Origin of the sequence: Maribacter dokdonensis DSW-8, from assembly GCF_001447995.1 — a bacterium.
GTDB lineage: Bacteria > Bacteroidota > Bacteroidia > Flavobacteriales > Flavobacteriaceae > Maribacter > Maribacter dokdonensis.
In genome coordinates, this window is record NZ_LDPE01000001.1 from 634,387 (window position 1) to 692,057 (window position 57,671).

A 57,671-nucleotide genomic window follows, 5' to 3' on the forward strand; every position below is an offset into this window, starting at 1 on the left:
TAAAATCTTTTTAAACATAACTAAAGATATTTCCTACAAAATAACATGTATCTATACCATAACTATTTTATGTAAAAAATGTTGTAAAAAATTTGAATAACACAAACAAAAAAAGTGCAAGTAGTTAAACCTGCACTTTTTTATATATACTTTTTAAATATATGAAGCTTTCGCTAGCGAATACTAGTACAACACCCTAAATTTAATAGTGTTCTCTACTTTCTTTAATTCTTTGATCACTTCTTTATTATACTCCTTGTCCAGATCGGTAATTACGTAACCTACCTCATTATCCGTAGAAAGGTATTGACTATTGATATTCAGTTCGTACTGCGCCAAAACCTTATTAATCTTCGCCATGATACCCGGCACATTTTTATGAATATGCAAGAATCTGTGCGATTTGTTTTGCTTTGGCAAACGAATATTAGGGAAGTTTACTGCATCTACAGTATTACCAGAATTAATGTAATCCATAATCTTATTAGGTACAAAATCCGCAATATCCCTTTGGGCTTCTTCTGTACTACCACCTACATGAGGAGTAAGAATTACATTGGGAAAACCTTGTAATTTGGTCTTAAAGTCTCCGTTACTTCTTGGCTCGTCTGGATAAACATCTATAGCCGCACCACCTACTTGACCAGATTTTAAGCTTTCTGCCAACGCATCAATATCAACAACAAACCCACGGGAAAGGTTGATTAGCATGGCTCCTTTTTTCATTTGGTTCAATTCACGCTCACCAATGAAGTTCTTGTTTGCCTTATTGTCGTCTATATGCAAAGTAACAACATCAGAAACACTTAATAAATCCTCTAATGAATTACACTTAACCGCATTACCTAGAGCCAACTTATCATCTACATCATAGTAATAAACGCGCATTCCCATTGCCTCGGCCAATACAGATAATTGCTTACCAATGTTACCGTAACCTACAATACCTAAGTTCTTACCACGAACCTCGCGAGAACCAGCAGCCGTCTTCTGCCATTGACCTTCATGTATTTCCCTGCTACGGTCAAAAACACTTCTCATCAACATGATAATTTCACCTATAGCCAATTCTACTACAGATCTAGTATTGCTATAAGGCGCATTAAATGCAACAACACCTTTTTTCTTGGCAGTTTCAAGATCTATTTGCGTAGTACCGATACAAAAAGCACCAACCACCAATAACTTATCGGCTGCGTCTAAAACAGCTTTTGTTACTTGGGTCTTAGAACGGATACCAAGCACGTGAACGCCCTTTATCTTTTCTATCAGCTCTTCTTCTGGCAAGCTATGCTTGATCAGCTCAACGGAGAAACCGTCTTCTGACAAATTATCAAATGCAGCTGTGTGCACATTTTCTAATAAAAGGACCTTAATCCTATTCTTTGGGTACGAGATATTTCTTGGCAACTTGTTCACAAATAAAAATTCATCTAAACTTGGTGTAACATAATCCGCATTGTTAGCGGCTTTTTCTCTATGCACATTTTCGGTATAAGCAAAAAACTTATCTGCTATACCCGCTTCGCGCATTACATAATCACTATAACCATCTCCAATAACCTGAACTTCTCCGTCCAAATTCATCTGCTTTAGGCAATCAATTTTACCATTATGCTGAGACAGTACATTTTTTTCATCAAAACCGATGATATTACCTTCTTCATCAAATTTAAACGTATTTGCATAAACACGCTCAGAAGGTATATTATATTCTTTTACAATAGGGTCTATAAACTCTTTAAAACCACAAGATATTACATAAATATCATCTGCATATTTTTCAAAAAACTCCTTATTGGCCGCAATAGATTTAGAAATTTTATTTCTTAGGTTTTCTACCAAACCATCTAAGTCTTCCTTTTTGGCATGTAACAACTTAATACGACGCTCTAAAGACTCAGTAAATGAAATATCACCATCTATACCTAAATTGGTGATTTTCTGAATTTCTTGAATAACCTCCTCTTTATTGGATCTTCCCTCTAAAGTCATTTCTGCAAGTACATCTAGAGCCTCTACCCTTGTTAATGTACTATCGAAATCAAAAACATATTTTCTACTTACTTCTACCATCATTTTCTTTTGGTTAGATAGGAATATTAGTTTCTAAAAATAAGAAGCAAAAGTAAAAATTTAATTTATCCTGATATGTGATATTTTGTAAATAAAACAAAAAGGATATGTTATGATGTAAATTAACAAAATACCCCTATTTATTCCAAAAACCGAATTATGGAATTTGAAAACGCTTCAGTCTTATATGTGCCATTATGATCACCGGGGACTTTCTCCAATTTACCTTTAACAAAGCTATTTTTTAAGTCTTCTGCACTTCCGTTATCCAAATCGTCCGTGCCGGATATCACCAAAATTTCGATGACCAATTCATTTAGCTCTTTTACAGAAGTTACAGGTTGATATTTTTGTTGTAAATAGAGTGAACGAAAATCAGCATTTATGGACTTTGCATAATCTACCGCGCCTTTGGTGAGTTGGTTCACTTCACCCTTGAAAGCGTTAGCGAACATTATTTTTCTATCCCATTCAGGATTTGTAAAATCTATGCCCATGCCACCTAAAACCGCTTTTTCAATACGATCATCCTCTGTTAATAGTTTCGCTAAAACAATACTTCCTCTTGAATAGCCTACCGCCTTGTATTTTTCAACTTTTAGGCGATTCATTAATAACACCAAATCCTTAATCTCTGCTCCATTCCCATATGCCCCTTCATCTTTAGGTTTATCAGAATCTCCGTTACCTCTTAAATCTGGAATGATCACCCTGTACCCCGTATTGATCAATTGTTGTTTAAGCACAGTGTTATCCCAAGATTTTCTAGAATTTAAAAATCCATGTAGCAGCAATATCGGTTCACCGTAACCTTCATCCGTATAGGCAATTTTAACTCCATCAAAAGATTCAAATGTGTTTACTTGAGCCGTTGTTTTTTGCACAAACGCAATGACAAGAAGACAGCTTATTAAATGCTTTTTAAACATCGGTGTTTGATTAAGAAACGTATAGTAAGCCAGCTAAAATTGCTAGACCAAAACTTACTAATGTCCCTATTAAAATATATTCCGTTAGCTTTCTATTGTTTCGTTCTTTTAAATCATTAAACCTAAAAACAGATTTAGCGGCTATTAATAAGCCTATAACTTCCCACCTACCAATTACTATAAATATCAACACAAACAGTCTTTCAATAATTCCAATATACTTACCGGCATTTGGTAAAGATTTATGATCAGTTTCAATTTGGTTGGACATGCCTTCTAAAATCTTTCCCATTATTATTGAAGCCGGAAATGTCACAAATACTATTGCCGTAATTAAATACCAATCTAAATTTTCAAAAAGAGCCAAGGTATGCGCATACAGATCGGCATAAAAAGCACAACAGTAAAGCACTATAAGATGTAATGCCTGGTCTATAAAAAATGGAATACTTTTATTCTTGAACATGTCATTGGCATATAACTTCAACAAGTCGATCATAAAATGTAGTACCGCTACCGTAGCCGCTATTTTCCAAAGTGACAAATTCCACAACACCAGCATATACAATACAAAATGTAAAAGCACATGCAAATACAAAAACTTAGATGTTATTTTATTGGATTGTTTGTGGAGTACCCATCGTGTAGGCTGTAAAATAAAGTCTCCGACCAAGTGGGCCAGTAGTAGTTTAATAAAAATCAACATATTTATTCAGTGGTAATTAATTCTTTATAATATGCCAAGACTTCTAAAACCAAGTCTAACCTTGCCCTTTTTAGCCTTTGACTTACTGCCGATTGTTTTATACCTAACATTTGTGCCACCTCTTTTTGCGAAGAATGCGGATTATCGAGCACTAAGGTGACAATTTCTGCGGAAACCACACTCCAATCATCCATAAAGTCCAAAGCCAAGCGCAACATTAAATTTAACGTTCTATCATTTTTAGCATCACCGGTAGCTATGCTTAGGTTTACCTTACTTTCTTTAAGTGTTTCAAAATTTCTTCCCGATCTTTGGTATGCCGGACCGTTAGATTCCGTTACTCCTGTACCAATATATGTTTCTAGGCCAATACCTATACCCATTCTTACATCTAAACCTTTTATGGTTTTAAGCATAGATTTAATACGTATTGCCGTAAATAAAGCATTCTTTTCAGTGACCTTTAGCTGAAATTCGTCTCCGCGATAAATCTCCCAATTCATTGGCGATTCACCAAATTGGTTGAAATAATTCTTCAACATACCAATCCATTCAGAACTAGGATGATTTTCAGAATTAATTATATCGCCAGTAATTATAGCTATCATGATTATTAGTTAAAATGCTAATATATTAAATTATAAGCTAATTAATTAATATTTGCTGTTATTAGGTAATTCAGTAATCCAAATACAGGAATAACTCCCTCAAAACCAACGCCTTGTTAAGATACAATAATCTTTGAAGGAACGCCCAAATTTGTTCAAGAGAATTTGCTCTTCGGGAATAATTTGAAAACGATTCATATATGCTACAAAACCAGCAGCAACCAACGTATTAAAAGCATTGCCCAAAAATATACCCAATGCCAATAAAATCAGTAACAAGGCCAAATACATTGGGTTTCTAGAAAATTTAAATACTCCGCTAACTACCAAACTTTGTGCCTTATCAGGTTTTGTTGGGTCTACCGTGGTTTTTGCCAATTTAAATTGTATCAGTGCCAAAAGGGCAATTACCATACCTATACCCACTAAAAACTTAGCCAACATTAGTCTACCAAAGAAATCAAAATAGCCAATAGGCAATACTAAATCCAACAAATACATTATTGAACCAAAACATAAAAACACAATTACCGGCGGCACTTTTAATTCCATTTTATAAAATTACTACTTTTGATACTGAAAATTATCATACTAGATTTCAAATTGTTCCCATGAAGCTTGTTTTTGCCACCCACAACCCTAACAAATTAAAAGAAGTTCAACAAATGGTGCCCGATCATATTGAACTCATTAATTTAGAAACCATAGGTTGTACGACCAACATACCAGAAACCGCCAATACATTAGAAGGTAATGCAAAAATCAAAGCAGACTTTGTAACCAATACGTACCAATTATCTTGTTTTGCAGATGATACGGGACTACTTGTAGAGACCCTTAACAGTGAACCAGGTGTTTATTCCGCTCGCTATGCCGGCGAACAAAATGATGCTGATGCCAACATGAACAAATTACTAGATAATTTGAAAAATGAACAAAACCGTACCGCCCATTTCAAGACGGTAATAGCTTTAAACCTAAATGGTAAAACCCATATATTTGAAGGCAAAATAGAAGGTGTAATTACAGAAAACAAACGAGGTCATAACGGTTTTGGCTATGACCCCATTTTTCAACCCAATGGATATGATAAAACCTTTGCAGAATTGCCATTATCCATTAAGAACAACATAAGCCATAGAGCAAAGGCATTTAAAAAATTGATAGATTATTTAAACACTACACATGTTACAGGGTAAAAACAATAAAGAAACAGTAGAAGTATCGGTTGCATCTGAACGTGCAGAAGCTATTGGTGGTGTACTAATTGCTTTGTTTGCTGCCCTAATGGCCATATCACAAATGGTGAACGGTGAGCTAGAGGAAGAAATGATGATCGCCCATAACAATGTAGTTAGCTATTCTAGCTGGTATCAATCTAAAAGCATCAAAGAAAGTTTAAAAGAAAGTGAGCTAGATTATTTGCATGCCCTAATTGAAAGTGGCATTGTTTCTGGTGACAAAACCGACTTAATTGAACAAAAAATTTCTGAAGTCGAAAAAAAAATAGAAAAGTATGACGCTGAAAAAACTGAGATTCTTTTAGGTTCATCACAAGTAGGAAAAGAAAATTGGGTACAGGACATTGAAGGTGAAATGGGTAAAATAACCGGAGTAAAAGAATGGGAACAATTGACCCAAACCTATGACTACGCTACCAAGAAATTTGATTATGCCCTTCTATTCTTTCAAATATGTATAGTACTTGGCGCCGTATGTATCATCATTTATGATAGCCCCGCACTGCAAAAAGGGTTAATTGTACTTATGATCATCTTCGGTATAATTGGCACTTTTCTTTCCATTTATGGGTATACTTTGGCTCCATAACATAACTTTTCAATTAAATTATACTGAACCAAATATTAGCAGTACCTTTGCCGCTTAATTAACGCCGCTGGTATAGCATGTGTTGCGCTGAGTCTAAATAGGTTATAAACGATAATCGCTCTATGCAACATTCATATTTGCGATTTAGTATAACATATTTATGACAAAGTTTGAAGCACTGGGACTAGAAAAGTCCTTATTAGATGCTATTACTGATATGGGTTTTGAAACCCCATCAGAAGTACAAGAAAAAGCAATCCCAATTTTATTGGAAAGTGAAACCGACCTAGTTGCCCTTGCGCAAACAGGTACCGGTAAAACAGCCGCTTTTGGTTTTCCATTAATTCAAAAAATAGATAGTGACAGTAGAACCACACAAGGTTTGATACTTTCACCTACTCGTGAGCTTTGCTTACAGATCACCAAAGAAATGCAAGCGTATTCTAAATACGAGCGCAATATTAATGTAGTTGCCATTTATGGTGGTGCCAGCATTACAGAACAAGCAAGACAAATAAAAAGGGGTGCTCAAATTATCGTAGCTACACCTGGTAGAATGAAAGATATGATCAGCAGACGCCTTGTTGACATATCTAAAATTGACTACTGTGTACTTGATGAGGCAGATGAAATGTTGAACATGGGCTTTATGGAAGATATCAAAGATATTCTTTCCGGTACACCTAACGACAAATCTACTTGGTTGTTCTCTGCAACAATGCCAAGAGAAGTGGCAACCATAGCCAAAAAATTTATGCACTCTCCTCAAGAGATTACGGTAGGTGCTAAAAATTCTGGTGCTTCAACGGTACAACATGAATATTATGTTGTTGGCGGTCGAGATCGTTATCCTGCACTTAAAAGATTGGCAGATACGAATCCTGATATATTTTCGGTTGTTTTCTGTAGAACAAAACGTGATACTCAAAAAGTAGCTGAGAAATTAATCGAAGATGGTTACAATGCAGGTGCACTACACGGAGATCTAAGCCAAAACCAAAGAGATTTGGTAATGAACTCTTTCCGTAAGAAACAAATTCAGATGTTGGTAGCTACAGACGTTGCTGCCCGTGGTATAGATGTTGATGACATTACACATGTTATCAATTACCAATTGCCAGACGAAATTGAAACGTATACGCACCGTAGCGGTAGAACTGGTAGAGCAGGTAAATCCGGTATCTCTATGGTTATTGTTACACGTAGCGAGCAACGTAAGATCCGTGCTATTGAAAATAAGATCAATCAGAAATTTATATCCAAAAAAATTCCTACGGGAATGGAAATCTGTGAGATTCAGCTATATCACTTAGCAAATAAAATTAAGGACACTAAAGTTAATGACGAAGTAGATACCTACTTGCCCGCAATTAACGATGTTCTTGAAGGTATAGACCGTGAAGAATTGATCAAGAAAATTGTATCTGTAGAATTCACAAGATTCTTCAATTACTATAACAAATCTAAAGATTTAAACTCTTCTGACAGTGGTAGAGATCGTGATAACGGCAAAGCAGAAATACCAACTAGTGGTTCTGTTCGTTATTTCGTGAATGTTGGTGAAAGAGATGGTTACGATTGGATGTCTTTAAAAGACTTCATTAGAGATACCGTTGGCCTAGGTCAAGAAGATGTATTTAAGGTTGATGTTAAGGAGAGTTTTTCTTTCTTCAACACTGAAGCAGAAGTTACTCAACAAATTTTAGACAAGTTTACAGACTTTAAAGTTGACGGACGTTTTGTTAACGTAGAGGTATCCAAAAACCCAGGCGGTGGCGGTGGCGGCCGACGCAGAAGCGGCGGTGGTGGCGGCTTCAAAGGCAAGAGAAATGCTAGAAAAGATGGTGGTTCCCAGTCTAAAGGAAGAAGAAGAGACAGAAGTGAATCTAGTGCTCCAAACTCCGGAAAACGAAGAAGCAATAAAAGAAAAGGTAACTTCTTTTAGTTAATTGTATATTAAAAATACGCTTCGGCGTATTTTTTTTATTTTGTTTGCAACTTAAATTACGCTTTAGTACAATGAAATATTTTTTATCGATCGCACTTATTGTCATTTCATTTTTGGGTTATTCGCAAGATACCAATGAAAGCCAACGTCTTAGTGCTGTCGTAAAAAATGCCCAAACAGATGAACTTCTTGAAAGTGTTCACGTTGTCAATCTAAATCAAGTATTTGGCACAATAACCAATGATAAAGGTGAATTTTCAATTACTGCCGCTGTAAACGATACTTTATATTTTTCTTTTCTTGGTTTTAAATCTCAAAAAATTAGGGTAACGAACGATATGTTCAAATTTGAGAATACAGAAATTGCCTTAACAGAACTGGCCTATGCATTAGAAGAGGTCATTGTTAGACCCTATCAGCTTACCGGGTATTTAGAAATTGACGTTAAGAACCTTCCTATCAATAATGCCTACCAATACAGCATATCTGGTTTAGGAGTAAGTTATGAAGGTGGTAACAAAAACCCTAGTGCCGTTACAAAAGTTTTGGGGGCAATACTAAACCCTGCAGATCTTCTACGGAATTTATTCGGAAAAAAACCTGCGCAAATGCGAAAGCTTAGACAAATGCGTGAAGATGATGACATACGTAATCTATTAGCTTCAAAATTTGATAGAGAAACACTTACAGAATTTCTTCAACTGGAAAAAGTAGACATTCAGGATATCCTTAACAATTGTAATTATTCCAAATCATTTATTACCACAGCCAATGACCTTCAGATACTTGACGCCATTAGCAGCTGTTACGAGGAGTATAAAGTTCTTAACAGAAAGAAATAATATTTTTTAATACGAAATCCTTGTTATAGCTTTAATGCAAATAACAGGAAAATGAAAAACGTATTCTTTTTAGGGCTATTCACACTTATCTTAATTTCTTGCCAATCTAACAACAAACAAAAGTTAGAAAGCAGTACCAATATCCAAGATGTTGTACACCAACCTAAAAAGAACCCAAATTTTCAATGGGAAGCTGCCACCGTTTATTTTCTATTGACAGATAGGTTTAATAATGGGAACCCTAACAACGACATCAATTTTGAACGTGATGAGGAAACCGGAAAACTGAGAGGTTTTCTAGGTGGCGACATACAAGGTATTACCCAGAAAATTAATGAAGGTTATTTTTCAGATCTAGGGGTCAATGCTATATGGTTTACTCCTGTTGTGGAACAAATTCATGGCGCTACGGACGAAGGTACCGGTAATACCTATGGCTACCATGGTTATTGGGCAAAAGACTGGACGGCGCTAGACCCTAACTTTGGAACCGATAAAGACTTAGAGACCTTAATAAAGACCGCCCACGAAAACGGAATTAGAATTTTGTTGGATGTTGTTTTAAATCACACTGGTCCTGTTACCAATGAAGATCCGGTATGGCCAGAAGAATGGGTGCGCACCTCTCCCACTTGCGAATTTACTACCTATGAGAATACTACCGCTTGTACCTTGGTTGCAAACCTTCCTGACATACGAACGGAATCTGATGCTGCCGTAAATTTACCTGATGCCCTACTTGCCAAATGGAAATCAGAAGGAAGATTAAGCGAAGAACTTGATGAACTTGAATTGTTTTTTGATCGGACAGGCTACCCAAGAGCTCCTCGTTTTTATATTATTAAATGGCTAACGGACTATGTTAACAAATACGGAGTAGATGGATTCAGGGTAGACACGGTTAAGCATGCCAATGAAAATTCTTGGGCAGAATTATATAAAGAAGCTGCTGCCGCTTTTGAACTATGGAAAAAGAAAAACCAAGATAAGGTATTGGACAACAATCCTTTTTATATGGTTGGCGAAGTGTACAACTATGGCGTTTCTGGCGGACAAGAATTTGATTTAGGCGATAAAAAAGTCAATTACTTTGATAACGGATTCAAAAGTCTTATCAATTTTGAATTAAAGACCGATGCCGAAAAAGATTATGAAACCATTTTTACGAAATACAGCAAATTACTACACACCAAGTTTAAAGAAAAGAGTGTATTAAACTACTTAACCTCTCATGATGATGGTCAGCCATTTGATAAAGATAGAAAAGACCCAAAAAGAGCGGCAAACGTGTTGTTACTTACCCCTGGCGCTTCACAAATATATTACGGAGATGAAACAGCCCGTAGCTTAACCATAGAAGGCACGGAAGGCGACGCTACCTTACGTTCTTTCATGAATTGGAACGAGTTAGATAGTTTACCCAAAACCAAAGAAATTTTGGCGCACTGGCAAAAATTAGGAACGTTCCGAAATGACCACCCCTCAATTGGTGCAGGTATTCATAAAAGAATTACAAAATCTCCCTATGTTTTTAGCAGATACTTTGCTAAAGACGAATTTGTGGATAAGGTTGTGATCGCCTTAGATGCTCCTAAAGGCAAAAAAGAAATATCGGTCAAAGGTATTTTTGGCGACGGAACAAAATTGTACGATCGCTATTCTGAAACAGAAGTTGTTGTTGAAAACAATAAGGTAATTCTAAATAATGAAAATGATGTAGTATTACTGGAGCTGCTCAAGTAAGCTTAATTTAGCTATTAGAATGCAATGCTATTCTATTACCTTCGGTATCCCTTAAAAGCCCCATAAATCCATGCCCTTCACCAATCTCGGTTTTGGGCTGTAATACTTGTCCGCCTGCTTTTTCAACTTTATCGAGCACAACGGCTACATCATCACATGCAAAGTAAACCATGGCACCGTGTGTCATACTAGGTACATATTGTTCATGTTCCACCAAAGCACCACTAGATTGCCCCATACTCTGCTTATCTGGAAACAATCCCATTACAAATTCGCCAAATTCGCTCACCGTAATTGTAACTCCAAATATGGCTTCGTAAAACTTTTGTGCTCTCTGCATACGCTGCACCGGAATTTCAAACCAAGAAATCATATATCACTATTTAAGTTGTTCTTTAAATTTTGCAGTCCTTGCTCAAAATCTTTACCTACCATTTTATCCATGGACATGAAGAGCATCATAATACTCATGGGAAATTTATTTTTACCTGAAAAGCCCCAGGTGACCTTACTTTTAGTTCCATCTACAGCATCTAAATTCATATAGCAATCAGATTGTGATTTATATGGTTTAAAAAAACGTAGATCCTGCTCTATTCTTTCCCCTTCCTTTATTTTTGTAATCTCTTGCTCACCTTCGCCTACATCTTTATTACCGTTCCAATGGCTAATTGCACCAATTTCACCATCTACTCCCGTAAATGTCAGTTCCATATTTGGGTCTTTTTTGGCCCAAGGTGACCATTCTTGTTGTTTTTTTAAAAATTTTAAGTGCGGCCAAACTTTAACAGGATCATGGTCTAAAATTACACTTCTAGAAACATGATAGGTTTTAGGGGCAATCAATGCTAGTAGAACAACCAAGGCCACTAACACTCCAAGAATAATTAATACGGTATACATGTCTTTTTAAATTGTTGTTGACCAACAAGTTAATATATTTTTTAATTATCTGACTTATACCTTTCTAAAATATCATCTATACTTTTAATTGATTTTTTTGTCCAATCTAATCGTCTTTCCCACAACTCATCTTCCGTCAGTTGCCAATCTATATTAGAAGATTTTAGCTGCGTAGTTACATGTTGTAAAATAATTGCGGCCGATACTGATATATTTAAGCTTTCAGTAAAACCAACCATGGGTATTTTTAAAGAAGCGTCTGAATTTTCAAGAACATAATCACTAAGACCATTTTTTTCGGTTCCAAAAAACAATGCTGTTTTGCCATTTAATTTAAAGTTTTGTAACAATGAGCTATCTGCATGCGGACTAGTGGCTACAATCTTGTAACCTTTATTTTTCAATGTATCAATAGCTTCTTTTGAGTTCTGATATCTTTTGACATCTACCCATTTTTGTGCCCCCATGGCAATTTCCTCATCTAATCTCTTACCATATTTGCCTTCTATCAAATGAGCGGTTTGTACACCAAAAGACTCACAACTTCTAACCACCGCACTTGTGTTGTGCATTTGATATACATCTTCAACAGCAACAGTGATATAATTGGTACGTTGACTCAGAATTTCTGTAAACCTTTCTTTTCTGTTTTCTGAAATAAACTCTTCTAAATAGTTTAAAAGCTCCATATCTATCATGCAACCAAGATAAGAAAAGTATATTTTTAAGCTTAATTTCAAATGATCTTGAAAAATATAGTTGTTTTAACAGGTGCAGGAATTTCAGCAGAAAGCGGATTGAAAACTTTTAGAGATTCCAATGGTCTATGGGAAGGTCATGATGTTATGGAAGTTGCTACCCCAGAAGGTTTTGAAAGAAATCCTGAATTGGTTTTAGAATTTTATAACCAACGAAGAAGACAACTGTTGATCGTTGAACCTAATAGTGCGCATATAGCATTGGCTGATTTAGAGTTTCACTTTAACGTCAATATCGTTACTCAAAATGTAGATGACCTTCATGAGCGCGCAGGTAGCTCAAATGTACTTCACCTACATGGCGAACTTTTAAAGGCTAGAAGTGTAAATTCTGAAAATGAAATTTTAGATTGCAAGAATGATATTTTATTGGGAGACACTTGTGTAAATGGTTATCAGCTTAGACCACACATTGTTTGGTTTGGCGAAGCTGTACCGCTTTTAGATAAGGCTATTGAAATTACCAAAAATGCGGATTATTTAATAATTATAGGAACTTCAATGCAAGTTTATCCTGCAGCCAGTCTAATTGACTTTGTAAAACCAAGCACTCCTATATTTTTTATAGACCCAAAACCCGCATTGGCGAATAAAAACAATGTTACGACAATTGCGGATACCGCTGTTAATGGTGTTCCTACTTTGGTTGCTTCCCTAATTGATAAATAATTCTTGTTTGCTTTACCCACTCAACAAGATCATTGACTTGACCTTCGGTTAGTTTTGCATCGCCATGAGTGTAAGTGTATTCCAATAACGGCATTTTACCTTCTACTACTTCCTCTTCTATCTCTTCTAATAAATGATCTTTTTTATCCAAGGAATATTTTTCCCATTCAGAAAAATTTAAATGTTCCTTACCTTCATTAACATGGTTTGCCATCCAATATGAAATTGGCGCTATATTATTGTACCAAGGGTATTCCGTGTTATTACTATGACAGTCATAACAAGAGTTCTCAAAAATATTCTGAAGTTCTGGCGTTGGGTTCGTTTCCGTTATAAAGACTTTGGTATGGTTACCTGGAGATACATTCTTGGTAGGACTAAAAAATTGCATGGCTATAAATACGACCACAACAAGTAAGCTAATTCTTTTTAGTAATTTCATATTTGGGGGAAATAAGTAATAAAGATACAATTTTATGAATAAGATAGAGCTGTGTGAAGCACTGAATTATGTTACCGCTTTAAGGGAAAAACGGAGTAAAATGGCTTCTATTATACTAGCAGACCCTAAATTAGTTCCTATTCTGATTTCAATCATAAAAGATGACATCAACCCGGTATCCTGTAAAGCCAGCTGGATTTTAGAATACGTTGCCAACAAAGACCTAAAACCAATTTTAATTTACATCAATGATTTCATTACTATACTTAACAGTATTTCACTGGAATCATCAATAAGACCCGCCGCTAAAATTTGTGAACTGTTAGTTTTGAACGAATTTTCAGAAAAAAATAAAATATGTGATCCAAAATTAAATAATGAACATTTAAATGCCATCACGGAAGCTGCATTTGATTGGCTGATCGGAGAACATAAAATTGCTCCTAAGGCTTACTCCATCACCATTCTTTTATGGCTTGGTTTTAAAATTGATTGGATTCACCCTGAGTTAATTCCCATTTTAAAACAGAATTACGAAGATGGAAGTGCCGCTTATAAAGCAAGGGCCAGGCAAACACTTAAAATTCTGAAAAAAAAGTCTTCTAACAAAGATTAAGTTACAAACCTTAAAAATGATGCCGATACATCTATAACTATTAGCATTTATGGTTTTAAACTTTAATTCGAATAGGTATATTTGCCCCTTAATAATTTAACCATTGTTTATGTCTCTCAACGCATTAAGTGCCATTTCTCCAATTGACGGTCGTTATAGTTCTAAAACCAATTCTTTATCTGCATATTTTTCAGAAGAAGCGTTGATAAAATATAGGGTAAGAGTTGAAATAGAGTATTTTATCGCTCTATGTGAAATTCCACTTCCGCAACTATCTTCCTTTGATTCTTCAAAGTTTGAAACACTTAGAAAAATATATACCGATTTTACAACTTCCGATGCGCAGGAAATAAAAGAAATAGAGAAAACAACAAACCATGATGTAAAGGCGGTTGAGTACTTTATCAAAAAAGCCTTTGACAACTTAGGAATATCGGAATTTAAAGAATTCATTCACTTTGGACTGACTTCACAAGACATAAACAATACTGCAATACCGCTTTCCATTAAAGAAGCAATGAACAATGTTTTTGTTCCTCAATACTTTCAACTTGTAGAAAAATTGGAAGAATTGACCAAAGAATGGTCAGATATACCAATGCTTGCAAGAACACATGGGCAGCCAGCATCCCCTACTCGTTTAGGGAAAGAAATAATGGTTTTTGTAACCCGTTTAAAAGAACAGTTTAATTTATTGAACGATATACCTAGTGCCGCCAAATTTGGAGGTGCAACCGGTAATTTCAATGCACATTTAGTGGCATATCCTTCTATTGACTGGAAAGCATTCGGTCAAAAGTTCGTTCAAGAGAAATTAGGATTACAGCATTCGTTCCCTACAACACAGATAGAACATTATGACCATATGGCCGCCTTGTTCGATACCCTAAAGCGCATTAATACTATTATTTTAGACTTAGATAGAGATTTCTGGACCTATGTCTCCATGGATTACTTTAAACAGAAAATTAAAGCTGGCGAAGTGGGCTCCTCTGCTATGCCCCATAAAGTAAACCCTATAGATTTTGAAAACTCCGAAGGTAATCTTGGTATTGCCAATGCCCTATTTGAGCATTTATCGGCTAAACTACCAGTATCTAGACTTCAAAGAGATTTAACCGATAGTACCGTATTAAGAAACGTAGGCGTTCCTTTTGCGCATACAATCATCGCTTTTCAATCTACTTTAAAAGGCTTGAACAAATTACTTTTGAATAAGGAAAAATTTGAACAGGATTTAGAGAACAATTGGGCGGTAGTTGCTGAGGCCATTCAAACGATTTTAAGACGTGAAAGTTACCCTAATCCGTACGAAGCCTTAAAGGGTCTAACACGTACCAATGAAAAAATCAATAAAAGTTCTATCGCAAACTTCATTGACACCTTAGAAGTTTCTGATGAAATTAAGGAGGAGTTAAAGCAAATATCCCCTAGTAACTATACGGGTATTTAAGCCACTTTTAATGCATTAAAATTTTTCTTTAATTCAAAGACTTCATATCGCCCGTTTTGGGCGATATGCATTTTAGATTGTGATTCGTATCCTATATATTCCTTACGAACACAAATCTAAAATTGTATGCAAACAAATTTCTCAGTTGAAGAATCCATAAGTAATTTATGGGATAAATTAGATGGATGGCTAGAATCCATCATTTTAAAATTACCAAATTTCGCCATGGCTGTTTTGGTAATGTTCTTATTTTATTTTCTAGCAAGAGGAATACGGAAATTACTTAAGAAGACCATACTAAGAAAAATATCACAAGTTTCTATTCAAGAAATTATAGCCAAAGTAGTTTTTGTTGTCATTATTTTAATAGGTTTCTTTATAGCCCTTGGGGTTTTGGACTTAGATAAGGTTTTAACAAGTATTTTAGCAGGTGCAGGTGTAGTTGGTTTAGCAATTGGTTTAGCTCTACAAGGTACCTTGAGCAATACCTTTGGCGGACTTATACTCTCGTTCATGCCACAGCTAAAAATAAATGACTTTATTACGGCAGATGGTGTATCTGGTTTTGTTACGGAAATTAGCTTGCGAAACATTATTCTAAAAAAACCCGACAATAATGTAGTGGTGATACCAAATTCCAAATTTATAGATGGATCGTTCACCAATTATTCTATGAACAATAGAAATAGAATATTTGTAAACTGTGGTGTTGGCTATGAAAGCGACTTACAAATGGTAGAAGACCTTACCGTAAAAATTATCAGCGACAACTTTCAACAAAACGACGGTGAAGATGTAGAATTCTTTTTTACGGAATTTGGAGATAGTTCCATCAATTTTATGGTGCGTTTTTGGGCAGACTGTGTAAATGTAAAACAGGAACATGCAGCAAGACACAAAGCCATTAAAATAATCAAGAAACATTTTGACGAACGCGATATCAACATTCCGTTCCCGATCAGAACCTTGGATTTTGGAAAAAATAATCTACAAATCGCAAAAGATTAAATGAATAAGGCTCAAAGTATTTTATATGAGACTATCGAATAAAATTAAAAAAGCCCGTTGAGCAAGTTCAACGGGCTTTTTATTAACTAACTAGACTATATTATTTATTAATTTGAACTTCATGTGGGTAAGGTATTTCTATACCTGCACCATCTAATGCTTTCTTAGTACCTTCAATGGTGGCAAAGTAAACATCCCAGTAATCTTCTGGCTTACAGAAAGGGCGTACGGCCAAGTTTACTGAACTATCTGCCAATTCAGATACATTTACAGATGGAGCCGGATCTTTAAGCACTTTTGGATTAGCTTCTAACATTGCCTGTAACACTTCTTTTGTTTTCTGTAAATCAGAACCATAATCTACACCTACTGTTGTATCTACTCTAATTTTACCTTCTGCCGTATAGTTTACAATGTTTCCGTTTGCCATTGCACCATTAGGTACAATTGCCAATTTATTTTCCGGGGTTATTAGTTTGGTGGTAAAAATCTCTATTTCCTTTACACTACCCAATACACCCTGAGCTTCAATTAAATCCCCTATTTTATAAGGCTTAAAGATGATAAGCAAAACACCGCCCGCAAAATTAGAAAGTGACCCTTGTAACGCTAGACCAATTGCAAGACCAGCCGCCGCAATAACCGCTGCAAAACTTGTTGTCTCTACTCCTAACGTTGAAATAACGGTAATTATCAAAAATACGGTAAGTGCCCATTTCGCCAAATTCAGTAAGAACTTTCTAAGCGACTCATCATACTGTTGCTTGGTCATTCCTTTATTTACAACTCCTATCAATTTCTTGATTATCCAAGAACCAATAATATATATTAAAAGAGCTAATATAATTTTAGGACCGTATTCCATGGCTAATTCAATCCCTTTGTCAATCCATACTTGTGTTTTTTCCATTTTTAATGTTTGTTTAGGTTGTTATTTAATTGTTCTCATTTATTATGACACCAATTTTATTGAATGGTCACATTAAAAATAACCGATGCACAATTCTACAGCAAATAAAAACCCGTTACGTAAACGTAACGGGCTGTTCTTAAACAAAATAAAACTTGCTCTTAACCTTTTATTAAATCGCCAAGTTGCTCTAAACCTTTACCTTCAAAATTAGATTTCTCCATTGCCTGAATTAATTGAACAAAACTGGCCGGATTCATGTCATCTCCTAAAACACGAACCAAAACAAGTCCTTTTTCATCGTTATCACCGTAAATAATAACCTCATCAATAGTGTCTCCATCTTCCTTTAGCTGTAAAGTCGCCTTACCAAAAGGGGTATTCATTTTCATCAGCTCACTATAATCTGAACCTTTCAGTATTGATTTAATAGTCTTTTTTTGTACCAGATAATCTGCTTCGTTATCCGGTTTTTTTTGAAATGCCAAAATATTCAACTTCTTAAGGGAGGAAGCCGCTTCTTTTTCAGATGCACTCAAATCTGCCTTTTCCAAATTCAATAAGCTGGAAGGCAAATCAAAAGACATAAAATTCGGATTCTCTGCATTGGCAATATAATATTCTTGTAAACTCTGTTCAGATGAACACGATGACATGGTTAAACCAAAAATTACAACCATCATCCAATATACATATTTCATACTATGTTTTTTTTAGGAAAAAGGTCCCCTAAATATATAGAAGACCTTTTCATTAAACTTTTACTTTCCAGATGCTTTGTTCAAATCCTTTGGCAGGTCCATTTTACTGGTCAATGTTCCTATTTTATTTAAATCTATATCTCCTGTGAGACTTACAAGTACGGTTTCAAGTTTTCTGCCATTATGACCAACATCTACATTCTCCAAACCACTAACGAACATTAACAATTCCGATACATGGTCTTTCTTTTTGCCGTCTTTTATATAGAACTTTACATTTACATCTTTATCCTTGACTCGCATTAATTCTTCTAGTTTAGAAGATTTCAGGTACTTCTTTACCGTAGATGACATGTCTGCAGATACGCTTGCATCTTCAGTCATAAAGACCTTCACATTTTTTAATCCGCTGGCTATTTCCATAAACTCTTGAGCCTCTTTGTCATCACTAAGATTTCCAAATTTAGATACAAGGTCTATCATACCTTTATTTACTATTACGGACCCTACGTTATCCATATTTTCATATTTATCGAATACGGATTGTGAAAAACCCAACGCGGGTAAAATTGCCATTAAAAATACTACTGCTACTTTTTTCATGATTGTTGATTTTAAATACCTTCACCCGTTACAGGATCTGGTGATTGATGAATTATTGACTTATAATTAAGCGTGCCCTGTAAAATATAACACGCTTAATTCATTTTTAATTTCCGTTTTTAGCTGCTTTACCCAATTGGTCACCACCCGGCAAATCCATTTTATCGGTCAACTTTGATACTGATCTTAAATTGATATCTCCGGTCAAGGATAACAGGACTGTTTCCAATTTCTTACCATTTACATCTATATCCATGTCTTTTAACCCTGTTACGAACATCAATAGTTCTTTAACGTGATCACTGTCCTTACCTTCCTTTACATAAAACTTTACATTAGAGCTACCGTCACGTACTCTCATCAACTCTTCAAAAGAAGAGCTCTTAAGTCTATTGGTTACCCAACTATCCACGTCTTTGGAAATTGCCGCATCTTCAGTTGTAATTACCTTAAAACTGGTTATGGAATTTACTAACTCAAAAAATTCCTTTGCCTCCGGGTCGTCTGAACTTACACTCATTTTACCCAACATTTGAAACATTTTGGGCTGCATGGCAACAAAGGTTACCTTATCATTATCCTCATATTTTTCAAAAATATCTTGAGCGTTAATTATTACCGGGGCTAACACCAACAGTGTTAATACTAGTATCTTTTTCATTTTAATTACTTTTCGTTAAAAATTTATTCGTTGTCTTTTCAAATTCATTTAAATGGTTCAGTTGCTCTGTACCCTTATTAAAATTCATTGCCAATAAGGCCAAGGCCTCTTTTGCAGATGCTATTTCCTCTGGGGTATACTCATCTGCCAAAGTAACCGGAGGTGGTGTAGGTTCGTAAAAATATAGCCCTACCATAATGATTGCAATTGCAGCAACGGATGCCCATTTCAAATAATTTTTTCTAGGTTTTAATGGCACCTGCTTTGTAAAGCGCTCTTCTTTTGCTTTTGTAAAGTAATTGAACAAAGGTGCATGCTGCTCTAAGTGCGGAGCAATGTTACCCTCTGAAAAGTACTTCCTAAGTATTTCTTCTTCTGCAATCGTAGTGGTCGCATCAAAATACTTTTCTATTAATTTTTCTATGTTATGCAATTCCATAATTATGCTTTTCCATTAATTTTTCCCTTACGGTTTTTCTTGCTCTGGACAAAGCTACCCGTATGGCCGTAGGTTTCATATCCAATAATTTTTCTATTTCTTCATATTCATATTGTTCTACATCCCGTAATTGTAATACCATTTTCTGCTGCTCAGGTAATTCTGCCATAATTCTCTCAACCCAATCAATACTATCTTTTGCCTCTAATTCGCTCTGCAAAGATGTACTGGCATCGGTATAATTACTATGTACCAATTTTAAATTTCCCGCTTGTTTAGATTTTAAACGATCTAAGCAAAAGTTCTTGGTCATGGTCATGGCAAATGCCTCTACATTATTATAACTTTCCATTTTATTCTTTTTTGACCAAAGCTTTATCAGTATCTCTTGAGTTGCATCTTCTGCCTCTTCTGTAGACACCAACAACCTTTTGGCCATACGGAACAACTTATCCTTAAATGGTAATACAATATTTAAAAACTCCGTTTGTTTCATTTGGTTTGGCTGTCTGTAACCTTTCTTACAGGTTTACAAAAAGAAGACGACGCTGAACGATTTTTGTTACAATTAATTTTTATTTCCTTGACTTGTAAGTAAATTTAACATCCTATTACTAATTATATACGTACTTATTTAAACTTCTGTTTTCGGTATAGTTTATGATGGCTTATAAATTGGCTAAAGCAGTACTCTTTAATTAATATTAAAAATAACTATGAAAAAATTTTTCTTGTCCCTCCTTTGTCTAGGTCTTATTACAATGTCATGTAGTAATGATGATAACGACCCCGTAGTTGAAGAAGAAGAAATTGAAAATCCTGAAGAGGAAGAAGAAACGGTAGAAGTTGACATTGAAGTCCAAAACTTTTTTTGGCAAACACTGAACCTTTATTATTTCTGGCAAGGAGATGTACCAGATTTAGCAGATGATCGATTTGATACACAGACCGCTTACGAAGAATATCTTGCAGAAAATGATGATCCGGTTGCTTTATTAGAAAACAAATTGTTGTTTTCCGAAGATAGGTTTACCTTTTATAGCGATGATTATACTGAATTGGTAAACAGTTCTGCAGGTATTTCTAAAAGTAACGGTCTACAATTTGGTTTAGGTCTTATCTCTGGTACCGAAGACGTATTTGGTTTTGTAGAGTACATTGTAAAGGATTCTGATGCATCGGGCAAAGACATTAAAAGAGGCGATTTATTTATAGGGGTTGATGGTCAAACATTAAACCTTGATAATTATATAGAATTACTTTTTGGGAATAATGACACCTACACACTTAACATGGCTGATATTGTTGATGGTGGCATAAGCCCTAGTGATAAAAAAGTAACCCTAACCAAAACTGAAGGATTAATTGAAAATCCTATCCATGTAAATACCGTTATTACATCTGGAGACAAAAAAATTGGATACTTAATGTACAACCAATTCGTATCTGGATCTGAAGATAACCTTAATTCAGTTTTTGCGGATTTCATAGCACAAGGTGTAAATGAACTGGTATTGGATTTACGTTATAACCCAGGTGGTAGAGGATCTACTGCCGCTGTTTTAGCCAGTTTAATCAAAGGCACCAACACCAACGACCTTTTATTTAAAACAATATATAATGCGAAATTACAAGCAGAATTTGATAGTAGTTTAACGGATAATTATTTTGTTAGCACCACCGGTACTGCTGATGGTAATTCAGATGCGGCACTGAATACATTAAATTTAAATAAAGTGTATATCATAGCTACAGAAGCTTCTGCATCTGCTAGTGAATTAGTGATGGTTGGTTTGGAACCTTATATTGATGTAGTACATATAGGTGGTACTACCGTTGGTAAAAACCAAGGCTCTGTACTATTTGTGGATGATCCAGAAGGTGGTAATGTCTATGACCCTGAAAGAGTTGACAATATTAATCCTAATGTTCAGTGGGGACTACAGCCAATAATAAGTAGGGTTGAAAATAGTGCTGGCTTTTCGGACTATGTGGATGGATTAATTCCTGATATTGAACTTTCAGAAGATGTTACCAACTTAGGAGTTTTGGGTGATGCAAATGAACCTCTATTGGCAAGAGCCATACAGGAAATCAACGGTAATGGAGCTAAAAGAAATTTTGATGTGATTTTACCAGCCAATGTTGTTTCTAGTTCAAAACTATATAACCCGAGAAATACAACACTATTATTGAACAACAGCGTTCCTGTTGCTAAAATACCTGTATCTGAAAAGAAATAAAATCAAAACATTTTAGTTACACTTAGTATGAAGAAGATAATAATAGTGTTTGCTGCCGTACTAGCATTTTCATGCTCAAAAGATGATGATCTTTCATTACCCAATACGGTAGACCCAGATGGCTCTGCAAATGTAGAAGTACAGGATTTCATGTGGAAGGCCATGAACTTTTGGTATTTCTGGCAAGCTAACGTAGATGACTTAGCAGATGATCGTTTTGAAAATACGGAAGAAGGTAGAGCTGCCTATACCGCATTTTTAGATTCTGAAGATGACCCTGCATCATTTTTCGAGAATAAACTACAATATATAGAAGACAGATTTAGCTTTTTTAATGAAGATTATCGTGAGCTTACAAATTCGTTGGCAGGTATTTCTAAAAGTAACGGCCTGGAGTTTGGTCTTGTCCAATTTCAAGATAGCGATGAAATTTTTGGATTTGTTCGCTACATTATTCCCAATTCCAATGCAACCTCTGCCAATATTCAACGTGGAGATCTGTTTACCGGAGTTGATGGCCAAACATTGACCATTGACAACTACATTGGTCTGCTTTTTGGCGATAATGATACGTATACCTTGAACATGGCAGACTTTGAGAATGGTAATATTGTTCCCAACGAAGAAGAGGTAACCTTAACAAAAGAAGAAGGTCTGGCTGAAAACCCTGTTTTTCTTTCCAAATCTTTTACCATTGCCGGGGAAAACATTGGCTATATCATGTACAACCAATTTACCAATGAATATGATGACGACCTGTACGCTGCAGTTCAAGATTTGAAATCTGCCGGTATTACCAATCTAGTTATGGATTTACGCTACAACCCAGGTGGATCTGTAAATACTACAAGATTATTAGCCAGTATGATTTACGGCACCAACACATCCGATATTTTTCTTAGAAAGAGATACAACGATAAACTACAAGAACAATTTAACGATAGTCAGTTAGAGGTATATTTTGCCGATAAGATTAATGGGGAGACCATTAATTCTTTAGGCTTTAACAAATTATATGTTATTACGTCTGCTAGTTCTGCTTCTGCCAGTGAATTATTGATCAATAGCTTGGAGCCTTATATAGATGTTATTCAAATTGGTGATGTTACCAGAGGTAAAAATGAATTTTCCACCACATTGGTAGATGATAGGGAAAACTCATATTTATACACACCTTCAAGAGTCAACAATATCAATCCAGACAATCAATGGGCAATACAACCCTTAATTGGCAGGAATGAAAATGCCGATGGTTTTTATGATTTTACAAGCGGTTTACAACCAGATTATGAGTTGAAAGAAGATTATAGCAACCTTGGTATTATTGGGGAAGAAAACGAACCTTTATTGGCAAAAGCCATTGAGGTAATTACCGGTACTACCGGTAAACGCGACTTTACGGTTAAATACCCCATCAATATTATTAGCAGTTCTAAAGAAAATAGTATGATGAGCGATAAGATGGTGGATGATACCGTTTATGATTTGGAGTTCTAACTTACTCCAATACGTTATTTAAAGCATTGGCTTTAATATTGCGCTTTTAAATACAAGATTTCCTGAAGCCAAAAAACGATTTAAAAAAAGCTGAACAATGATACTATTGTTCAGCTTTTTTTATTATTAAATTTTACAATAATCTGTTATTTAGACTATTGAAAATTGTATTTTTTAATTAGATTTTATCTTGCTGCTGTTTCGTTAAAATATATACCTCCTGGAATAATAGAAACTGTTTTAGAAGCCAATAAGGTATTATCTGATAAATCATAAACCTCTAAAGAGCCATTGCTGACAAAATCTTTGGCATCTACCCCATAAAGTTTACCATCAATAACAGCCATATCATAAAAATTAAGACCTTCAATTACCGCAGTTGTTGGCAATATACTTGCTGTAGTATCCATAGCATACACAGACCCTCCAGAATAATAATAAAGAGTAGCTCCATCAATTTCTAAATTACCTGGATGTTCCGTAACTGCATAATTCATCGTTGTTGTAACCGTATTATCCGTAGTATTAATATAATCTATTTGTCCGGCAGTCTCATTTCCGGTCCAAGATGGATTTCCACTTGATAATACCCAAAGATTTCCACTAGCATCTAATTGCATTGAATTAGGGCGATCTCCTACTGTAATGGTCGTAGTAACCGTATTGGTGGTAGCATCAATTACAGTAACCCCGCTATTTTGATTAAACCCTCCTTGGAGCGCTACATAAACGGTATTATCCTTCACAATAATTTTCTCTGGCCCTTCCGCAACTGAAATAGTAGATTCTACGGTATTTGTTTCTAAGTCGATTACAGCAACATAATCATCATCAGGATTAGAACCGTCTCCCCAATTTGTAACATATCCTTTACCATTAGCTATTGCCATATAACGAGGGTTTAAAAAATCTGTCTCGCTTGGCCCTCCAATTGTGGCAACAGACTCAAAAGTATAACGATTTACAACTTCTATCTTCTGGGAACCATTCATTACTATATAAGCCATATTTTCGTAAAAAGACATACTCTGTGCATTGTCCCCTAATGCATCTGCATCATTTACTGTTTTAAAAATATCGTTTTCCACAGTGGCTAAATCATCCGAAACAAAAGAAATAGAAGCATTTCCTTGCATAAAATTTCCTTCATGAGAAACCAATATCCCATTTTCAAATGGGTAAGAATCATTATCCGTAATTGTTACTATTAAAGAACTATTAGCTCCCACAATATCCTCTTCATTACTAGTAGATGTAATAGTAAAAATTACCTCTTCAGAAGATTCAACCTCCGTATCATCAATTAAAATTAAACTTTCTTGTACTGATGTTTCCCCTGCCGGTAAAATCACCGACCCTGATAAAGATTGATAGTCCTCCCCTTCAGTGGCTGTTCCTGTTACTTCATAATTAATGGTTACATCCATAGCATTTACGCTTGTAGTACTGATGGTTATTCCTACTGTTCCTTCTCCCTCATCATAACTATCTTCTGTTGTAGCTATTCCTATTGTTCCCGGTGTTGGCATATCATCATCATCACTACAAGATGTAAGTATAAATGAGGCGAAAGCCGCTGTTAACATAAAGTGTTTCAATTTCATTTTTAAAAATTTAATATTAATTGTGTTTGTATATTTCTGTTGGGCATAGGACGTAATGCTACGTTTTCGTAATATGTATTAAACACATTGTTAACAGTAACTCCTATGGTATATTTTAAATCTTTTTTCAATATATCCGCCGTATAAGTTACCCCAAGATTTGCTACTTGATATTCTTTCAATTCCCCTCCAACAATAGATACAGAACCATTATACAAATGCTGATAAAACAAATTTAAGTCCGCTATTCTATATTCTAATGAACCGTTTGCCGTATGGAATGGCACATAAATTAACTGTTCATTAGTACTCTTATCTTCTGAGACGGTATAGGCATAATTTGTCTTAATCCCTAGCTCTTGGTTCTTACCTAAAGAATAATTTGCTTCTATTTTTGCCTCGGCTCCGTAAATTTCAACATCGTCTATATTTATAGGAGACCAAACCCCTTCATTATTGGGCAACCATTTAATCATGTCTTTTGTTGAAATATAATACCCGTTATATTGCATAGAGACAGCCCCAATATTTAAAACATTCCCAAAATCTAACTGGTATGATTTTTCAGGAACAAGCTCTAAATTTCCACCTGGTTGCCAATACAAATCATTGAAGGTGGGAGTCCTAAAATTTTTTGATGCATTTATCTTTACCTGGTAATTGTCCGTAAGACTATAACTACCATCGAACGAAAAAACCAAAGGGCTTGAGAAATCTGAAGAAAAGTCTTGCCTAACACTCAAATTGTAGGCTATTGTAGATGAAATAATATGTTTTAATAGGGCCGTCGCAGAAAAATCATCCCTTTCTGGACTTCCAAAACTATCCCCCGCGCCTTTATAGTTATTATATTCCAAAAAAGAGTTAAGTCTAAAAAATTTGGAAAGCTTATAATTCAGAGAATATCTTGCTAAAAAATTAGACACCTTCCCAAAGGAGTAAATAGCCGCATCTTTATTCTCAAAATATTTATACTCTTCTTGCAAGTAGGCTAGTTTTATTTTAGATATCGCTTTTGGTCCATAACTCCCCCACTCTAACTGAGTTCTATACTGGTTATCTTTATACTTACTTCTACCTAAAACCACCAAGTTTCCCGACAAATTTCTATCACTAATAAAAGTTTGATGGTATAACTTCAGTATCTGATTTTCAGAAAGAACATAACCTATATTCCAATTTAAATTTAGATTATTAAACTCGCCATTCTTATTCTCCTCACCGGTGTTTAAATACTTATAGTTATTATCCGATGCATTATAATTAACCCCTAAACTGTAGGACATTGATCGGCTACCATAACTCTGATTAAAATTTATTTTTTTTGTTTTATAACTTCCATAACCAATAGAAACTTGATTATCAAAGTGCTCTTTAAATAATAAATCGCTATTTAAATGAATACTACCGCCTATAGCTCCTGAACCATACTGCACGCTTCCACCGCCACTACGAATGCTAATAGAATTGTAGTTAAATGGGTTTATGGTATTAAAATCTACTTGTCCGTTTAACTGTGAGTTTATATTTATACCATTCCATATAACTGCGGTATGAGACGCATTGGTTCCTCTAAAGGCAGGGGAAGAAACCATACCAAATCCATTCTCTTTAAAATAAATGTTAGAATTAAATGCCAGTAACGAGGTAAGAGATCCGTTAGTACGTTGTATCATACTATCTTGTAATACAGTTACTTTATACCCCTCAGCGTACTGCTTAACTCTACTATCGGACACCACAACTTCATCCAAGTTTAAAATGGAATCTCGTTGTGCATACCCAACTGTAGCACAAAACACTAGTACTATTGAAATTAACTTTTTCATCACAACAACGACTTTTTACCCGAAAGTCCATCGCATTTAAATTAAAAATATGGCAGGTCTCCTGACTTACGTACTACTATTCACCTTCCCATTAAACTAATAACAGTGGTACCGAAGAAATAGCAGCCATCTTTAAAACAAAGACTAAGCTTACAGTTGCGGGAACAGCTCTAGATTTTCACTAGATTCCCTTTTAATTTCATTACAAAAAACAATGAAAACCAAAATTCATGGCGAAAGTAAACATTTAGTTTAATCTTTCTAAGTAAACTTTTATAATACTACTTTTGAAAAATAGACGAATTACTACCATGTTAAAACGCTTGCTTTTTATTAGTTACCTTCTTTTGTTATGCGGATGCAAGCAGGAGAAAAAAGAAACAATTGTAAACAAAACCAATACAAAAAGCACTTTAATAAAATATGCCAATGGTTTTTCAATTCAAAACCAAAGTAACGGCATTACCATTATCAGGGTATTAAAACCTTGGGCAAATGCCAAAACTACATACACCTACGCTTTGGTTCCTAAAGAACTACAAGCAAGTGTCACTTTAAACAAAAATGAATATGACGCTATAATTTCAACGCCTGTTGAACATATTGTGGTGACCTCAACTACTCATATTCCCGCTTTAGAAGAATTAGGAGCTTTAAACCAACTTATTGGCTTTCCAGATACCAAGTACATTTCTTCTACAGCAACAAGAAAATTAATAGATGCTGGAAAAATTAAAGAATTAGGTGTCAACGAAAGTATAAATACCGAAGCTGTCCTGGCATTGCAACCAGATTTAATCTTTGGCTTTGCCATAAACGGTGGCAACAGCACTTATGAAACCATACAACGCGCTAATATCCCCGTAGTTTATAATGGTGATTGGGTTGAAGAAACACCCTTGGGAAAAGCGGAATGGATTAAATTTTTTGCTCCATTTTTTAACAAGACCCAAAAGGCAGATGCTATCTTTAATAATATTGAAACATCCTATCTAGAAGCCAAAAAACTAGCTGCTGGGGCTAAAAGCAAACCTACCGTTCTTAGTGGTGCCATGTACAATGATGTTTGGTATTTGCCGGGAGGCAAAAGCTGGGCAGCCAATTTTCTAAAAGATGCCAATGCCCTGTATTTATGGAAATCTACCGATGAAAACGGAAGTCTTTCTTTAAGTTGGGAAAGTGCCCTAGATCTTGGGCAACATGCCGAGTATTGGATAGGACCTGCTCAATTTTCCACTTACCAAGAAATGCAAGACGCAAGCGAGCACTACATGCGATTTGATGCCTTTAAAAAAAGAAAAGTATTTACTACGGCAAATACAAAAGGAGAAACAGGTGGCACGTTATATTACGAACTGGCACCACAAAGACCTGATCTAGTTTTAAAGGATTTAATTCATATTTTACACCCTGGATTGTTACCCAACTATACACCATACTTTTTTAAACCACTGCTTTAATTGTTTAAACAAACTACATATAGCCTACAGTTCATTTTACTTTTAATTCTATTAATAGTTTGCCTTTCCATTAATATTTGTCTGGGATCTGTTGCTATTCCTTTAGCAGATACTTTTAAAATTATATTTGGCTCTACACTTAAAGAATCTTCTAGCTATTATATTATTTGGGAGTATAGGCTACCAAAAGCAATTACGGCCGTTATGGTTGGTGGTGGTTTATCATTAAGCGGGTTGTTAATGCAGACTTTATTCAGAAACCCTTTGGCAGGACCTTACGTTCTGGGCATAAGCTCTGGAGCCAGTTTAGGAGCGGCAATTTTAATAATGGGCACTTCACTATTCTCGGCAGTCTTCAGTTTTTCCGCTTTTAACGACTTTACACTTGCAATTGCATCTAGCCTTGGTAGTTTTTTAGTTTTATTCTTGGTATTGATCGTGGCCGCAAAAGTTAAGGATACCATGGCATTGTTAATTATTGGTCTAATGTTCGGCAGTATTACTGCTGCCATAGTCAGCGTACTTTCTTATTTTACAAAGGCCGAAAAACTACAGCAATATATATTTTGGTCCTTTGGCAGTTTAGGAAATTTATCTTGGCTACAATTAAGTATCGTTGCCTTATGTACGGTTGTAGGAATTACTTTTAGCATTGTTTCCATTAAGCCTTTAAATGCCTTATTACTTGGTGAGAACTATGCTAAAAGTTTAGGCATAGCTCTAAAAAAATCGCGGTACATTATTATAGTCGCCACCGGACTGCTTGCAGGATCAATTACGGCATTTGCCGGTCCTATTGCATTTGTAGGTCTGGCGGTTCCCCATATCACTAAACAGATATTTCATACGACGGATCATAAAATTCAAATACCCGCTGTACTTATTTGCGGAGCCATTTTAATGTTGTTATGCGATACTATTGCGCAACTACCAGGTTATATGAGTGTTTTACCAATTAACGCCATTACCAGTATTTTTGGTGCGCCAGTAGTTATATGGTTATTGTTACGTAAAAGAAAAATGATTTTTTAATTAAAAACAGGTATTATCAATAAGAATACATCAAATAGCACATTTCTTATCAACGACCTTGATATTGGTTATGATGAAAACATAGTGGTTTCTAACATTTCATTTCATTTAATGAAAGGGGAACTTGCTGCTATAGTTGGTGTAAACGGTATTGGCAAATCTACACTGTTACGTACCTTAGGTAATTTTCAACCTAAACTTTCTGGATCCATACAAATTGAAGGAAAAGAACTTACAGACTATAGTGAATTACAAATTGCATCTAAGGTCAGTGTCGTTTTAACGGAACCAATTGCTTCTAAAAACTTATCTGTGTATGAGTTATTGGCGCTGGGCAGACAACCTTACACCAATTGGTTGGGTAAATTGACAGCTAATGATACTGCCATTATCAAAAAAAGTGTTGCACTCTTAGCTCTTGAACCGTTATTATCCAAAAAATGCTTTCAGCTTAGTGACGGACAATTGCAACGTGTTCTTATTGCCCGTGCCCTTATTCAAGATACCGATATTATTCTACTTGATGAGCCTACCTCTCATCTGGATCTTTATCATAAGGTATCTATTTTAAAACTACTGAAGTCCCTTGCCCACAGCACAAATAAAATTATTTTATATACCAGTCATGAAATTGAATTGGCTATTCAATTATGTGATAAAATGCTGATTTTAGACGGAGTCAACAATGCTTTTGACCAACCATGCAATCTCATAAAGAACAAGAATTTTGATACACTCTTCCCAACCGATATGATTTCTTTTGACTCCAATACGGGCTCTTTTAAGATTAAAAAATAGGTTTTTCAACATTTATAAGAAATTAGAGCAGGTATGTTAATTAAAAACAGACCTGCTCTTTTAAACTTTATTGAGCAATCAAGTATCTTTACATGATTACTGCAGTGCACATATGAACGAGATTTACATTTACTTAATTATCGCTATCCTTTGTCTTGCCATAGGATATTTTTTGGGTAATTATATACAGCTTCTAAAAACAAAATCGCGCCAAAGCACTTTAGAGGAACGAGAGCAGCAAATGCTAAACAACCTTTCTGTCTTTCAGGATAGATTAAAGGAAAGTGAAAACCAAAAATTTAAATTACAAACGGATAAAGAACAGCTGGGAAACCAAATAGTGCGTTATCAAGCTGATTTAGATAATTTACGCTTAAAGAACAAAGAGCAGAAAGAGGAAGTAGAAAAGCTTCAAGAAAAATTCACAAAGGAGTTTGAAAATCTTGCCAATAAAATATTGGAAGAAAAGAGTTTAAAATTCACGGAACGTAATGAGAAGAACATCAAGAATATTCTTACTCCCTTAAATGAAAAAATTCTTCTGTTTGAAAAGAAGGTAGAGGAAAGTCAGAAAGAGAATATCAGTATCCATTCCGCTTTAAAAGAACAACTACTACATTTACAAACCCAGAACATTAAGATTACCCAAGAAGCCGAAAACTTGACCAAGGCATTAAAGGGTGATAGCAAAATGCAAGGTAACTGGGGTGAGCTTGTATTAGAACGCGTATTGGAGAAATCTGGTCTAGAGAAGGATCGCGAATATATAGTTCAGCAAAGCTTTAAACGAGAAGATGGTAGTCGTGTGCTACCAGATGTCATCATCAATTTGCCCGATGGTAAAAAAATGGTGGTCGATTCTAAAGTATCTCTTACCGATTACGAACGCTATGTTAATTCAGAAGATGATTTTAAGGAGAAATTCTTAAAAGACCATATAAACTCCCTAAGAAGGCATGTAGACCAATTATCCGCTAAAAAATACGAAGACCTTTATGAGATGGAGAGTCCAGATTTTGTATTGATGTTCGTTCCTATAGAACCTGCGTTTGCAATAGCCATAAACCAAGATAGCTCTTTATACAATAAAGCATTTGAGCAGAACATCATTATTGTTACCCCTTCTACCCTTTTGGCTACTTTACGTACTATAGATAGCATGTGGAACAATGAAAAGCAACAACGAAATGCTATTGAAATAGCAAGACAAGCAGGTGCTCTTTATGATAAATTTGAAGGTTTTGTAAATGACCTGACCAAAGTTGGCAAAAAGATGGATGAGGCCAAAGGTGAATACCGTGGAGCAATGAACAAATTAGTAGAAGGCCGTGGTAATATTGTTACCAGCATAGAGAAGCTGAAAAAAATGGGTGCCAAAGCAAAAAAATCAATTCCTGAGTCCATCCTAAATCGTGCTAGCGAAGATGATGAACATGAAGAAGAACCTATAAAATCATTAGATAACAACCATTAATTCAATTTTAAATTAAACACATGAAAAAAATAGTATCATTACTTTTATTGGGCATAGTACTAATAGGAGCTTTATATTATGCCTTTATCTACTTTGTAACCTTCAGTGAAGGTGTTAGATCTGGCGAACTTATAAAAATAAGTCACAAAGGGGTATTAGTGAAGACTTGGGAAGGCGAAATAAGCCAAGGAATCTCTGGTGCTCAGATATTTTCATTTTCGGTATTGGACAAAGACAAGGAAGTTATAGACAAATTAAAGGAATATCAAGGGCAATATGTAAAAGTAAGTTATGTTGAGCGCTATGCTACCTTCTTTTGGCTAGGAGACACTAAATACTTTATTACAGAGGTTCATGCAGAAAAATCTCCTCATTTTAGAAATTAAATAACCACATTATAGCGAGAAGTTTATGGAAAAGTTCAAAAGCGTAAAAGAATCAAGAGTTTCTATAACAGAATTGATGCTGCCGTCCCATTCCAATTTTGGGGGCAAGGTACACGGTGGCCATATATTAAACTTAATGGATCAAATTGCCTTTGCCTGTGCCTCTAAACACTCACAACAGTATTGTGTAACAGCATCGGTAAATCGCGTTAACTTTCTAAACCCTATAGAAGTAGGAGAATTGGTAACCCTTAAAGCCAGTATTAACTATACCGGCCGTACTTCTATGGTGGTTGGTGTTCGTGTAGAATCGGAAAACATTACCTCTGGTACCAAAAAGCATTGCAACTCATCTTACTTTACCATGGTAGCCAAGGGAACAGATGGTAAAAATGTTCCCGTGCCCGGTCTTATAATTTCAGATGATCAAGGGGTCAGAAGATTTGCAAGAAGTAAATACCGCAAACTAGAAGCTCAAGAAAGAGACACTAAATTCGAGTCAAAATCCTTTAACTCTCAAGATTATATCAAAGAATTGGAATCTGAAAATATTAAGATCGATATGAAGTAAGAAGCTTTGCCGCGGCAGCATCTAAAAACCAGACCAAGTCTTTTGTTTTAGGTGCTACGTGACTTGCCGGGTATTCTAAATAACCCTCTTCCCTATCAACGATTACCTTTACTTTCTCTGCCTTACTTTCGCCGGTGACCAAAAATGCTACTGTTTTAGCATTATTGATTATTCTACCCGTAAGAGATACTCGTCTTTGCCCGGATTCTGGGTGAATAGCGACTTCGCAATTATCCGGTGATACCCATAAATTGATTTCATGCGGAAAAATAGAAGCTGTATGACCATCATCTCCCATACCTAAAATAACCAGATCAAATTGTGGTAAACCTAATTCCTTTGGCAATTCTTCCTCCAATAACGCTCCGTAACGCTTAGCTTCTTCTTTTGGATCTTCCTCACCTTTAATTCTATGTATATTTCCCTCTGGAATATCAACCTTAGAAATAAGGTGTTCTACTGTCATTTTATAGTTACTTTCAGCATCCGTGGGTGCCACACACCTTTCATCTCCCCAATATAAATGAATGCTGTTCCAATCAATATCCTTTGAAAATTGTTCAGCAAGAACGTCAAAAACTATTTTTGGGGTGCTTCCACCAGATAAGGCAATATGAAAAGCCTTCTGAGTACCTGATTTTTCAATTAAGTACTTAGAAAACTCTTCCGCTACCTTGTTTTTATTTTGATATACTTTTAATTCCATTTTTTACTTTAATATTATTTCTTGTGCTTTGACTAACAAATAACACAATAGCCAGATTCATCTGCCAGATTCTCACTTGGATTACGCCATTCTCCTACACCTTCTATAAGATCATTTGCGTTTTCAGGTCCCCAAACACCAGCTGCATAACCGTACATTTTTACATCCTTGCCATTTTTCCAATACTCTAAAATTGGATCTACAAATGCCCAAGCAGCTTCAACTTCATCTGCCCTTGCATATAGGGTTGCATCACCCTGCATTGCATCTAATAGTAATCTTTCATAAGCTTCCATCACATGAGTTTCGGTTAAACTAGAATAGTAGAAATCCATATTGGCACGCTCTACTTCAAAACCTTGACCTGGAACCTTTACTCCAAATTTAATTAGAATGCCTTCATCGGGCTGTATTCTAATAATTAATTTATTGTCTTTATTGCTAATACCCGACTCTTTGAATATTTGATGATGCGGTGTTTTAAAATGTATAACAACCTCGGTCACTTTGGTAGGCATACGTTTGGCTGTCCTTACATAAAAAGGTACATCTGCCCAACGCCAATTGTCTACAAAAAATTTAATTGCAGCAAAAGTTTCTGTCGTGGAATTTTCATCTACACCCTCTTCTTCGCGATATCCCTTTACTTCTTGACCATCTATTTTAGAAGCAACATATTGTGCTCTTATGGTATTATCAAAAAGCGTTTTCTCATCGTTCATTATTTTTAACGACTTTAACGCTTTTAACTTCTCATTTCTAATTTCTTCGGCATCGGCACTTAATGGCGGCTCCATGACGATCAAAGCAACAATTTGCAATAAATGACTTTGAAACATATCTCGTAATGCCCCAGATTTATCATAATAGCCACCTCTTTTTTCAACACCCACGCTTTCAGCATTTGTAATCTCCACATGGTGTATATAGTTTCTGTTCCAAAGAGGCTCAAAAATACTATTGGCAAAACGGGTTACCAGTAGATTCTGTACCGTTTCTTTACCTAAATAATGATCAATTCTAAAAATCTGATTTTCCTTAAAATAAGTATGTAGTCCGTCATTTAATTCTTTAGCAGATTGTAAGCTATAACCAAATGGTTTTTCTACAATTAGTCTACGCCAACCATTAGAATCATCATTCAATCCTTGATCGGACAAGTTTTTAGCTATTGGCTCATATAAACTTGGTGGTGTTGAAAGATAAAATATATGATTTCCGTTCGTACCGTATTTCTGATCTAAATCTGAAATTCGTTTTTCCAATCGTTCATATGATGTGTCGTAATCAGAACCTAAATCTTCATAAAACAATTTTTCGGCAAATTTTTGAATATAATCCTCATCAAACTCCTTTCGTTCATCTTCTAGATAGGGACTTTCTAAAACTACCTTATTCCTAAACTTTAAATCGCCCAAATCACTCCTACTAACGCCAAGTACCACAAAATTTTCAGGAAGATCATTTCCTTTATATAAATTGAATATGGCAGGTATCAGTTTTCTTGCCGTTAAATCTCCAGATGCCCCAAATATTACGAGCATATGATTTTCTGTCTTTTTCATTATAGGTTGAAATTCTATTTATTTGTAAATATCTTAAAAAGTAAGCCATTATTAGGCTTGTTTAAGATGTTATTTAGATTTAAAGTCAATATTTTAAATTATTTTTGATTCACATTATGTTAGCAACAAAGTATAACTAAAGTGTTGTAACATTTTAATGTCTTTTAATTATAAAACATACAATTTATGTACGATTTTGGTTTAGTAGGTCTTGGGGTAATGGGACAAAATTTTATCCTTAACGTAGCAGATAATGGCTTTTCTGCTTTTGGATATGATTTAGATGATGAAAAAGTAGAGGCCTTAAAGACTTTAGGTGGAGATGTAGAAAAAGTCAATGCCTCTAGCAACATAAAAACCTTTGTAAAGAACTTAAAGCAACCTCGTAAAATAATGCTTTTGGTTCCTGCAGGTAAAATTGTTGACGGCGTTATAGAATCTCTTTTACCACATATAGATAAAGGCGATATTATTATTGATGGCGGTAACTCTTTTTTTACCGATACGGACAGAAGAGAAGCGCAATTGCAAGAAAGGGCTATCAACTTCTTTGGTGCAGGGGTTTCCGGTGGTGCAAAAGGTGCTAGAAAAGGACCTAGCATTATGCCCGGAGGTTCTAAATCTGCGTACGAGCATATTAAACCTATTTTTGAAGCGGTTTCCGCTAAATATAATGGTGAGCCATGTGTTGCCTATTTAGGTCCAAAATCTGCCGGGAATTATGTGAAAATGGTTCACAATGGTATTGAATACGGCTTAATGCAGTTGACTTCAGAAATATACGATGTACTTAAAAAAGGAGGCGATTACAATAATGATGAATTACATAGCACTTTTGCCAAATGGAATTCTGGTAGGTTACAATCTTTCTTAGTTGAAATTACATCTGAAATTTTTGAACAAGAAGATGATTTGACCAAAGGACGTTTAGTAGATCAAATTTTAGATAAGGCAAAGCAAAAAGGTACCGGTAAATGGACGAGCCAAAATGCAATGGACCTGGGTATACCTGTTCCATCTATTGATGTTGCGGTAAGCATGAGAGAACTTTCCGCATTAAAAGACGAGAGAGTAAAAGCAGATGCACTTTATGATAGACCAACCGTTGCTCATATGGATAAAGAGAAATTAGAAGCGCTTACCGAAAAGGCTTTGTACTTCTCTTTTATTATTACCTATTCTCAAGGATTGCACCAATTGGCAGATGCATCAAAAGAATATGGTTATAATCTAGACATTGCCGTAATTGCAAAAATTTGGAGGGCAGGTTGTATTATTCGTGCAGGTTTATTAGCTGATATTACCGAAGCTTTTATAGCTGAGCCAACATTACCGAATCTTTTACTTTCTCCTAATTTTGTAAGCAAAATAAAAGAAACGGTAGATGCGGCTAGAGAATTAGTGGCATTTGGAGCACAAAACGGAATTCCTTTACCAGGGCTTTCAAATTCACTTACTTATTTTGACGCCTATACTTCAAGTAAATTACCTTTAAATTTAATACAAGCGCAACGAGATTATTTTGGTTCTCATACGTATGAGCGTTTAGATCGTGAAGGTATTTTTCATACAGAATGGGAAGATTAAAAAATAACATTTGAAAAATATAAAGTTTATAGGTGGTATTTGTCTTTCGTTGGTTTTTGCTTTGAACGTAATGTCATGCAAACAAAAATCTACGGAAAATGTTCCCGTTGAAATTTTGGACAACCACACCCTGAGCAGAAAGGCAAATACCATCTCAAACGATTCTCAAAAAAGACAAGTTTACGTACCTATTTATTCTGATATCTATAATCAAACAAGAGATACCAGAACTTTATTGACCGCTACTTTGAGCATTAGAAATACCAGTTTAAAAGATAGTTTGTTCGTAAGTAAGATCGACTATTACAATACAGAAGGTGATCTAGTAAGAAGTTATATAGACTCCCCTATTTACCTTACTCCAATGGAATCTATTGATTATGTCATTGAGCAACAAGATACATCTGGTGGTAGTGGCGCAAATTTTATGATTGATTGGTATTCTAAAAGAAAATTAAATCCATTATTTCAAGCTGTTATGGTGGGTGGTTTAGGTGCACAGGCATTTTCATTCACTACTGAAGGTATTGAAATTTTTGAATAATAGTACAAAACCTAATATTTATATTAAAGTCCATTTCTCATACCTATTTGTATGTATACTGTTTATGTCATAGAATTATCTAAAAAAGTATACTCCGAGAACAAAAAATTTAGGGAAGCCAATCCACAATTTAACGGAGTTCTAGAGTGCCTTTACGTTGGCATGACCAGCAAAACTCCAAAAGAACGTTTTGAACAGCATAAAAGTGGTAGTTTAAGCAAAAAAGGACACAATATTTCTTCAAAAATTGTAGAAAAATATGGCCTTTACTTACGTGGTAGTTTATTTAACCACATTGACCCTGTACAAACAAGAGCCGAAGCTTTAAAACTTGAAAAAGCGCTAGCACTGGAATTAAGAAGAATGAAGTATGCTGTTTGGTTTAATTAGCCATAGCTTATTCTTTTGGCAAAGGCGTTACGGCATCTAATAGTTCGTCTTCCATTCCATAATATTTTAATGCGAAACCAAAGGCAATTACAGAAAGTATTATACCCACAAGAAACACCGTATAGGTCCACCTTAACAACCTATATTTTTCTTGTAGCACCTTGCCCAAGTAATACAGATCCATACTCAATGAATCATAAATAGATTCTTTGCTTTTTATGATATCCCTTAATTTTGCTTTAAAGTCCTTAATTTCCATAGTGTGGAAATTTCCAAAAAACAGATAATTCGTATCCTTTTTATTAATATCATTTTCAACCACCTCGGCATTATCCACTTTTGGTCTTGTAGCCAAAACCGACATTATCATAGAAGCTATACTAAATAGTACAAATATTACCGTGGGATAAATTAAGTATGAATTTGAAGGCGAGTCTAACTTAGGTAAAAGGTTAGCCAATAAGAGCGAAATTATAATGGCATTTACCGATAAAAGAATATTGGCTTTAGTATCTGCTATATCACTCAGTTTTATATGATTTCTAAGTTCTATGCGATACAATGATTGTATAGCCCTCTGCGGGCTCTCATCTTTTAATCTAGCCTTTAAAATTTCTTTCTTTTCTGTTTTTTCCGCCTTTTGTAATCTTGAGATCAAAGAAAGTATATTATCCTCTTTCTGCTCTTGCCAATTTTCCTTGGCATAATCAGAATAAAACCTATGCCTAACCCTAAGTTCTTCAACATAATCTAATCGCCAAGTATCTATATCAGGAACGGATTTATCAAAATTCTCAAGCTCAAGTCTTAATAGCTGTAACAATTCCTCAAAATCACTAGATGCATAAAACCAGGTTCGCACATCCTTCATAATTTTTTCTGATTCGCTTTTAGGTTCATCTTTGCTCCAAGCACTCGTAATCAACTCCAATACCTTGTTGATATTTTCATTATCAATACCATTATTTTTTAAAAAATCCGTGGCTAAGTTTAAGCTCTCGTTTAAATGATTTTCATAGTTCACCGCAAAACCAGAATGCATAAACCATGTTGCAATTAAAATAGAATTGACCTCAACATTGGTAACATCAGTTGTTTCCAATATTTTCTTTGCCTTGTTTATAGACTTCATGGCATAACCCTGGGTATGAAAAAGAAAATTCTTGTTCATTTGTTCCGCCAATAAATTCTTAACGAATTTTTCAGTTGTATTTACTAGATTGTTGGTCATAATATTCCTTTATAATTGCCTTTAATTACCATTACACTGCGTTGATTATTACTTATTGAAGCTTAATTATCAACACAATCAAAGCATTCCATTTCCTCATTGGTCATCTCTATATCTTCTGAACCTTTTAATGCTGTAGTCAGTTTTTCACTTTTATCCAATTGATCATAAAATTGCCCAGCATATTCCACAAGTTGATTGCGCCTATGTTTAATTTTTGATATCAACTCCTTTCCATCTAATTCAAAAATAGATTCCGGCCATACTGAAAAAGATTCCTCTATAACTTCATCTGACAATAGCAATTGTAATTTTTCCGCCTCATTCTTAAATGTTGTCCTTGGGATGCCTCGCATAAAATAAATATCGAACGAAGAAATCAATCCCGGTAAAAAATCTATTTCATTTTCAAAGCTTTGAACTTCCGGCAAAAAGACATTATTAGATATAAGTGTCGGCAGTATTCCTTCTAAATTAAAGAAGGCATTATCTCGATCACATGGTAGCGGTGTTGCCAGAAAAGAATCGCCATTATTTTCAAGTGCCCATCCCCATTGCTTGGCATGCCTATCCCAATCCCCTATCAACAAATCAAACAATCTTGCCTTTACCAGTGCTTCGGAATTGAGAACTACTTTGTTTGAGTTCTTAATTTTAAGCTTTTGTAGGTTATCGGTATCTATAAGAGAATCAACATTCTTTAATTTTAACCACTGAGCATTTCCTTCGGTTTCATACTCTAAGAGAAACAACCTATTACCAAATTTATCATTATACTCTGCAAGCTGCTCTTGCTTTGGCACGAACACTAATTTTGGTCTAGTATTCAATATTCCCGCGGTATCTGAAAGTTTAGCAACAACTAATGCCGCATATGGGTGCTGAGCCGATATACCGTCAACAATTATGTTTTCTATTCCCAAAGTCTCCGCTACTTTAGGCACTAAAGGAGATGGGTCTTTAGTCACACTTCTTAATGTCATTAACACACCATTTTCTAGTTGTAATTTTAAAGAATGTGTCTGCTTGCCTCCTCCTTCTTCAATGATTGTTACCTTACCTTCCATTTCATTTAGAAACAAAATTGGAACCTTTATCGGAGTAGACCAAGCTTTTCTATATTGCTCGCCTTGCATTATGGTTTTGACCCCATTGCCTTCGTATAAAGTGCTTGCTGCAACCAATACTGAATCATAATCCCGAAAATTAATTTGATCAACATCGGGCAATTCTAAAATCTCACAAGTCTTAAATGATTTTGAAGTACTTGATAGCGAAAAATAAGTCATCACCCAAAAGACCAACACCAACACACCAAGACCTAATAGTAATTTTTTCAACGCATACTCTTTTAATTCCTTCAAGTTTACCTATAAAATCAAAAACTAGATTACCTGATAAAATTAATTTTTAACCGTAAAAACAGCCTTATCACAATTCCCTCCCAAACAATATGTTTATTGAATATTTATTGTTAAATTATTGATTATATCACAGCTTAAATACTCATTTTATTTTACTTTAATAATCAACAAAAAAATACACCGAATTATCATGAATGGACTAATAATGGATTATCCCCTAACTACAACCACCATATTAAATTATGCAAATAGTGCTTTTCCTGATAAAAAATTAATATCATACTTACCCGATGGTTCTAGACATGAGTATTCTTACGCACAGCTTTACAAACGCTGTTGTCAATTAGCCAATGGGCTAAGAAATAAATTAGGAATTGAGAAAGGTGACATGGTCGGTACTTTCGCTTGGAACCATTATCAGCATGTTGAACTATATTATGGAATTCCAGGTATTGGCGCTGTTTGTCACACTATAAATATTAGACTATCAGCTCAGCAAATAGAATTTATTATCAACCATTCTGAAGATAAAGTCATTTTTGTGGACGCTACTTTAGTTCCTCTTTTAGAAAAAATTGCACCTAAACTAGAAACCGTTGAAAAATATGTAATAATAAACGCCACAAAAAACTTTAGCACCAGCCTTGGCAACATTGTACATTATGAAGATTTAATTGGCGAACAGTTAGACACCATAGATTGGCCCGAAATAAATGAAAACGATGCAAGTGGCATGTGTTACACAAGTGGAACCACAGGCATGCCTAAAGGTGTACTATACTCCCACAGGTCTACATATTTGCATGCTATGACAATTCTTTCACCCAATGCCGGCAATTATAATTTTAGTGATAAAATTTTATTAATTGTACCACAATTTCATGTCATGGCTTGGGGATTTCCATACATGTGCCTACTGACCGGTTCTGATATGGTGATGCCATCTCTTCATTTACAACCTAAAGCAATCATTAATATTCTTGAAAGTGAACAGATTAACAAAGCAAATGGCGTACCGTCTATTTGGAGAGGGGTGTACGAAGAAATGAAAAAAAATCCGCCCAAAACAAAATTAGCCTTAGAAGAATATTTGGTAGGTGGCTCTGCCCTCTCTGCAAGTCTAATAGAGAATTTTGAAAAAGATTTTGGGATAAAAGGTGTTCAAGCATGGGGAATGACGGAGACATCTCCTTTAGGTACCGCTAGTAGACTACAGAAAAAGCATGAAAAATTGAACAGAAAAGAACAATTGAAAATTCGTGCAAAACAAGGATTTGAATTTCCTGGAATAGAAATGAGAATTATAGATGAAAATGGAAATATAGCACCTAGAGATGGTGAAACCATGGGCGAATTACAAGTTAAGGGAGCCTGGGTCATTAAGTCTTATTTTAAGACTAATAGCCGAGATAACTTTACTGACGATGGATGGTTCAAAACTGGAGATGTGAGCACCATTGATGCTGATGGATATATGCAAATTACCGATCGCACCAAAGATTTAATAAAAAGTGGAGGTGAATGGATTTCAAGTGTAGCTCTAGAATCTGCCCTAATGTCTCATTCCAAAATCAGTGAAGCCGCCGTAATTGCCATTCCCGACGAAAAATGGTCTGAAAGACCCTTGGCAACTTTAGTTTTAACCAATGAAAGTAGTACTGTTTCTAGCGAAGAATTGAAAGAATATTTATCTAAAGACTTTGCAAAGTATCAAATACCAGATCAATACATTACCATAAAACAGATACCAAAAACAAGTGTAGGGAAATTTGACAAGAAAGAAATAAGAAGGTTGTATGCAGAAGGAAAACTCTAAATTTTAGAGTTTTCCTTTGCTTTACAATATTAGTCTAATTACAAGACTATTTACTTAAATACATTTTACGTCTAGCGTAAAGATTGTAAAATTCATCATCCTTTAAGCTGTCAATAAATAAAATACTTTCTCCCGTACTCTTCATTTCAGGCCCTAAATTCTTGTTCACATTTGGGAATTTATTGAAAGAGAATACTGGTTGCTTAATTGCAAATCCTTCTAATTGAGGATTAAAGTTGAAGTCTTTCACCTTCTTCTCCCCTAGCATTACCTTGGTCGCATAATTCACATAAGGTTCTTTATAAGCCTTTGCAATAAACGGTACCGTACGAGATGCTCTTGGGTTTGCTTCAATGATATACACTACCTCATCTTTTATAGCAAATTGTATATTGATTAAACCAACTGTATTCAATGCCAAAGCGATTTTCTTAGTATGATCTTTTATTTGTTGCATTACCAATTCACCAAGGTTAAATGGCGGTAATGTTGCATTAGAATCACCCGAGTGAATTCCACATGGTTCAATATGCTCCATGATACCAATGATATAAACGTCTTCGCCGTCACAAATAGCATCCGCTTCCGCTTCAATAGCGCCATCTAGGTAATGGTCTAACAACAGTTTATTGTTTGGTATTTTTCTAAGAAGATCCACTACATGTTCTTCCAACTCTTCTCTATTAATAACAATCTTCATTCCCTGACCTCCTAAAACATAAGACGGTCTTACCAATAAGGGAAAGTCTAATTCATCCGATAGCGCTAAAGCTTCATCGGCTGTTTCTGCAACACCAAATTTTGGGAATGGAATATCATTTGCTTTTAAAAGATCGGAGAAGTTTCCTCTATCCTCTGCTAAATCTAGAGCCTCAAAACTAGTCCCGATAATCTTAATCCCATATTTAGACAATTTTTCAGCAAGCTTAAGTGCCGTTTGCCCTCCTAGTTGAACAATTACTCCTTCTGGCTTCTCATGACGGATAATATCGTAAATATGCTCCCAGAATACCGGCTCAAAATACAATTTGTCGGCAGTATCAAAATCAGTAGATACAGTCTCTGGGTTACAGTTGATCATTATGGTTTCATAACCACATTCAGCTGCTGCCAATACTCCGTGTACACAACAATAATCGAACTCTATACCTTGACCGATTCTGTTTGGACCGGAACCAAGTACTACTATTTTCTTTTTATCTGTAACTATGCTGTCATTTTCCACATAACGCGTACCATCTGGCTTTTCAATTTCAGCTTCAAAGGTAGAATAATAGTATGGTGTCATAGCTTTAAACTCAGCTGCACAAGTATCAACCAACTTATATACCCTATTAATATTGAGTTCTGTTCGCTTATTGTATACTTCACTCTCATAACAATCTACCATATGCGCAATTTGTCTATCGGCAAATCCTTTTTGCTTTGCTTCTAACAACAAATCTTTTGAAAGCGTAGCAATGGTATATTTTGAAATTTCTTTTTCCAAAAAGTGCAGTTCCTCATACTGCTTTAAGAACCACATGTCAATCTTAGTGATTTCATGTATGCGACTTAATGGAATCCCCATTTGGATAGCATCATAAATTACAAAGACGCGATCCCAACTTGGTATAGTTAGTTTACTAATGATCTGCTCATAATTCTTATAGCCCTTACCATCTGCACCTAAACCGTTTCTCTTAATTTCTAAGGATTGGGTTGCTTTGTGCAAGGCTTCTTGAAAAGAACGACCTATTCCCATTACCTCTCCAACAGATTTCATCTGAAGACCTAAGGTACGGTCAGAACCCTCGAACTTATCAAAGTTCCATCGTGGAATTTTTACGATTACATAATCCAATGTTGGCTCAAATAACGCCGATGTAGACTTTGTAATTTGATTATCCAATTCATCTAAAGAATAACCTATAGCTAATTTTGTAGCAACTTTTGCAATAGGGTAACCGGTAGCTTTTGAAGCCAAAGCTGAAGATCTAGATACACGTGGGTTAATTTCAATAGCAATAATATCCTCCTCCTCATCTGGACTCACAGCGAACTGAACGTTACACCCTCCTTCAAAGTCTCCAATACTACGCATCATTTTGATGGCCATATCACGCATTTTCTGAAAAGTCCTATCGGATAATGTCATGGCTGGAGCTACTGTAATGGAATCTCCGGTATGTATACCCATTGGATCCATATTTTCAATAGTACATATAATAACTACGTTATCATTTTTATCACGTAAAAGCTCTAACTCATACTCTTTCCACCCCATAAGGGCTTTATCTATCATTACCTCGTGTATGGGTGAAATTTCCAGACCGTAACTTAACTGTTCGTCAAAATCCTCCGGTTTATATACTATAGATGCACCTGCACCACCAAGAGTATATGAAGCTCTAATTACTAAAGGAAAACCAAACTCTTGAGCAATTTCTTTTCCTTTCAAGAAAGAGGTCGCAGTGGCTTGTGGTGCCATGCCCACTCCTATTTTCAACATCAACTCCCTAAACTGCTCCCTATCTTCAGTAATATTAATTGCATCAATATCAACTCCGATCAATTCTACTCCAAAATCTTCCCAAATTCCTTTTTTATCCGCCTCTATACACAAATTCAATGCAGTTTGACCTCCCATTGTTGGTAAAACGGCGTCTATTTGCGGATGCGCTTTTAATATTTCTACAATAGATTTTGTGGTAAGTGGCTTTAGATATACATGATCCGCCATTGACGGATCTGTCATAATAGTTGCCGGGTTACTATTTATCAAAATAGTTTCAATACCATCTTCGCGTAATGAACGTAATGATTGACTACCTGCATAATCAAATTCACATGCTTGACCGATAACAATAGGACCTGATCCTATTAATAAAATAGAGTTTAAATCTTTTCTTTTTGGCATTTTATAACAATTTAATATGGGAATTGGACAAAAAAAAGGTGTTACTTTCAGAAAAGTAACACCTAAATATTTTTAAAACAATGAAATCATTATTTTTTGTGGCTTGGTTCAGAGGAAACAGTTAATTTCTTTCTTCCTTTTGCTCTTCTTCTTGCAAGAACTTTTCTTCCATTTACGGAAGCCATACGCTCACGAAAACCGTGTTTGTTCTTTCTTTTTCTCTTTGATGGTTGAAACGTTCTCTTGCTCATCGCCTATATAATTAAATGCTTTGTATTAATTTTGAAATTTGTCCTTTTCAAGGGACAGGTAAAACTGGGCGCAAATATACAAAGAGTTTTTGCTTTAGCAAGGGTTATGAAAAAAAATATTTTTATAAATCCGTACGTCTCAAAACCAAGCTTTTGATTAATTTTGCCCGAACTGAAATTTAGCGCCGTAATCACTATATTTTAATAGGGTTTCAATAAAAACCCAAAACTTTTCTTAACTATCTATTAGATTAAAATAAATTAAATATGTTCAATAAAAATTTAAAATTAATCATTGCAGGACTTATAATTGCCTATGCCGTGTACCAATTTATAGAAGGTAATATTGGAAATGGTATATTTCTAATCCTACTTTCCTTAATTTTTATATTTCTTTATTTTAGAAATGAAATTATTCTTTTAGCATTTTTAAGAATGCGTAAGCAGGATTTGACCGGTACTAAAAACTGGTTGGACAAGATTAAAAATCCCGAGGCTGCACTAACCGTTAAACAACAAGGTTATTACAATTACCTGCACGGTATCATTTTTTCACAGACCAATTTGACCCAAGCGGAAAAATACTTTAAGAAAGCCTTAAAGCTTGGTCTAACGATGGATTACGATGTAGCCATGGCAAAACTAAGCTTAGCTGGTATATCTATGCAGAAACGACGTAAAAGAGAAGCAACTACCCTTTTGAACGAGGCTAAGAAATTAGACAAAAACAACATGTTGACCGATCAAATTAAAATGATGCAGCAACAGATGAAAAAAATCTAATTTATCATTTACCTATATGATAATACCCCTTGTTAGGTATTTCAATAGCATACTTCTTACGAGAACTATTATTTAAATGCGCCTCTCTCAACCATGGGTTATGGCGCTTTAATATTTTGTAGTTTATCTCATATTCTTGAGCAAAATCCGCAAAATCACTTACAGGCTCATCTATTTCTACAGTGAACGTTGGCACAGCTTCATACATATCCTCTTTTTCTATATGAAAACCATATTTTTCAGGATTAGACAGTATTTCTTTTATTGCCATAATTCTAAATACATATCTACCGGTTTCACTACCCAATAACAAATCCCAATAATTATCCACTTGCTGTATCCCCATATATTTGTTAATTGCTCCTGGACCGGCATTATATGCCGCAGCGGTCAAAGCCCAACTTCCATATTTATTTTTCCATCTATTTAAATACTTACACGCAACTTCTGTTGACTTCTCTAAATGGTAGCGCTCATCTACATTTGAATTAACTTCTAGACCATACTCCCTGCCCGTATCTCTCATTATCTGCCAGAAACCGGTAGCACCTGCAGGAGACACCACATTGGTTAAGCCACTTTCTGCAACTGCTAAATATTTGAAATCATCTGGAATACCATTTTTTGCCAAAATAGGTTCTATTACCGGAAAATATTTATGAGCCCTTTTTATAAGCAATACTGCATTTGACTGCCAATAGGTATTAACCAAAAATTCCCTATCAATACGCTCTAAAATTTCCGGGTCTTCTTGTGGAACCACCTCTCCTGCAAAATTTAAGTTTTCAGGAATTTCTATGGATGATATTTTATATGATTTAGCTACATTTTTTTGAACACTATCATTGACCACAACATTATCTTCTACAGCCGTACTGTTGGTATTACCCACCGCAAATATCAATGTACCCGCAACAAAAACAACCCCTAACAACATCAATATATTCTTAATAGTTTTCATGAATTTTATATTTTAAATTATTTCTTCCAATTATAAGTCTACCAAAGGTATATATAGAACTATCTTATTCCAAAATAATTGTTGGCAAGTTCTCGTTAAACCATTTTGCCCTATGTATGATCATGGTATGTGTACCATTCTTAACAGGTATACAATGAGCAATATTGCTCATAGGAAACACTGTGTCTTTCTCTCCATGAATATGAACCAAATTATCACACGGTACTTCTTGTGTCCAATTCACCAATTCATGTATGCACCAATCTATATAACCTTTATCCCTTACGGATAAATATCGTTCGTATAAAGACAACCTTTTTGTCACACTTTCACCAAATGCATATTTGGCAACTAACTCCACATTGTTGACGAGCCCGGTAGGAAGCAATTTATGAATACTGGTATATCTTGCAAATAACATCCTTTTAGGTAATTCAAATCTCGATTTTACACTTGAAACAATAATAACCTTATTTACTTGGATATATTTGACCATTTCTTGCACCAAAAGACCACCCAAGGAAACACCCAGTAAAACCACATTATCCTCTTTTACCTTTTCGCTCATTTTCTTTGCATAATCAGTAAAGGATATACCCTTTGTAGGAATATCCCACTCCAGCAAATGCACCACAAATGTCTCTTTGGGTAAATTTAAATATTCAAAAATTGAAGAACTCGCAGCCATACCCGGCATACAATACAAATGAATTTTATTATCTTCCATAGCCATGAAACGTAGTAAAAACTAGGAAATTAAGTATTTTTTAACTAGTTTTGTAAGAGAATGTGAAAAACACTTTCTTTTCATTGTGTTTTAATCTTATAGCATTTCTAAACGACAAAATTACGATTTGAGAACATCGTAATTTTTTTGTCTAACAACAACACTAAAATTACCTATATGAACGATGTTATCATTAATGACAATTCTTTTCTGCGCCAGTTTGAAACTACGGTAAACGGTCATCTTGCTAGAATAGAATATTCTTCTCAAGAACGAAAAGTCTTTCTTACCAAATTGGTAGTTCCAGAAGAAATTACAGACGAAAGTTTTAGGGAAAACTTCATCAAAGCCGTTCTAAGTATTATTCAAGAAAGAAATCTTAGAGTTGTTCCAACAAGTCCTCATATTGCAGGATTTCTACGTAAAAATAGAAGACAATACAAAGAGATGCTACCTATAGGTATACGCATCTAACAAAATTTAAAAGCCTTTCTTCGGAAAGGCTTTTTTTTTACGCTTCAACTTCTTCTTTTACAAAATTGAACCTAACCAAACCATCATTGTCTATTTCTGTTAGCTTCACTTTATGCAAGGTATTAACCAACGCCGGATTCCAGGGTGATTTCACCTTAACATAATTCTCCGTGAATCCATGAATATAACCTTCTTTATTCTCACCTTCAAACAAAACAGTAAGATCATTGCCTAATTGACTTTCATAAAAAGTCCTTCTTTTCTTTACAGACAAACCTCTTAACATTTTGCTTCGCTTGTTACGCACTTTATTAGGCACTACCCCATTCATTGTGGCAGCTGGCGTATTATCTCTTTCCGAATAGGTAAAAACATGTAAATATGAAATATCCAAATCATTTAAGAAATGATAGGTCTCTAAAAAATGTTCTTCGGTCTCTCCCGGAAAACCTACAATAACATCAACACCAATACAGCAATTTGGAATTACCTCCCTAATTTTTGCAACGCGCTCCTTATAAAGATTAGTCATATACCTACGCTTCATCAATTTCAAAAGATCATCACTACCGCTTTGTAATGGTATATGAAAATGAGGTACAAAAGTTTTACTTTGAGCAACAAACTCAATGGTTTCGTTTTTCAAAAGATTGGGCTCAATTGAAGAGATTCGTAGCCTATGAATACCATCTACATCATCTAACGCCTTTACCAAATCTAAAAAAGTGTGTTCGTGCTTTTTATTACCGAATTCACCTTTACCGTAATCGCCAATATTTACTCCTGTCAATACAATTTCCTTAATACCTTGTTCAGATATATCCGCAGCATTTTTCAGCACATTTTCCAAGGTATCACTTCTAGAAATTCCTCGAGCAAGCGGAATTGTACAATAGGTACATTTATAATCACAACCATCTTGAACCTTTAAAAAAGCTCTGGTTCTGTCACCAATTGCATAGCTACCTACATAAAAGTCTGCGTCAGCAATTTCACAAGAATGCACTTGACCATGGTCATTTTTAGTTAAATCATTTATATAGTCGGTAATCTTAAATTTTTCGGTAGCACCCAACACAAGATCAACACCATCAACATCTGCCAGCTCTTCAGGTTTTAATTGTGCATAACAGCCAACAGCAGCTACAAAGGCATCTGCATTTATTTTCTGAGCTTTTTTAACAATGGTCTTAAATTTCTTATCTGCATTATCTGTTACAGAACATGTATTTATTACATACATATCTGCTTTTTCAGAAAAATCAACCCTTTCAAATCCTTCATCTGCAAAACTACGGGCAATTGTAGAGGTTTCCGAAAAATTCAACTTACATCCTAAAGTGTAAAATGCCACTTTTTTCTTCATCTAATCTTCTCTTTTGAGAATGTAAAAATACTTAAACTTCAACTAGTTTAAAAAAAATACAAGTAATTGATATTCAGATTTAAAGACTTAATACTTTCTCCATTTTTTAGTTATCTCGAATACATGGGTAAGAATATCGGCTTCAATTTCATTGAACTCCACCCCTCTTCTAGCCATCATTACCTTAGCAGCATCAAATGCTTTTGCGGGCTGATAAGCTGTAAAACCAGAAGCTCCGCCCCAACTAAAACTAGGAACAAAATTTCTAGGAAACCCTGGCACATAAATATTGGAATTTACCCCAATTACAGTTCCCGTGTTGAACATAGTATTAATGGCCGTTTTACTATGATCACCCATCATTAAACCACAAAATTGGAGACCTGTTTGCTCAAAACGCTCTGTAGCGTAGTCCCACAAGCGCACTTTTGCGTAGTTATTCTTAAGGTTAGAGTTATTGGAATCCGCACCAATATTACACCACTCTCCCAATACCGCATTACCCAAATAGCCTTCATGACCCTTACTGGAATAGCCAAAAATAACAGAATTACTAACTTCACCACAGACTTTACTATACGGACCAATAGTTGTTGCCCCGTAAAGCTTACCCCCCATTTTTATTATTGCATTGTTACAAAGTGCAAGAGCACCTCGTACAAGGCTTCCTTCCCAAATTTCAGCATTCTTACCTAAGTAAATAGGTCCGTCCGTTGCATTTAGGATACTGAATTCAACTTTTGCCCCTTCTTCAAGAAATATACGCTCAGGATGTATTAATTGATTGGTTTCCGAAATAGGTTGACTCTTTCTTCCTTTTGTAATAAAATCAAAGTCCGATTGCAAAATGTCCGCATTCTTATCAAAAATATCCCAAGTATTATTAATCTGGACTAAATCATTATTAAATTCTACAATAGAAAATGAAGCCAACTCTTCCGCCCCTTTAACATGGCTACTACAATAAGCAATCATTAAATTTTTGGATTTCAAGACTTGCCCATCTTCCAATGTATTTAAGGCATTTACCAAATCTGGAGTAGGCAAAACCGATGCATCTATAAATACATTTTCACTTTCAATATTAACGGGATATTTAATACTTAAATAATCTTCTGTAAGGGAAGAAATAGCCACTTTCAAATAAGCCTCCCACCTTTCTCGTAAAGTCAAAATACCAACTCGAATTTCCGATACCGGACGGGTAAAAGTAAATGGTAATAAATGATCTCTACGCGGACCATCAAAAAGAATAAAGTTCATGCTGGATGATTTTTTTCAAAATTAACAATTATCCCTTGAGCATTTTTAAATAATGGATGACTTCCATTATTTAAAAGTTAAAAGAAAAAGAAACGCCCTCGAAAAAAAATTCGAAGGCGCTATATTTATAAAAGAAAGAAAAAGATTATTTCTCTTCTTTCGAGAATTTCTTGTACTTGTTCTTGAACTTATCAATACGACCAGCTGTATCCAATAATTTGGCTTTACCAGTGTAAAAAGGGTGAGAAGTTCTTGAGATTTCCAATTTAACCAATGGATACTCAACACCATCAACCTCTAAAGTCTCTTTAGTATCCGCTGTAGATTTTGTTAAAAATACCTCTTCGTTAGACATGTCCTTAAAGGCCACGATTCTATAATTTTCTGGGTGTATATCTTTTTTCATTTTAAAAACTTTAACGCACCCATTCCGACGGGCACTCATTTTAAGGCTGCAAAAATAGTGAAAATCTATAAATGAACAATTACAAATCGTAAAAAAATCAAAAATAATATTTCATCACATTTGTAACAAAATTGAGGACCACTATACTAATAGATAAAACAACCTATAATCTCTTTATACAATGGAAGAAAATCAACCCAAAACAGGAAAACTTGCACTTATTTTTGGAGGGCTTTCAGGAATTACTGGAATAGTCTTTTCCGTATTACTTTATTTAATGGACATGCAATATGAACAAGGGTTTGCAATTCAAGTAATACAATTTCTTATTCTAGCCACATTTGTCGTTCTTGCTATAATCCAATTTAAAAAATCTAATTCTGGATTACTTAAGGTTATAGAAGCGGTCAAAATCGCTCCTGGAGTAGCAGTTATAAGCTTTATAATAGGTATAATTTGGTTTCTTCTCTTCTCAAATGTGATAGAACCAGACTTCATGGCTAAAAGCGCCGAAATTGCAAAAGCTAAAACATTAGCCGAAAATCCTAAAATGACTCCTGAACAATTTGATCAGGGTATGAAAATACAACAAGATTTCTTTTGGGTATTAATGTGTGTTTTTATGCTTATATCTGCAATTTTCGCTACTATAGTAGGATTAATCACCGGATTAATTCTGAAAAAAGAAGATGCAGCTTATTAATACTAAGTAATTGTAGTATTTTTGGTGAGAATACCAGAAGTCGCGCATGCAATTATCAATAGTAATTCCGTTACTTAACGAAGAAGAATCACTTAAAGAACTTCATGATTGGATTGTATCTGTAATGCAATCCAATCATTTTTCATACGAAATACTTTTTGTAGATGATGGTAGTACGGACAATTCTTGGAAAATCATTACAGAATTATCACAGCAAAACCCTTCTGTAAAAGGAATTCACTTTTTACGCAATTTTGGAAAATCCCAAGCATTACATGCCGGTTTTAAAGCCGTAAGTGGCGATGTCACCATTACCATGGATGCCGATTTACAAGATAATCCTGAAGAAATTCCCGAGTTATACAACATGATAACCCATGAAGGTTACGAATTGGTATCTGGCTGGAAAAAGAAACGTTACGATTCAATCATTTTTAAAAACACTCCTTCAAAACTATTTAATTGGGCCGCAAGACGCACTTCTGGAGTGCGCCTACATGATTTTAATTGCGGACTTAAAGCCTATGCTAAAGATGTGGTAAAGAACATTGAAGTATCTGGCGAAATGCATAGGTACATACCGGTATTGGCAAAAAATGCGGGTTTTTCCAAAATTGGAGAAAAGGTTGTAAAACACCAAGCACGTAAATACGGTAAAACAAAATTTGGAATGGAACGTTTCATCAATGGTTTTCTAGATTTATTGACCATTTGGTTCGTTTCTAGATTTGGCAAAAGACCCATGCACCTTTTTGGAGCATTGGGCGTTTTAATGTTTTTAATTGGGTTTGGATTTGCTATATATTTAGGTATTGACAAGCTATTTATAAATAAATTCGGCAGGTTAATTACAGACCGACCACAATTCTATATTTCCCTTATAGCCATGGTGATTGGAACCCAATTGTTCCTGGCCGGTTTTATTGGAGAAATATTAATACGTTCTAAAAAAGAAGAAAAGAGATATATTATTTCCAAAGAATTGAATACGACTCTTTTAGAATAATAAAATTCTCATTAACTTAAATGCACATAAAACTATAAACCTATGGATAACATCCTAGATACCGCAAAGACCTGGCTTACCGACTTTTTTGATCCAGCCGTAAAAAAAGAAATTGAGCACCTAATTGCCAACGACAAGGAAGAATTGAACGACCGTTTCTATAAAAATATGGAATTTGGAACCGGTGGAATGAGAGGCGTTATGGGTGTTGGTACCAACAGAATCAACAAATACACTCTAGGCAAGAGCACGCAAGGTCTTAGCAACTATTTAAACAAAGTGTACAAAGGTGAAGAAATCAAAGTAGTCATTGCTTTTGATTGCCGTAATAATAGCGATACGCTTGCAAGAACGGTTGCCGAAATATTTTCTGCAAATGGTATAAAAGTTTTTCTTTTCTCAGAATTACGTACCACACCAGAACTTTCATTTGCCGTTAGGCATCTAAATTGTCATGCAGGTATTGTATTGACCGCATCTCACAATCCACCAGAATATAACGGATATAAAGTGTATTGGACCGATGGCGGACAAATTGTTCCACCACAAGATGGGGAAATTATTTCTGAAATAAACTCGCTTGGTTTTGAGGATATTAAATTCACACCTAATGACAGCCTTATTGAGGTAATTGATAAGGAAGTTGATGAGGCTTTTATTTCTCAATCTGTTGCTGCAGGTAATTTTAACGCTGCAGGGAAAGAAAATTTTAAAATTGTATTCACGTCGTTACACGGTACATCAATTACTGCCATACCAGAAGTTCTGAAAAGAGGTGGGTATGAAAATGTAACCATTATAGAGGAACAAGCGAAACCAGACGGAAATTTCCCAACCGTTAAATCTCCTAATCCAGAAGAGTCAGAAGCGCTTTCAATGGCTGTTAAGAAAGCCGAGGACATTGGTGCAGATATGGTTGTAGGTACAGATCCAGATAGTGATCGCTTAGGTATTGCCGTGCGCAATCTTGATGGAGAAATGGAAATTGTCAACGGTAACCAGGCAATGGTACTTATGACAAAATTTCTTTTGGAGAAGAGAAAGGAAAAAGGATTCAAAGGCAATGAATTTATTGCCACAACTATAGTTTCTACACCAATGATGGAAGCCATGGCAAAAGCGTACGGTGTAGAATTCAAAACTTCTTTGACCGGATTTAAATGGATCGGTAAAATGATCAAGGACTTCCCTGAATCTGACTTTATTGGTGGTGGCGAAGAAAGCTTTGGTTACATGGTAGGTGATTTTGTTCGCGATAAAGATGCGGTTACCTCTACCCTATTGGCTTGCGAAATTGCCAGTCAAGCAAAAGCTAATGGCAGTTCTTTCTATAAAGACCTAATTCAATGTTATGTTGATTATGGTTTCTATAAGGAGCACTTAGTTTCTATTACCAAAAAAGGTATTAGTGGTGCAGAAGAAATTAAGCAAATGCTTAAAGATTTTAAAGAGAACCCAGTAGAATCAGTTGCTGGATCTAAAGTAAAGTGGATTGAAGATTACAATACTTCTACTGCCAAAAATGTACTGACAGGTGAGGAAAAAACTATTGATATTCCGAAATCCAACGTTTTAATCTACGAAACCGAAGATGGCACTAGAATTGCCGCTAGACCAAGTGGAACCGAGCCAAAAGTGAAATTCTACATTAGTACCAATACAAAATTGGAAAAAACCGAAGATTATAAAAAAGTGGCGGCAGAACTTGACAATAAAGTCAAAAGCATTCTTGCTGAGCTTAATTTAGCTTAATGAACTATTTCAAAAAGATTCTTCGCTTTGCGAAGCCTTACAAGATATATGCAATTTTAAACATTATATCTAACATCTTTTACGCACTGTTTTCAACATTGGCAATGATATCATTATTTCCAATGTTGAACGTGCTTTTTAACCAAACGGAAAAAATATATACTAAACCAAAATGGAGCGGTATAACCGATCTAAAAGATTACGTAACAGATTCTCTAAACTTTTACATAACAAAACAAAGCCAGCAAACAGATTCAGGCGAAGTTCTAATGTACATGGTTGGGCTGATTATTACCATGTTTCTATTAAAAAATCTTTTCAATTATTTAGCAATGTATTTTATTACGTTTCTACGTAACGGTGTCCTTAAAGATTTACGTAATGAACTATATGATAAAACTGTAGAATTACCTATTTCGTATTATTCTGAAAAACGAAAAGGTGATACTATTGCTCGTATAACTTCAGATGTACTAGAAATTCAACATTCGTTTCTATCTATTTTGGAGCTAATCGTTAGAGAGCCCTTAACTATAATTTTTACGATTATAGCAATGCTCACCATTAGTCCGAAACTGACGTTGTTCGTTTTTCTGTTTCTTCCACTTTCAGGATTCTTAATTTCTTTGATCGGTAAATCGTTAAAACGTAAATCGGACAAAGTTCAACAAGAGCAAGGTTACTTCTTATCCATTTTAGAGGAAACTTTGGGGGGACTTAGAGTTATAAAGGCGTTTAATGCAGAATCTGTATTCGCCAGAAAATTTCAATCTTCTACGAAAAGATTTTTTAATTTTTCGAACAGTTTGCTAAACAGACAAAACTTGGCTTCCCCAACAAGTGAATTTTTCGGAATTGCAGCCATTGGTGTAATTCTATGGTACGGTGGACAAATGGTTCTTGTTGAAAAAACACTTGAAGCTGAACTTTTTATAACCTACATGGCTTTGTCTTACCAAATTTTAACGCCAGCGAAAGCAATAAGTAAAGCATCTTACGGAGTTAAAAAAGGAAATGCTGCTGCAGAACGTGTTCTAGAAGTCTTAGAAACGGAAAATCCTATTTCCGAAATAGACAACCCTATTCAACAGGACACTTTCACCAAGGCTGTGAAGATTGATAATATTTCCTTTAAATATGAAGATGAATATGTGCTAAAAAACTTCAACTTAACCGTTGAAAAAGGAAAAACAGTAGCTCTTGTGGGGCAATCCGGTAGTGGAAAAAGTACTATTGCAAACCTTGTGACTAGATTTTACGATGTCAATGAAGGTGAAATCAGCATTGACGGAAACAACATAAAAAATCTAAGTAAAAAATCGCTCCGAGGTCTATTGGGTCTGGTGACACAAGACTCTATCCTATTTAATGATACGGTTAAGAACAATATTGGTCTAGGTAAGGAAAATGCCACTGACGAAGAAATTATAGCTGCCGCAAAAATTGCCAATGCACATGATTTTATAATTGATCTCCCAAAAGGTTACGACACTAACATTGGGGACAGCGGCAATAAATTAAGTGGTGGTCAGAAACAACGATTATCCATTTCTAGAGCGGTTCTAAAGAATCCTCCAATTATGATATTGGATGAAGCCACCTCTGCCCTAGATACTGAAAGTGAACGTTTGGTGCAAGATGCGCTTGAAAAAATGATGAAGAACAGAACTTCTATCGTCATTGCACATAGGTTATCAACCATTCAGAATGCTGATACGATTGTGGTACTGCAAAAAGGTGAAATAGTTGAGCAAGGTACACATGCTGAACTTTTAGAATTAAACGGCACTTATAAAAAGCTGGTTGAGATGCAATCGTTGGCTTAACACATAAATATTGCTGAAAAATAAAAAAGCCATCTATAAAAGATGGCTTTTTTCATATTATCCGAATGATGTTTACCTCGCAACTTTAATATCTACTACCATTATTTCACCATTGTTACTTTTCATCTTAATGGCGCCTTTATGACCTGCTGCATTCTCAAATAAAACTACAACCGGGTAATCTTGTGGTCCCATTGCCTCATCCTCATTCTCAATAACTAAATCTATTAATTGACTACCCTCATTAATAGCATCAAATTCTTCTACCGTCATTTGATCAGCCGTATTTTCCATTTTTGTAGTTGTTGCTCCTTCAATTTGCTCATCCTGAAATAAATCATCGGGACTCATCCAAAACAAAAACCCCGGATTCGACGGACTCATATCATACCATGCCAAATCTATAGTAGCACCTTTTTCAGCGTCAATTTCGTTATACGTATATATTTCACCTGTTATGGTTGAGAAAAATCTCTTTGTGTCCAAACCATTTGTGTCAACATCAAATGCTACGTTCTCATAAACCATAAAACTATCAAGTTCTTCGACCTCCTCTTCAACAACTTCTTCCTAAGTTTCTGTTTCAGTTTCTGTTTCTGTTTCAGTTTCGGTTTCTGTTTCTGTTTCAGTTTCGGTTTCTGTCTCTGTTTCAGTTTCAGATTCGGTTTCGGTTTCGGTTTCTTCAACTACATCAGTAATAATTACATCTTCATCACCATCACTACAAGAAATAATAGAGATTGATACGAACAAGATAAGCACATAGTAAAATTTTTTCTGTAAAATCATTAAATCTAATTTTGGTTTATCTTACAACGTAAAGAACCTTATTATATTGAAAATCTTCGTTATAATGATAATAACTCTTTTCAACAATTAAACCTTTGACTAAATTCATTGTCTAAGAATAAACAAACCTCAATTTTTGGTGATCGAAGAGGAAACATTAGTTATCGACTTAAAAACAAAGAGCAGACAAGCTCAGGCTTTTGAGGTATTGGTAAATACCTATAAAGAACGCTTGTACTGGCAAATACGTAGTATTGTTTTAAATCATGATGATGCTGATGATGTGCTACAAAACACCTTTATTAAAGTCTATAAAAATATAGACGGATTTAAAGGAGATAGTAAACTATTCTCTTGGATGTACCGTATTGCCACCAATGAAGCTTTAAATTTTATAAAACAAAAAGCAAAGTTACAGGGCGTATCGGACACCGACTACCAAGATAGATTGGTTGAAAATTTGGAAGCAGACGTTTATTTTGAAGGAGATGAAATACAACTTCAACTACAAAAAGCGATAGCC

At 35.1% G+C, this 57,671-nt stretch carries 59 protein-coding genes and 1 riboswitch (2 of these 60 only partly in view); of the genes, 28 read left to right on the forward strand and 31 right to left on the reverse strand.

The window, feature by feature from the left end:
- The 6 genes from I600_RS02970 to I600_RS02995 form a co-directional block, all read right to left on the reverse strand.
- On the reverse strand, positions 1-18 hold the 5' end (the start) of the coding sequence (locus tag I600_RS02970) for a type IV pili methyl-accepting chemotaxis transducer N-terminal domain-containing protein (protein WP_058103012.1). The gene continues 801 nt to the left of window position 1, outside the view; only the first 18 of its 819 coding nucleotides appear in the window; it begins with the start codon at positions 16-18; its stop codon lies off the left edge, out of view.
- Positions 19-183: 165 nt separating this feature from the next.
- The gene (serA, locus tag I600_RS02975; protein WP_058104257.1) at positions 184-2,076 is read right to left on the reverse strand and encodes a phosphoglycerate dehydrogenase; all 1,893 of its coding nucleotides are present in this window, start codon (positions 2,074-2,076) and stop codon (positions 184-186) included.
- Positions 2,077-2,216: 140 nt separating this feature from the next.
- Complete coding sequence (locus I600_RS02980) at positions 2,217-3,005, reverse strand: alpha/beta fold hydrolase (protein ID WP_058103013.1); 789 nt, start codon at positions 3,003-3,005, stop codon at positions 2,217-2,219.
- Positions 3,006-3,015: 10 nt separating this feature from the next.
- Entirely contained in the window at positions 3,016-3,711 is a 696-nt protein-coding gene (locus tag I600_RS02985; protein ID WP_058103014.1) for a DUF3307 domain-containing protein, read from the reverse strand.
- A 2-nt stretch (positions 3,712-3,713) separates the two neighbouring features.
- Positions 3,714-4,319 carry a SatD family protein gene (locus I600_RS02990; RefSeq protein ID WP_058103015.1) on the reverse strand — a complete coding sequence of 202 codons (606 nt, stop codon included), beginning with the start codon at positions 4,317-4,319 and terminating at the stop codon, positions 3,714-3,716.
- A 99-nt stretch (positions 4,320-4,418) separates the two neighbouring features.
- A complete protein-coding gene (locus tag I600_RS02995; protein WP_058103016.1) occupies positions 4,419-4,871 on the reverse strand; it encodes a methyltransferase family protein in 453 nt (150 codons plus the stop codon).
- 59 nt (positions 4,872-4,930) lie between these two features.
- Between I600_RS02995 and I600_RS03000 the strand changes: the two genes are divergently transcribed.
- The 5 genes from I600_RS03000 to I600_RS03020 all read left to right on the forward strand — a co-directional run bounded on the left by I600_RS03000 (position 4,931) and on the right by I600_RS03020 (position 10,682).
- Positions 4,931-5,518 carry a non-canonical purine NTP diphosphatase gene (locus I600_RS03000; protein ID WP_058104258.1) on the forward strand — a complete coding sequence of 196 codons (588 nt, stop codon included), beginning with the start codon at positions 4,931-4,933 and terminating at the stop codon, positions 5,516-5,518.
- Positions 5,505-6,149, forward strand: coding sequence for a DUF4337 domain-containing protein (locus tag I600_RS03005; protein WP_058103017.1), 645 nt, complete (start codon positions 5,505-5,507; stop codon positions 6,147-6,149). Before I600_RS03000 ends, I600_RS03005 begins: the two co-directional genes overlap by 14 nt.
- A gap of 160 nt (positions 6,150-6,309) precedes the next feature.
- Positions 6,310-8,094, forward strand: a complete 1,785-nt coding sequence (locus I600_RS03010) for a DEAD/DEAH box helicase (protein WP_058103018.1) — start codon at positions 6,310-6,312, stop codon at positions 8,092-8,094.
- Between the two features lie 74 nt (positions 8,095-8,168).
- Positions 8,169-8,939, forward strand: coding sequence for a carboxypeptidase-like regulatory domain-containing protein (locus I600_RS03015; RefSeq protein WP_058103019.1), 771 nt, complete (start codon positions 8,169-8,171; stop codon positions 8,937-8,939).
- A gap of 51 nt (positions 8,940-8,990) precedes the next feature.
- Positions 8,991-10,682, forward strand: coding sequence for an alpha-amylase family glycosyl hydrolase (locus I600_RS03020; protein WP_058103020.1), 1,692 nt, complete (start codon positions 8,991-8,993; stop codon positions 10,680-10,682).
- Between the two features lie 7 nt (positions 10,683-10,689).
- Here I600_RS03020 and I600_RS03025 read toward each other — a convergent pair whose 3' ends face one another.
- From I600_RS03025 to I600_RS03035, 3 genes are read right to left on the reverse strand one after another with little or no spacing between them, the layout of a single operon-like run.
- Positions 10,690-11,055: a VOC family protein gene (locus tag I600_RS03025; RefSeq protein ID WP_058103021.1), complete on the reverse strand. Its 366-nt coding sequence runs from the start codon at positions 11,053-11,055 to the stop codon at positions 10,690-10,692.
- Positions 11,052-11,585, reverse strand: coding sequence for an SRPBCC family protein (locus I600_RS03030; RefSeq protein ID WP_058103022.1), 534 nt, complete (start codon positions 11,583-11,585; stop codon positions 11,052-11,054). The genes I600_RS03025 and I600_RS03030 overlap by 4 nt, the downstream gene beginning before the upstream one ends.
- A gap of 41 nt (positions 11,586-11,626) precedes the next feature.
- A complete protein-coding gene (locus I600_RS03035; protein WP_058103023.1) occupies positions 11,627-12,283 on the reverse strand; it encodes a TrmH family RNA methyltransferase in 657 nt (218 codons plus the stop codon).
- A gap of 48 nt (positions 12,284-12,331) precedes the next feature.
- Between I600_RS03035 and I600_RS03040 the strand changes: the two genes are divergently transcribed.
- The gene (locus I600_RS03040; protein WP_058104259.1) at positions 12,332-13,012 is read left to right on the forward strand and encodes an SIR2 family NAD-dependent protein deacylase; all 681 of its coding nucleotides are present in this window, start codon (positions 12,332-12,334) and stop codon (positions 13,010-13,012) included.
- Here the strand turns inward: I600_RS03040 and I600_RS03045 are convergent.
- Positions 12,981-13,454: a heme-binding domain-containing protein gene (locus I600_RS03045; protein ID WP_058103024.1), complete on the reverse strand. Its 474-nt coding sequence runs from the start codon at positions 13,452-13,454 to the stop codon at positions 12,981-12,983. The genes I600_RS03040 and I600_RS03045 overlap by 32 nt on opposite strands.
- 34 nt (positions 13,455-13,488) lie before the next feature.
- On the opposite strand from I600_RS03045, the gene I600_RS03050 reads away from it, so the two are divergent.
- The 3 genes from I600_RS03050 (at position 13,489) to I600_RS03060 (ending at position 16,531) form a co-directional block, all read left to right on the forward strand.
- Entirely contained in the window at positions 13,489-14,070 is a 582-nt protein-coding gene (locus I600_RS03050; RefSeq protein WP_058103025.1) for a hypothetical protein, read from the forward strand.
- A 109-nt stretch (positions 14,071-14,179) separates the two neighbouring features.
- On the forward strand, positions 14,180-15,523 hold the full coding sequence (gene purB / locus I600_RS03055) for an adenylosuccinate lyase (RefSeq protein ID WP_058103026.1): 1,344 nt from the start codon (positions 14,180-14,182) through the stop codon (positions 15,521-15,523).
- 126 nt (positions 15,524-15,649) lie between these two features.
- Positions 15,650-16,531: a mechanosensitive ion channel family protein gene (locus tag I600_RS03060; RefSeq protein WP_058103027.1), complete on the forward strand. Its 882-nt coding sequence runs from the start codon at positions 15,650-15,652 to the stop codon at positions 16,529-16,531.
- 100 nt (positions 16,532-16,631) lie between these two features.
- On the opposite strand, the gene I600_RS03065 is transcribed toward I600_RS03060, so the two are convergent.
- From I600_RS03065 to I600_RS03090, 6 genes are all read right to left on the reverse strand, one after another.
- Positions 16,632-17,441, reverse strand: a complete 810-nt coding sequence (locus tag I600_RS03065; protein ID WP_058103028.1) for a mechanosensitive ion channel family protein — start codon at positions 17,439-17,441, stop codon at positions 16,632-16,634.
- A gap of 161 nt (positions 17,442-17,602) precedes the next feature.
- Positions 17,603-18,142, reverse strand: coding sequence for a DUF4252 domain-containing protein (locus I600_RS03070; protein ID WP_058103029.1), 540 nt, complete (start codon positions 18,140-18,142; stop codon positions 17,603-17,605).
- Positions 18,143-18,202: 60 nt separating this feature from the next.
- Positions 18,203-18,745 carry a DUF4252 domain-containing protein gene (locus I600_RS03075; protein ID WP_058103030.1) on the reverse strand — a complete coding sequence of 181 codons (543 nt, stop codon included), beginning with the start codon at positions 18,743-18,745 and terminating at the stop codon, positions 18,203-18,205.
- 106 nt (positions 18,746-18,851) lie between these two features.
- Positions 18,852-19,406: a DUF4252 domain-containing protein gene (locus tag I600_RS03080; RefSeq protein ID WP_058103031.1), complete on the reverse strand. Its 555-nt coding sequence runs from the start codon at positions 19,404-19,406 to the stop codon at positions 18,852-18,854.
- Between the two features lies 1 nt (position 19,407).
- A complete protein-coding gene (locus I600_RS03085; protein WP_058103032.1) occupies positions 19,408-19,845 on the reverse strand; it encodes a hypothetical protein in 438 nt (145 codons plus the stop codon).
- On the reverse strand, positions 19,832-20,341 hold the full coding sequence (locus I600_RS03090; RefSeq protein WP_058103033.1) for an RNA polymerase sigma factor: 510 nt from the start codon (positions 20,339-20,341) through the stop codon (positions 19,832-19,834). The genes I600_RS03085 and I600_RS03090 overlap by 14 nt, the downstream gene beginning before the upstream one ends.
- A gap of 220 nt (positions 20,342-20,561) precedes the next feature.
- Between I600_RS03090 and I600_RS03095 the strand changes: the two genes are divergently transcribed.
- Both I600_RS03095 and I600_RS03100 read left to right on the forward strand, forming a co-directional pair.
- Positions 20,562-22,088, forward strand: coding sequence for a S41 family peptidase (locus tag I600_RS03095; RefSeq protein ID WP_058103034.1), 1,527 nt, complete (start codon positions 20,562-20,564; stop codon positions 22,086-22,088).
- 27 nt (positions 22,089-22,115) lie between these two features.
- Complete coding sequence (locus I600_RS03100; RefSeq protein ID WP_058103035.1) at positions 22,116-23,585, forward strand: S41 family peptidase; 1,470 nt, start codon at positions 22,116-22,118, stop codon at positions 23,583-23,585.
- Positions 23,586-23,770: 185 nt separating this feature from the next.
- Here the strand turns inward: I600_RS03100 and I600_RS03105 are convergent, their stop codons facing one another.
- Complete coding sequence (locus I600_RS03105) at positions 23,771-25,189, reverse strand: DUF5074 domain-containing protein (protein ID WP_058103036.1); 1,419 nt, start codon at positions 25,187-25,189, stop codon at positions 23,771-23,773.
- Positions 25,190-25,191: 2 nt separating this feature from the next.
- Entirely contained in the window at positions 25,192-27,018 is a 1,827-nt protein-coding gene (locus I600_RS03110) for a TonB-dependent receptor plug domain-containing protein (protein WP_058103037.1), read from the reverse strand.
- Between the two features lie 34 nt (positions 27,019-27,052).
- Positions 27,053-27,259: riboswitch (cobalamin riboswitch) on the reverse strand.
- 46 nt (positions 27,260-27,305) lie between these two features.
- Here I600_RS03110 and I600_RS03115 point away from each other — a divergent pair.
- The 6 genes from I600_RS03115 to I600_RS03140 all read left to right on the forward strand — a co-directional run bounded on the left by I600_RS03115 (position 27,306) and on the right by I600_RS03140 (position 32,739).
- Positions 27,306-28,478 carry an ABC transporter substrate-binding protein gene (locus tag I600_RS03115; RefSeq protein ID WP_245188834.1) on the forward strand — a complete coding sequence of 391 codons (1,173 nt, stop codon included), beginning with the start codon at positions 27,306-27,308 and terminating at the stop codon, positions 28,476-28,478.
- Positions 28,479-29,510: a FecCD family ABC transporter permease gene (locus I600_RS03120; protein ID WP_058103039.1), complete on the forward strand. Its 1,032-nt coding sequence runs from the start codon at positions 28,479-28,481 to the stop codon at positions 29,508-29,510. It abuts the gene before it with no gap.
- 84 nt (positions 29,511-29,594) lie between these two features.
- Positions 29,595-30,308, forward strand: coding sequence for an ABC transporter ATP-binding protein (locus I600_RS03125; protein WP_262493575.1), 714 nt, complete (start codon positions 29,595-29,597; stop codon positions 30,306-30,308).
- Between the two features lie 112 nt (positions 30,309-30,420).
- Positions 30,421-31,782, forward strand: coding sequence for a DNA recombination protein RmuC (gene rmuC / locus I600_RS03130; protein WP_058103041.1), 1,362 nt, complete (start codon positions 30,421-30,423; stop codon positions 31,780-31,782).
- Positions 31,783-31,802: 20 nt separating this feature from the next.
- Positions 31,803-32,168, forward strand: coding sequence for a hypothetical protein (locus I600_RS03135; RefSeq protein WP_058103042.1), 366 nt, complete (start codon positions 31,803-31,805; stop codon positions 32,166-32,168).
- A 25-nt stretch (positions 32,169-32,193) separates the two neighbouring features.
- Positions 32,194-32,739, forward strand: a complete 546-nt coding sequence (locus tag I600_RS03140) for an acyl-CoA thioesterase (RefSeq protein ID WP_058103043.1) — start codon at positions 32,194-32,196, stop codon at positions 32,737-32,739.
- Here the strand turns inward: I600_RS03140 and pgl are convergent.
- Together pgl and zwf are read right to left on the reverse strand one after the other, a co-directional pair.
- On the reverse strand, positions 32,720-33,445 hold the full coding sequence (pgl, locus tag I600_RS03145; protein ID WP_058103044.1) for a 6-phosphogluconolactonase: 726 nt from the start codon (positions 33,443-33,445) through the stop codon (positions 32,720-32,722). The genes I600_RS03140 and pgl overlap by 20 nt on opposite strands.
- Before the next feature lie 32 nt (positions 33,446-33,477).
- Positions 33,478-35,010 carry a glucose-6-phosphate dehydrogenase gene (gene zwf, locus I600_RS03150; RefSeq protein ID WP_058103045.1) on the reverse strand — a complete coding sequence of 511 codons (1,533 nt, stop codon included), beginning with the start codon at positions 35,008-35,010 and terminating at the stop codon, positions 33,478-33,480.
- Positions 35,011-35,196: 186 nt separating this feature from the next.
- On the opposite strand from zwf, the gene gndA reads away from it, so the two are divergent.
- Genes gndA through I600_RS03165 form a run of 3 tightly spaced genes read left to right on the forward strand, consistent with a single transcriptional unit; the run spans position 35,197 to position 37,531 of the window.
- Positions 35,197-36,597 carry an NADP-dependent phosphogluconate dehydrogenase gene (gndA, locus tag I600_RS03155; RefSeq protein ID WP_058103046.1) on the forward strand — a complete coding sequence of 467 codons (1,401 nt, stop codon included), beginning with the start codon at positions 35,197-35,199 and terminating at the stop codon, positions 36,595-36,597.
- Positions 36,598-36,607: 10 nt separating this feature from the next.
- Positions 36,608-37,141: a DUF3124 domain-containing protein gene (locus tag I600_RS03160; protein WP_058103047.1), complete on the forward strand. Its 534-nt coding sequence runs from the start codon at positions 36,608-36,610 to the stop codon at positions 37,139-37,141.
- 51 nt (positions 37,142-37,192) lie between these two features.
- Positions 37,193-37,531 (forward strand): GIY-YIG nuclease family protein, encoded by a 339-nt coding sequence (locus I600_RS03165; protein WP_058103048.1) that lies wholly within the window; start codon positions 37,193-37,195, stop codon positions 37,529-37,531.
- Between the two features lie 7 nt (positions 37,532-37,538).
- Here I600_RS03165 and I600_RS03170 read toward each other — a convergent pair whose 3' ends face one another.
- Together I600_RS03170 and I600_RS03175 are read right to left on the reverse strand one after the other, a co-directional pair.
- Positions 37,539-38,762, reverse strand: coding sequence for a Pycsar system effector family protein (locus I600_RS03170; protein ID WP_058103049.1), 1,224 nt, complete (start codon positions 38,760-38,762; stop codon positions 37,539-37,541).
- Positions 38,763-38,824: 62 nt separating this feature from the next.
- A complete protein-coding gene (locus tag I600_RS03175) occupies positions 38,825-40,102 on the reverse strand; it encodes a hypothetical protein (protein WP_245188835.1) in 1,278 nt (425 codons plus the stop codon).
- A gap of 214 nt (positions 40,103-40,316) precedes the next feature.
- On the opposite strand from I600_RS03175, the gene I600_RS03180 reads away from it, so the two are divergent.
- Positions 40,317-41,942, forward strand: coding sequence for a long-chain fatty acid--CoA ligase (locus I600_RS03180; RefSeq protein ID WP_082642876.1), 1,626 nt, complete (start codon positions 40,317-40,319; stop codon positions 41,940-41,942).
- 46 nt (positions 41,943-41,988) lie between these two features.
- On the opposite strand, the gene carB is transcribed toward I600_RS03180, so the two are convergent.
- Both carB and rpmH read right to left on the reverse strand, forming a co-directional pair.
- Complete coding sequence (gene carB / locus I600_RS03185) at positions 41,989-44,841, reverse strand: carbamoyl-phosphate synthase large subunit (protein ID WP_058103050.1); 2,853 nt, start codon at positions 44,839-44,841, stop codon at positions 41,989-41,991.
- Between the two features lie 89 nt (positions 44,842-44,930).
- Positions 44,931-45,092, reverse strand: a complete 162-nt coding sequence (gene rpmH / locus I600_RS03190) for a 50S ribosomal protein L34 (protein ID WP_036155072.1) — start codon at positions 45,090-45,092, stop codon at positions 44,931-44,933.
- Positions 45,093-45,359: 267 nt separating this feature from the next.
- On the opposite strand from rpmH, the gene I600_RS03195 reads away from it, so the two are divergent.
- Entirely contained in the window at positions 45,360-45,875 is a 516-nt protein-coding gene (locus I600_RS03195) for a hypothetical protein (RefSeq protein ID WP_058103051.1), read from the forward strand.
- Positions 45,876-45,879: 4 nt separating this feature from the next.
- On the opposite strand, the gene I600_RS03200 is transcribed toward I600_RS03195, so the two are convergent.
- The gene (locus I600_RS03200; protein ID WP_058103052.1) at positions 45,880-46,836 is read right to left on the reverse strand and encodes a lytic transglycosylase domain-containing protein; all 957 of its coding nucleotides are present in this window, start codon (positions 46,834-46,836) and stop codon (positions 45,880-45,882) included.
- Between the two features lie 64 nt (positions 46,837-46,900).
- A complete protein-coding gene (locus I600_RS03205) occupies positions 46,901-47,563 on the reverse strand; it encodes a hypothetical protein (RefSeq protein ID WP_058104262.1) in 663 nt (220 codons plus the stop codon).
- A gap of 177 nt (positions 47,564-47,740) precedes the next feature.
- On the opposite strand from I600_RS03205, the gene I600_RS03210 reads away from it, so the two are divergent.
- On the forward strand, positions 47,741-48,037 hold the full coding sequence (locus tag I600_RS03210; RefSeq protein ID WP_058103053.1) for a GNAT family N-acetyltransferase: 297 nt from the start codon (positions 47,741-47,743) through the stop codon (positions 48,035-48,037).
- 37 nt (positions 48,038-48,074) lie between these two features.
- Here I600_RS03210 and mtaB read toward each other — a convergent pair whose 3' ends face one another.
- The 3 genes from mtaB to I600_RS03225 all read right to left on the reverse strand — a co-directional run bounded on the left by mtaB (position 48,075) and on the right by I600_RS03225 (position 51,072).
- Positions 48,075-49,403: a tRNA (N(6)-L-threonylcarbamoyladenosine(37)-C(2))-methylthiotransferase MtaB gene (gene mtaB, locus I600_RS03215; protein ID WP_058103054.1), complete on the reverse strand. Its 1,329-nt coding sequence runs from the start codon at positions 49,401-49,403 to the stop codon at positions 48,075-48,077.
- 87 nt (positions 49,404-49,490) lie between these two features.
- Positions 49,491-50,666: a GlmU family protein gene (locus I600_RS03220; protein ID WP_058103055.1), complete on the reverse strand. Its 1,176-nt coding sequence runs from the start codon at positions 50,664-50,666 to the stop codon at positions 49,491-49,493.
- 145 nt (positions 50,667-50,811) lie between these two features.
- On the reverse strand, positions 50,812-51,072 hold the full coding sequence (locus I600_RS03225; protein ID WP_058103056.1) for a type B 50S ribosomal protein L31: 261 nt from the start codon (positions 51,070-51,072) through the stop codon (positions 50,812-50,814).
- A gap of 181 nt (positions 51,073-51,253) precedes the next feature.
- Between I600_RS03225 and I600_RS03230 the strand changes: the two genes are divergently transcribed.
- Genes I600_RS03230 through I600_RS03245 form a run of 4 tightly spaced genes read left to right on the forward strand, consistent with a single transcriptional unit; the run spans position 51,254 to position 56,359 of the window.
- Positions 51,254-51,775, forward strand: a complete 522-nt coding sequence (locus tag I600_RS03230) for a DUF4199 domain-containing protein (RefSeq protein ID WP_058103057.1) — start codon at positions 51,254-51,256, stop codon at positions 51,773-51,775.
- A 46-nt stretch (positions 51,776-51,821) separates the two neighbouring features.
- Positions 51,822-52,781 carry a glycosyltransferase family 2 protein gene (locus I600_RS03235; protein WP_058103058.1) on the forward strand — a complete coding sequence of 320 codons (960 nt, stop codon included), beginning with the start codon at positions 51,822-51,824 and terminating at the stop codon, positions 52,779-52,781.
- Positions 52,782-52,823: 42 nt separating this feature from the next.
- Positions 52,824-54,533, forward strand: a complete 1,710-nt coding sequence (locus I600_RS03240; protein WP_058103059.1) for a phospho-sugar mutase — start codon at positions 52,824-52,826, stop codon at positions 54,531-54,533.
- Positions 54,533-56,359 (forward strand): ABC transporter ATP-binding protein, encoded by a 1,827-nt coding sequence (locus I600_RS03245; protein ID WP_058103060.1) that lies wholly within the window; start codon positions 54,533-54,535, stop codon positions 56,357-56,359. Before I600_RS03240 ends, I600_RS03245 begins: the two co-directional genes overlap by 1 nt.
- 72 nt (positions 56,360-56,431) lie before the next feature.
- Here the strand turns inward: I600_RS03245 and I600_RS03250 are convergent, their stop codons facing one another.
- Complete coding sequence (locus I600_RS03250; protein ID WP_058103061.1) at positions 56,432-56,887, reverse strand: hypothetical protein; 456 nt, start codon at positions 56,885-56,887, stop codon at positions 56,432-56,434.
- 42 nt (positions 56,888-56,929) lie between these two features.
- Positions 56,930-57,148 carry a hypothetical protein gene (locus I600_RS03255; protein ID WP_058103062.1) on the reverse strand — a complete coding sequence of 73 codons (219 nt, stop codon included), beginning with the start codon at positions 57,146-57,148 and terminating at the stop codon, positions 56,930-56,932.
- Positions 57,149-57,287: 139 nt separating this feature from the next.
- On the opposite strand from I600_RS03255, the gene I600_RS03260 reads away from it, so the two are divergent.
- Positions 57,288-57,671, forward strand: partial view of an RNA polymerase sigma factor gene (locus tag I600_RS03260; protein WP_058103063.1) — the 5' portion only. It continues 159 nt past the right edge of the window; the window shows 384 of its 543 coding nt (coding positions 1-384); the start codon lies at positions 57,288-57,290; its stop codon lies beyond the right edge, outside the window.

Bases quoted from the DNA above. Each gene is read 5' to 3' on its own strand.
- serA (WP_058104257.1), bottom strand. From the start codon at position 2,076: ATGGTAGAAGTAAGTAGAAAATATGTTTTTGATTTCGATAGTACATTA.
- I600_RS02980 (WP_058103013.1), bottom strand. From the start codon at position 3,005: ATGTTTAAAAAGCATTTAATAAGCTGTCTTCTTGTCATTGCGTTTGTG.
- I600_RS02985 (WP_058103014.1), bottom strand. From the start codon at position 3,711: ATGTTGATTTTTATTAAACTACTACTGGCCCACTTGGTCGGAGACTTT.
- I600_RS02990 (WP_058103015.1), bottom strand. From the start codon at position 4,319: ATGATAGCTATAATTACTGGCGATATAATTAATTCTGAAAATCATCCT.
- I600_RS02995 (WP_058103016.1), bottom strand. From the start codon at position 4,871: ATGGAATTAAAAGTGCCGCCGGTAATTGTGTTTTTATGTTTTGGTTCA.
- I600_RS03000 (WP_058104258.1), top strand. From the start codon at position 4,931: ATGAAGCTTGTTTTTGCCACCCACAACCCTAACAAATTAAAAGAAGTT.
- I600_RS03005 (WP_058103017.1), top strand. From the start codon at position 5,505: ATGTTACAGGGTAAAAACAATAAAGAAACAGTAGAAGTATCGGTTGCA.
- I600_RS03010 (WP_058103018.1), top strand. From the start codon at position 6,310: ATGACAAAGTTTGAAGCACTGGGACTAGAAAAGTCCTTATTAGATGCT.
- I600_RS03015 (WP_058103019.1), top strand. From the start codon at position 8,169: ATGAAATATTTTTTATCGATCGCACTTATTGTCATTTCATTTTTGGGT.
- I600_RS03020 (WP_058103020.1), top strand. From the start codon at position 8,991: ATGAAAAACGTATTCTTTTTAGGGCTATTCACACTTATCTTAATTTCT.
- I600_RS03025 (WP_058103021.1), bottom strand. From the start codon at position 11,055: ATGATTTCTTGGTTTGAAATTCCGGTGCAGCGTATGCAGAGAGCACAA.
- I600_RS03030 (WP_058103022.1), bottom strand. From the start codon at position 11,585: ATGTATACCGTATTAATTATTCTTGGAGTGTTAGTGGCCTTGGTTGTT.
- I600_RS03035 (WP_058103023.1), bottom strand. From the start codon at position 12,283: ATGATAGATATGGAGCTTTTAAACTATTTAGAAGAGTTTATTTCAGAA.
- I600_RS03045 (WP_058103024.1), bottom strand. From the start codon at position 13,454: ATGAAATTACTAAAAAGAATTAGCTTACTTGTTGTGGTCGTATTTATA.
- I600_RS03050 (WP_058103025.1), top strand. From the start codon at position 13,489: ATGAATAAGATAGAGCTGTGTGAAGCACTGAATTATGTTACCGCTTTA.
- purB (WP_058103026.1), top strand. From the start codon at position 14,180: ATGTCTCTCAACGCATTAAGTGCCATTTCTCCAATTGACGGTCGTTAT.
- I600_RS03060 (WP_058103027.1), top strand. From the start codon at position 15,650: ATGCAAACAAATTTCTCAGTTGAAGAATCCATAAGTAATTTATGGGAT.
- I600_RS03065 (WP_058103028.1), bottom strand. From the start codon at position 17,441: ATGGAAAAAACACAAGTATGGATTGACAAAGGGATTGAATTAGCCATG.
- I600_RS03070 (WP_058103029.1), bottom strand. From the start codon at position 18,142: ATGAAATATGTATATTGGATGATGGTTGTAATTTTTGGTTTAACCATG.
- I600_RS03075 (WP_058103030.1), bottom strand. From the start codon at position 18,745: ATGAAAAAAGTAGCAGTAGTATTTTTAATGGCAATTTTACCCGCGTTG.
- I600_RS03080 (WP_058103031.1), bottom strand. From the start codon at position 19,406: ATGAAAAAGATACTAGTATTAACACTGTTGGTGTTAGCCCCGGTAATA.
- I600_RS03085 (WP_058103032.1), bottom strand. From the start codon at position 19,845: ATGGAATTGCATAACATAGAAAAATTAATAGAAAAGTATTTTGATGCG.
- I600_RS03090 (WP_058103033.1), bottom strand. From the start codon at position 20,341: ATGAAACAAACGGAGTTTTTAAATATTGTATTACCATTTAAGGATAAG.
- I600_RS03095 (WP_058103034.1), top strand. From the start codon at position 20,562: ATGAAAAAATTTTTCTTGTCCCTCCTTTGTCTAGGTCTTATTACAATG.
- I600_RS03100 (WP_058103035.1), top strand. From the start codon at position 22,116: ATGAAGAAGATAATAATAGTGTTTGCTGCCGTACTAGCATTTTCATGC.
- I600_RS03105 (WP_058103036.1), bottom strand. From the start codon at position 25,189: ATGAAATTGAAACACTTTATGTTAACAGCGGCTTTCGCCTCATTTATA.
- I600_RS03110 (WP_058103037.1), bottom strand. From the start codon at position 27,018: ATGAAAAAGTTAATTTCAATAGTACTAGTGTTTTGTGCTACAGTTGGG.
- rmuC (WP_058103041.1), top strand. From the start codon at position 30,421: ATGAACGAGATTTACATTTACTTAATTATCGCTATCCTTTGTCTTGCC.
- I600_RS03135 (WP_058103042.1), top strand. From the start codon at position 31,803: ATGAAAAAAATAGTATCATTACTTTTATTGGGCATAGTACTAATAGGA.
- I600_RS03140 (WP_058103043.1), top strand. From the start codon at position 32,194: ATGGAAAAGTTCAAAAGCGTAAAAGAATCAAGAGTTTCTATAACAGAA.
- pgl (WP_058103044.1), bottom strand. From the start codon at position 33,445: ATGGAATTAAAAGTATATCAAAATAAAAACAAGGTAGCGGAAGAGTTT.
- zwf (WP_058103045.1), bottom strand. From the start codon at position 35,010: ATGAAAAAGACAGAAAATCATATGCTCGTAATATTTGGGGCATCTGGA.
- gndA (WP_058103046.1), top strand. From the start codon at position 35,197: ATGTACGATTTTGGTTTAGTAGGTCTTGGGGTAATGGGACAAAATTTT.
- I600_RS03165 (WP_058103048.1), top strand. From the start codon at position 37,193: ATGTATACTGTTTATGTCATAGAATTATCTAAAAAAGTATACTCCGAG.
- I600_RS03170 (WP_058103049.1), bottom strand. From the start codon at position 38,762: ATGACCAACAATCTAGTAAATACAACTGAAAAATTCGTTAAGAATTTA.
- I600_RS03180 (WP_082642876.1), top strand. From the start codon at position 40,317: ATGAATGGACTAATAATGGATTATCCCCTAACTACAACCACCATATTA.
- carB (WP_058103050.1), bottom strand. From the start codon at position 44,841: ATGCCAAAAAGAAAAGATTTAAACTCTATTTTATTAATAGGATCAGGT.
- rpmH (WP_036155072.1), bottom strand. From the start codon at position 45,092: ATGAGCAAGAGAACGTTTCAACCATCAAAGAGAAAAAGAAAGAACAAA.
- I600_RS03195 (WP_058103051.1), top strand. From the start codon at position 45,360: ATGTTCAATAAAAATTTAAAATTAATCATTGCAGGACTTATAATTGCC.
- I600_RS03200 (WP_058103052.1), bottom strand. From the start codon at position 46,836: ATGAAAACTATTAAGAATATATTGATGTTGTTAGGGGTTGTTTTTGTT.
- I600_RS03205 (WP_058104262.1), bottom strand. From the start codon at position 47,563: ATGGAAGATAATAAAATTCATTTGTATTGTATGCCGGGTATGGCTGCG.
- I600_RS03210 (WP_058103053.1), top strand. From the start codon at position 47,741: ATGAACGATGTTATCATTAATGACAATTCTTTTCTGCGCCAGTTTGAA.
- mtaB (WP_058103054.1), bottom strand. From the start codon at position 49,403: ATGAAGAAAAAAGTGGCATTTTACACTTTAGGATGTAAGTTGAATTTT.
- I600_RS03220 (WP_058103055.1), bottom strand. From the start codon at position 50,666: ATGAACTTTATTCTTTTTGATGGTCCGCGTAGAGATCATTTATTACCA.
- I600_RS03225 (WP_058103056.1), bottom strand. From the start codon at position 51,072: ATGAAAAAAGATATACACCCAGAAAATTATAGAATCGTGGCCTTTAAG.
- I600_RS03230 (WP_058103057.1), top strand. From the start codon at position 51,254: ATGGAAGAAAATCAACCCAAAACAGGAAAACTTGCACTTATTTTTGGA.
- I600_RS03235 (WP_058103058.1), top strand. From the start codon at position 51,822: ATGCAATTATCAATAGTAATTCCGTTACTTAACGAAGAAGAATCACTT.
- I600_RS03240 (WP_058103059.1), top strand. From the start codon at position 52,824: ATGGATAACATCCTAGATACCGCAAAGACCTGGCTTACCGACTTTTTT.
- I600_RS03245 (WP_058103060.1), top strand. From the start codon at position 54,533: ATGAACTATTTCAAAAAGATTCTTCGCTTTGCGAAGCCTTACAAGATA.
- I600_RS03250 (WP_058103061.1), bottom strand. From the start codon at position 56,887: ATGGTTTATGAGAACGTAGCATTTGATGTTGACACAAATGGTTTGGAC.
- I600_RS03255 (WP_058103062.1), bottom strand. From the start codon at position 57,148: ATGATTTTACAGAAAAAATTTTACTATGTGCTTATCTTGTTCGTATCA.